Annotated in this window: 47 protein-coding genes and 1 pseudogene (2 of these 48 only partly in view); 25 read left to right on the top strand and 23 right to left on the bottom strand. The window is 68.4% G+C overall.

Translation table 11 applies throughout. The annotated features are described in order from the left end of the window. Window positions 1-442: the 5' portion of an amino acid adenylation domain-containing protein gene (locus ACIQG9_RS02760; RefSeq protein WP_400397800.1), read on the bottom strand. Its footprint begins 4,550 nt before the window's first position; only the first 442 of its 4,992 coding nucleotides appear in the window; the start codon lies at window positions 440-442; its stop codon lies off the left edge, out of view. An 805-nt stretch (window positions 443-1,247) separates the two neighbouring features. Between ACIQG9_RS02760 and ACIQG9_RS02765 the strand changes: the two genes are divergently transcribed. The 3 genes from ACIQG9_RS02765 (at window position 1,248) to ACIQG9_RS02775 (ending at window position 3,818) form a co-directional block, all read left to right on the top strand. Beyond that, window positions 1,248-1,619, top strand: a complete 372-nt coding sequence (locus ACIQG9_RS02765) for a hypothetical protein (RefSeq protein ID WP_400397802.1) — start codon at window positions 1,248-1,250, stop codon at window positions 1,617-1,619. Then, a complete protein-coding gene (locus tag ACIQG9_RS02770; protein WP_400397803.1) occupies window positions 1,613-2,818 on the top strand; it encodes an NAD(P)/FAD-dependent oxidoreductase in 1,206 nt (401 codons plus the stop codon). Before ACIQG9_RS02765 ends, ACIQG9_RS02770 begins: the two co-directional genes overlap by 7 nt. Window positions 2,819-3,020: 202 nt before the next feature. Beyond that, window positions 3,021-3,818, top strand: coding sequence for a hypothetical protein (locus ACIQG9_RS02775; protein ID WP_400397805.1), 798 nt, complete (start codon window positions 3,021-3,023; stop codon window positions 3,816-3,818). Between the two features lie 392 nt (window positions 3,819-4,210). On the opposite strand, the gene ACIQG9_RS02780 is transcribed toward ACIQG9_RS02775, so the two are convergent. From ACIQG9_RS02780 to ACIQG9_RS02800, 5 genes are all read right to left on the bottom strand, one after another. Next, entirely contained in the window at window positions 4,211-5,587 is a 1,377-nt protein-coding gene (locus ACIQG9_RS02780; protein WP_400397806.1) for a cytochrome P450, read from the bottom strand. An 85-nt stretch (window positions 5,588-5,672) separates the two neighbouring features. After that, entirely contained in the window at window positions 5,673-6,116 is a 444-nt protein-coding gene (locus ACIQG9_RS02785; protein ID WP_400397808.1) for an acyl-CoA thioesterase, read from the bottom strand. Window positions 6,117-6,118: 2 nt separating this feature from the next. Continuing rightward, window positions 6,119-12,025, bottom strand: coding sequence for an SDR family NAD(P)-dependent oxidoreductase (locus tag ACIQG9_RS02790; protein WP_400397810.1), 5,907 nt, complete (start codon window positions 12,023-12,025; stop codon window positions 6,119-6,121). A 526-nt stretch (window positions 12,026-12,551) separates the two neighbouring features. Further along, complete coding sequence (locus ACIQG9_RS02795; protein ID WP_400397812.1) at window positions 12,552-13,547, bottom strand: DUF1702 family protein; 996 nt, start codon at window positions 13,545-13,547, stop codon at window positions 12,552-12,554. Window positions 13,548-13,605: 58 nt separating this feature from the next. Next, on the bottom strand, window positions 13,606-14,685 hold the full coding sequence (locus ACIQG9_RS02800; RefSeq protein ID WP_400397814.1) for a carboxymuconolactone decarboxylase family protein: 1,080 nt from the start codon (window positions 14,683-14,685) through the stop codon (window positions 13,606-13,608). Between the two features lie 314 nt (window positions 14,686-14,999). Between ACIQG9_RS02800 and ACIQG9_RS02805 the strand changes: the two genes are divergently transcribed. Both ACIQG9_RS02805 and ACIQG9_RS02810 read left to right on the top strand, forming a co-directional pair. After that, window positions 15,000-15,812: a TIGR03084 family metal-binding protein gene (locus ACIQG9_RS02805; protein ID WP_400397816.1), complete on the top strand. Its 813-nt coding sequence runs from the start codon at window positions 15,000-15,002 to the stop codon at window positions 15,810-15,812. A gap of 355 nt (window positions 15,813-16,167) precedes the next feature. Next, entirely contained in the window at window positions 16,168-17,067 is a 900-nt protein-coding gene (locus ACIQG9_RS02810; RefSeq protein WP_400397818.1) for a helix-turn-helix transcriptional regulator, read from the top strand. A 69-nt stretch (window positions 17,068-17,136) separates the two neighbouring features. Here the strand turns inward: ACIQG9_RS02810 and ACIQG9_RS02815 are convergent, their stop codons facing one another. Continuing rightward, window positions 17,137-17,586, bottom strand: a complete 450-nt coding sequence (locus tag ACIQG9_RS02815) for an SCP2 sterol-binding domain-containing protein (RefSeq protein WP_400397820.1) — start codon at window positions 17,584-17,586, stop codon at window positions 17,137-17,139. A gap of 299 nt (window positions 17,587-17,885) precedes the next feature. Here ACIQG9_RS02815 and ACIQG9_RS02820 point away from each other — a divergent pair, with 299 nt between their 5' ends. The 3 genes from ACIQG9_RS02820 (at window position 17,886) to ACIQG9_RS02830 (ending at window position 21,208) form a co-directional block, all read left to right on the top strand. Then, window positions 17,886-18,416 (top strand): DUF5987 family protein, encoded by a 531-nt coding sequence (locus ACIQG9_RS02820; protein WP_400397822.1) that lies wholly within the window; start codon window positions 17,886-17,888, stop codon window positions 18,414-18,416. Beyond that, window positions 18,413-20,050, top strand: a complete 1,638-nt coding sequence (locus ACIQG9_RS02825) for an FAD-dependent oxidoreductase (protein WP_400397823.1) — start codon at window positions 18,413-18,415, stop codon at window positions 20,048-20,050. The genes ACIQG9_RS02820 and ACIQG9_RS02825 overlap by 4 nt, the downstream gene beginning before the upstream one ends. Window positions 20,051-20,119: 69 nt before the next feature. Further along, window positions 20,120-21,208 carry a carboxymuconolactone decarboxylase family protein gene (locus ACIQG9_RS02830; RefSeq protein WP_400397825.1) on the top strand — a complete coding sequence of 363 codons (1,089 nt, stop codon included), beginning with the start codon at window positions 20,120-20,122 and terminating at the stop codon, window positions 21,206-21,208. Between the two features lie 69 nt (window positions 21,209-21,277). Here the strand turns inward: ACIQG9_RS02830 and ACIQG9_RS02835 are convergent, their stop codons facing one another. After that, complete coding sequence (locus tag ACIQG9_RS02835) at window positions 21,278-21,481, bottom strand: helix-turn-helix domain-containing protein (RefSeq protein WP_400397827.1); 204 nt, start codon at window positions 21,479-21,481, stop codon at window positions 21,278-21,280. Between the two features lie 171 nt (window positions 21,482-21,652). Between ACIQG9_RS02835 and ACIQG9_RS02840 the strand changes: the two genes are divergently transcribed. Further along, on the top strand, window positions 21,653-22,105 hold the full coding sequence (locus ACIQG9_RS02840) for an SgcJ/EcaC family oxidoreductase (RefSeq protein ID WP_400397828.1): 453 nt from the start codon (window positions 21,653-21,655) through the stop codon (window positions 22,103-22,105). A 1,129-nt stretch (window positions 22,106-23,234) separates the two neighbouring features. Here the strand turns inward: ACIQG9_RS02840 and acs are convergent. The 6 genes from acs to ACIQG9_RS02870 form a co-directional block, all read right to left on the bottom strand. After that, on the bottom strand, window positions 23,235-25,214 hold the full coding sequence (gene acs, locus ACIQG9_RS02845; RefSeq protein ID WP_400397830.1) for an acetate--CoA ligase: 1,980 nt from the start codon (window positions 25,212-25,214) through the stop codon (window positions 23,235-23,237). Between the two features lie 140 nt (window positions 25,215-25,354). After that, window positions 25,355-26,173: a methyltransferase domain-containing protein gene (locus ACIQG9_RS02850; protein ID WP_400397831.1), complete on the bottom strand. Its 819-nt coding sequence runs from the start codon at window positions 26,171-26,173 to the stop codon at window positions 25,355-25,357. A 62-nt stretch (window positions 26,174-26,235) separates the two neighbouring features. After that, window positions 26,236-26,385, bottom strand: coding sequence for a hypothetical protein (locus ACIQG9_RS02855; protein ID WP_400397833.1), 150 nt, complete (start codon window positions 26,383-26,385; stop codon window positions 26,236-26,238). Between the two features lie 104 nt (window positions 26,386-26,489). Beyond that, window positions 26,490-27,830 (bottom strand): extracellular solute-binding protein, encoded by a 1,341-nt coding sequence (locus tag ACIQG9_RS02860; protein WP_400397834.1) that lies wholly within the window; start codon window positions 27,828-27,830, stop codon window positions 26,490-26,492. 743 nt (window positions 27,831-28,573) lie between these two features. Continuing rightward, entirely contained in the window at window positions 28,574-29,365 is a 792-nt protein-coding gene (gene dpgD / locus ACIQG9_RS02865) for an enoyl-CoA-hydratase DpgD (protein ID WP_400397836.1), read from the bottom strand. Next, the gene (locus ACIQG9_RS02870; RefSeq protein WP_400397839.1) at window positions 29,362-30,984 is read right to left on the bottom strand and encodes an FAD-binding oxidoreductase; all 1,623 of its coding nucleotides are present in this window, start codon (window positions 30,982-30,984) and stop codon (window positions 29,362-29,364) included. The genes dpgD and ACIQG9_RS02870 overlap by 4 nt, the downstream gene beginning before the upstream one ends. Window positions 30,985-31,466: 482 nt before the next feature. On the opposite strand from ACIQG9_RS02870, the gene ACIQG9_RS02875 reads away from it, so the two are divergent. After that, window positions 31,467-33,074: a condensation domain-containing protein gene (locus ACIQG9_RS02875; RefSeq protein ID WP_400397841.1), complete on the top strand. Its 1,608-nt coding sequence runs from the start codon at window positions 31,467-31,469 to the stop codon at window positions 33,072-33,074. A 416-nt stretch (window positions 33,075-33,490) separates the two neighbouring features. Here ACIQG9_RS02875 and ACIQG9_RS02880 read toward each other — a convergent pair whose 3' ends face one another. The 4 genes from ACIQG9_RS02880 to ACIQG9_RS02895 form a co-directional block, all read right to left on the bottom strand. After that, complete coding sequence (locus ACIQG9_RS02880) at window positions 33,491-33,904, bottom strand: transposase family protein (protein ID WP_400398767.1); 414 nt, start codon at window positions 33,902-33,904, stop codon at window positions 33,491-33,493. Between the two features lie 52 nt (window positions 33,905-33,956). After that, the gene (locus ACIQG9_RS02885; protein WP_400397844.1) at window positions 33,957-34,946 is read right to left on the bottom strand and encodes an LLM class F420-dependent oxidoreductase; all 990 of its coding nucleotides are present in this window, start codon (window positions 34,944-34,946) and stop codon (window positions 33,957-33,959) included. A gap of 329 nt (window positions 34,947-35,275) precedes the next feature. Then, window positions 35,276-36,826: a 4-hydroxyphenylacetate 3-hydroxylase family protein gene (locus ACIQG9_RS02890; protein WP_400398768.1), complete on the bottom strand. Its 1,551-nt coding sequence runs from the start codon at window positions 36,824-36,826 to the stop codon at window positions 35,276-35,278. Between the two features lie 632 nt (window positions 36,827-37,458). Continuing rightward, window positions 37,459-38,718, bottom strand: coding sequence for an MFS transporter (locus tag ACIQG9_RS02895; protein WP_400397846.1), 1,260 nt, complete (start codon window positions 38,716-38,718; stop codon window positions 37,459-37,461). A 459-nt stretch (window positions 38,719-39,177) separates the two neighbouring features. Here ACIQG9_RS02895 and ACIQG9_RS02900 point away from each other — a divergent pair, with 459 nt between their 5' ends. From ACIQG9_RS02900 to ACIQG9_RS02920, 5 genes are all read left to right on the top strand, one after another. Next, entirely contained in the window at window positions 39,178-39,261 is an 84-nt protein-coding gene (locus ACIQG9_RS02900) for a hypothetical protein (RefSeq protein ID WP_400398769.1), read from the top strand. Between the two features lie 163 nt (window positions 39,262-39,424). Then, window positions 39,425-39,730: a hypothetical protein gene (locus ACIQG9_RS02905; RefSeq protein ID WP_400397848.1), complete on the top strand. Its 306-nt coding sequence runs from the start codon at window positions 39,425-39,427 to the stop codon at window positions 39,728-39,730. 468 nt (window positions 39,731-40,198) lie between these two features. Next, the gene (locus ACIQG9_RS02910; protein ID WP_400397850.1) at window positions 40,199-40,792 is read left to right on the top strand and encodes a dihydrofolate reductase family protein; all 594 of its coding nucleotides are present in this window, start codon (window positions 40,199-40,201) and stop codon (window positions 40,790-40,792) included. An 88-nt stretch (window positions 40,793-40,880) separates the two neighbouring features. Continuing rightward, window positions 40,881-41,066, top strand: a complete 186-nt coding sequence (locus ACIQG9_RS02915; protein ID WP_400398770.1) for a hypothetical protein — start codon at window positions 40,881-40,883, stop codon at window positions 41,064-41,066. A 97-nt stretch (window positions 41,067-41,163) separates the two neighbouring features. Beyond that, window positions 41,164-41,499, top strand: coding sequence for a class I SAM-dependent methyltransferase (locus ACIQG9_RS02920; protein WP_400397852.1), 336 nt, complete (start codon window positions 41,164-41,166; stop codon window positions 41,497-41,499). A gap of 323 nt (window positions 41,500-41,822) precedes the next feature. Here the strand turns inward: ACIQG9_RS02920 and ACIQG9_RS02925 are convergent, their stop codons facing one another. Beyond that, complete coding sequence (locus ACIQG9_RS02925; RefSeq protein ID WP_400397854.1) at window positions 41,823-43,022, bottom strand: acyltransferase family protein; 1,200 nt, start codon at window positions 43,020-43,022, stop codon at window positions 41,823-41,825. A gap of 481 nt (window positions 43,023-43,503) precedes the next feature. Here ACIQG9_RS02925 and ACIQG9_RS02930 point away from each other — a divergent pair. Next, window positions 43,504-43,638, top strand: a pseudogene (locus tag ACIQG9_RS02930) (IS630 family transposase); the annotation flags it as partial. Window positions 43,639-43,800: 162 nt separating this feature from the next. Here the strand turns inward: ACIQG9_RS02930 and ACIQG9_RS02935 are convergent. The 3 genes from ACIQG9_RS02935 to ACIQG9_RS02945 all read right to left on the bottom strand — a co-directional run bounded on the left by ACIQG9_RS02935 (window position 43,801) and on the right by ACIQG9_RS02945 (window position 47,400). Further along, the gene (locus tag ACIQG9_RS02935) at window positions 43,801-44,004 is read right to left on the bottom strand and encodes an MbtH family protein (RefSeq protein WP_400397856.1); all 204 of its coding nucleotides are present in this window, start codon (window positions 44,002-44,004) and stop codon (window positions 43,801-43,803) included. A 260-nt stretch (window positions 44,005-44,264) separates the two neighbouring features. Beyond that, window positions 44,265-45,635: a condensation domain-containing protein gene (locus ACIQG9_RS02940; RefSeq protein ID WP_400397858.1), complete on the bottom strand. Its 1,371-nt coding sequence runs from the start codon at window positions 45,633-45,635 to the stop codon at window positions 44,265-44,267. Next, window positions 45,622-47,400 carry an amino acid adenylation domain-containing protein gene (locus ACIQG9_RS02945; RefSeq protein ID WP_400397860.1) on the bottom strand — a complete coding sequence of 593 codons (1,779 nt, stop codon included), beginning with the start codon at window positions 47,398-47,400 and terminating at the stop codon, window positions 45,622-45,624. The genes ACIQG9_RS02940 and ACIQG9_RS02945 overlap by 14 nt, the downstream gene beginning before the upstream one ends. A 284-nt stretch (window positions 47,401-47,684) precedes the next feature. Between ACIQG9_RS02945 and ACIQG9_RS02950 the strand changes: the two genes are divergently transcribed. The 7 genes from ACIQG9_RS02950 to ACIQG9_RS02980 all read left to right on the top strand — a co-directional run bounded on the left by ACIQG9_RS02950 (window position 47,685) and on the right by ACIQG9_RS02980 (window position 56,012). Next, window positions 47,685-48,920, top strand: a complete 1,236-nt coding sequence (locus ACIQG9_RS02950) for an acyl-CoA dehydrogenase family protein (protein WP_400397862.1) — start codon at window positions 47,685-47,687, stop codon at window positions 48,918-48,920. Window positions 48,921-49,680: 760 nt separating this feature from the next. After that, entirely contained in the window at window positions 49,681-50,859 is a 1,179-nt protein-coding gene (locus ACIQG9_RS02955; protein WP_400397864.1) for a condensation domain-containing protein, read from the top strand. Continuing rightward, complete coding sequence (locus tag ACIQG9_RS02960) at window positions 50,856-52,178, top strand: MFS transporter (protein ID WP_400397866.1); 1,323 nt, start codon at window positions 50,856-50,858, stop codon at window positions 52,176-52,178. The genes ACIQG9_RS02955 and ACIQG9_RS02960 overlap by 4 nt, the downstream gene beginning before the upstream one ends. Next, on the top strand, window positions 52,171-53,262 hold the full coding sequence (locus tag ACIQG9_RS02965; protein WP_400397867.1) for a hypothetical protein: 1,092 nt from the start codon (window positions 52,171-52,173) through the stop codon (window positions 53,260-53,262). The genes ACIQG9_RS02960 and ACIQG9_RS02965 overlap by 8 nt, the downstream gene beginning before the upstream one ends. Continuing rightward, window positions 53,240-53,470 (top strand): phosphopantetheine-binding protein, encoded by a 231-nt coding sequence (locus tag ACIQG9_RS02970; protein WP_400397869.1) that lies wholly within the window; start codon window positions 53,240-53,242, stop codon window positions 53,468-53,470. The genes ACIQG9_RS02965 and ACIQG9_RS02970 overlap by 23 nt, the downstream gene beginning before the upstream one ends. Beyond that, a complete protein-coding gene (locus ACIQG9_RS02975; protein ID WP_400397871.1) occupies window positions 53,467-54,675 on the top strand; it encodes a cytochrome P450 in 1,209 nt (402 codons plus the stop codon). Before ACIQG9_RS02970 ends, ACIQG9_RS02975 begins: the two co-directional genes overlap by 4 nt. Next, a complete protein-coding gene (locus ACIQG9_RS02980) occupies window positions 54,672-56,012 on the top strand; it encodes an amino acid adenylation domain-containing protein (protein WP_400397873.1) in 1,341 nt (446 codons plus the stop codon). The genes ACIQG9_RS02975 and ACIQG9_RS02980 overlap by 4 nt, the downstream gene beginning before the upstream one ends. 70 nt (window positions 56,013-56,082) lie before the next feature. Here ACIQG9_RS02980 and ACIQG9_RS02985 read toward each other — a convergent pair whose 3' ends face one another. Further along, entirely contained in the window at window positions 56,083-56,502 is a 420-nt protein-coding gene (locus tag ACIQG9_RS02985; protein WP_400397875.1) for an RICIN domain-containing protein, read from the bottom strand. A gap of 203 nt (window positions 56,503-56,705) precedes the next feature. On the opposite strand from ACIQG9_RS02985, the gene ACIQG9_RS02990 reads away from it, so the two are divergent. Together ACIQG9_RS02990 and ACIQG9_RS02995 are read left to right on the top strand one after the other, a co-directional pair. Further along, window positions 56,706-57,479: a hypothetical protein gene (locus ACIQG9_RS02990; RefSeq protein ID WP_400397877.1), complete on the top strand. Its 774-nt coding sequence runs from the start codon at window positions 56,706-56,708 to the stop codon at window positions 57,477-57,479. A 104-nt stretch (window positions 57,480-57,583) separates the two neighbouring features. Next, window positions 57,584-57,671, top strand: partial view of a hypothetical protein gene (locus ACIQG9_RS02995; protein WP_400397879.1) — the 5' portion only. Its footprint extends 59 nt past the window's final position; the window shows 88 of its 147 coding nt (coding positions 1-88); it begins with the start codon at window positions 57,584-57,586; the stop codon falls past the right edge of the window.

The following is a 57,671-nucleotide window of genomic DNA, read 5'->3' on the forward strand; positions in this document are numbered from 1 at the left end:
GACCGGTACCGGGCAGGGCGGTCACGGCGGCTTGGACCGCCGGGTCGTCCAACATGATCATCAGCTCGCCGCTCACGCCCGGGCGCGCGCCGTCTGTCGCCGCGCCCAGAGCGGCGGTCGTGGCCAGGGCGCGTGAGGTGAGGATGGCGGTGGGGGCGGCGTCGGCGAGCATGAACGCGATCCGGTCGGCGGGGTTGGCCGGGTCGATCGGCAGGTAGGCCGCGCCAGCCTTGAGCACCCCCAGGACCGCGACGATCATCTCCGCGGAGCGTTCTGTCGCCACAGCGACCAGCCGCCCCGGCCCGGCACCTCGCGTGACCAGGTACCGGGCCAGCCGGTTCGACCTCGCGTCCAGCTCCGCATACGACAGCGACGCGTCCCCGAACACCACCGCGACCGCGGTAGGAGTCCGGGCTGCCTGCGCCGCGAACAACTCACCCAAGAGCCCCTCCGCCGGGGCAGAAGAATCCGGCGTTACCTGGTCACTGACGCGCGTTGTCACGGCTGCTCCACTCACTTACGCTCGGCTTTGATTAGGCTGTTGAGCCATATGTCGGTCCAATGCTCTGCTACGTACTTGATGTGCTGATTCTCGTATCACGAGAACCAGGCAAAGGACATCGCTCGCTTACACTGGTCGATGACCCAGGATCGCATCTTGTTTCCGTCGGCGCATCTCCGGGAGTGCTCGACCTCCGTTTTAGCCGGTGGTAGCGAGCATTCTGGGAGGTGCGACGAGATAGCGGCACGGGCAAGCCTCGCTCCCATGACGCAGCGAGAAGACCCCGAGACAGGGCATACGATCTCCTGGCCCAGTGCGTACGACATCCTTCCTCGGTCTGGGCCTTGACGAAGCACTCTCGCGGACTTTGCCGCAGGTCACCACCGATGCTGCCAAATGTGTCATCGACCGCGCACATCCTCCGTTGCTTTCGTCGACGAGGAAAGACACGCACCTGAACGACGCCGTGGAACGCGCGATCAAATTCATTTGTGCGCGGTACGGCAAGCCGCTCCCACTCCGAATATCGCGGACAGCGCGAGACTGAGCCGCTTCCTCGAAAATGAACGTGACCGACATCGCGTTCGCCGTCGGCCACAACACACTCGGAACGTTCGGCAACCATTCTACGGATAGCGTCGGTGTCTCGCCGGCAGGTTTCGCCGCATGTCCTGGAACGGCAGACTGATGACGTCGTGGCCCGGCCTCGGACGAGCCGTCTTCGTGCCGACCAAAGGATGTGCCCGTGGGCAACCGGTTCCTTCAGGCTGTGGCGGTGGCGGACAGCACCGATCCCGAACCGTGGACCCGCGGAACGCTGCTCATCGGCGGCACCGGACACGTCGGCGTCGCCCAGGGCGTGGCCATCTCGGCCCGGTTCGACCTGCGCCCGAGCCTGCCGACGGGACCTGCCGATCCTCCTCGATCTGCCCAGCCTGGAGCCCGAACCCGAGGACGCTCTGTCGCACTCGGCCGAACTCGCCGTTCACCGGTCTTCCGGACCGCCAATCCCGCCGGCGCACTCCACCGACCGGGGGTCGAGGCGAACGGCCTGACGCGGGTCGGGCACGGGCAAAGTTGGTGGGGGCTGGTGACCGGCCTGACGATGGAATGGTGACCTACGACGCTATTGTGGTGGGGGCGCGGTGTGCGGGTGCCACAACGGCGCTCCTGCTAGCCCGAGCGGGGCACCGGGTGCTCCTGCTGGACCGTACCGAGTTCCCGAGCGACACCCTGTCCACTCTGTACATCCACCAATCCGGGGTCGAACGACTCGCCCGATGGGGCCTGCTCGACCAGGTCCGGCAGTCCGGCTGCCCACCGCTACAGACCGTCAGCTACCGCGTCGCCGACGTCTACCTGCGCGGACCAGCACCGACGCTACCGGGCGTGGTCGGCGCCTACGCTCCCCGTCGATACATTCTCGACACCATCCTCGTCGAAGCCGCCGCGGCCGCCGGCGCCGAGGTCCGCGACCACACACTGGTCACCGGCCTCACCACCGACGACGGTCGAGTAACCGGCGTCCGCCTGCGCACCAACAACGGCATCGAGACAACCGAACGGGCCAACCTCGTCATCGGTGCCGACGGGATGCGGTCCACCATCGCCAAACTCGTCGACGCACCTCTCTACGCCGAACACCCCAACCTCACCTGCGTCTACTTCACCTACTGGTCGGGCATACCAGCCGACTTCGAAATCTACGAACGCCCCGGCGGCTGGGTCGCCGCAGTAGGCACCCACGACAACCTCACCCTGATCGCCGGCTACCTACCCCAGGCCCAGTTCGCCCACGTACGACGCGATCCCAAGGCCGCCTACCTGGCCAACATCCAAGCCACCGCACCTCCCCTGTGGCAACGGCTCTCCGAGGCAACCATGGCCGACCGCCTCTACGGAACCGGCGACCAACGCAACTTCTTCCGCCACGCTCACGGCCCCGGCTGGGCCCTCGTCGGCGACGCCGGCCACCACAAAGACTCCATCAACGCACACGGCATCACCGACGCGTTCCACCAATCAGAACTCCTCGCCACCGAACTCAACAGTGGTGACGACCCAACAGCCACCATCAACGACCCCATCCGACAACACGCCGCCCTCGCCCGCTACGCCGCCGCCCGAGACCAACACATGAAACCCACCTACCACACCAACCTCGTCACCGCCCGCCTCGACCCCGACCCCCACCTACTCACCCTCCTCCGCGCCATCCAAGACTCCCCGGAACTCACCGAGCGCTACTTCCAGGTGGTCGCGGGCATCCTCTCGCCGGAGGACCTCTTCACCAGAGACCTACTCGCCCGACTGTGACGTGCGGGCGGCGGACGCACACCCGAGACCGCACTGTCCGATAAGAACTCGCGCGCCGGTGCGGAGACGATGGCTATGAGCGGCGGCCGAGCGAAGCCGTCCCGAGCTGGCGATGGACCAGCCGATATCGCTCCCGAGTGGCGGCTGGCTCCCGGTTAACAGGGCCGCAGGCCGCGCGGTGACCCGACCGGAGAAGGACGACATGACGCGTTCAGACCTCGACGAACTGGTGCTACGGCGGCTCAGCGCCGGCGAAGCCGATCCCATCCTGGTAGCCGACTTCCAGGCGTTGTCCATGGCGCCGCGCCTGAGCGAGATGCTCAGCGAGAGCGTTCAAGGCAGGCCGGTGTTCCAGATCGACCCCATCGGCGTGCTCAGCGGGACGCACCTCTACGTTCCGCTGCCGGAGCTGGCCGCGGCCTGCGCGGACGAGTTCCTGAGGTCCGGCGCGGACCAGGGCCATGTGTTCGTGATAGGGCACTGCAGTTCCTCGGCGCTGTCCCTGCGCGTCGCGGACCTGTTGGCGTCCAGCCGTCCGGTCACCGCCCTACTGGTGCAGCCGGCATGGGTCGACGACGAACTTGTGCAAGCGAAATTCGACGAGTACCTCGCGAAGTTCGGCCCGGCACCCCACTCGTGCCCGGATCTGGACGCGGATCCTGGGGCGGTCGTCGCCGCGATGGAGCAGCTCTTCCGTGATGAGGTGACCGCACTGGCGGCCGGCCGGAACCTCACTGGCGCGATGGGAGCCTTCTCGGACCTGATCGTCTGGTACCGCGGCTGGCTCGCCTTCCTGCTGGCGTGCCGGAACGACACGTCCATCGAGCAGGCCGTCGGCCGGGCGGCGGTGACGGTGCTGTCCGACTCCCCCTCGACAGTCGAGGTGAAGGGCCTCAGCCGGGATGCCTACCAGGTGGTGGAGCTGCCGACGCCCCAGCCGGCAGGTGCTATCAAGCCCGAGCTGGCCGAATTCATCGCGACGCACGTCGGGCCGCACTGAGCGTCCACCGTCTGGGATGCCTGCGGCAACTGGCCTCCGATCAGGAGGCGGTGGCGCGAACTGCTCGACACGACCTGCGCCGGCGACTGGCCGGCGCAGGTCGTTCGGGTTGGCCGGCGGGGCACGGCCAGCGGCGATGACGCCCGGGGACTACGCCGAGCCCGGCTTGACCGCCCGCGTCGCGAAGTAGCCGGACATATACCGGGCGGTCGCGTCCGCGTGGTGCGGGGCTTCGGCGAACCCGTCTAGCAATAGCGATGAACATGCTCATGTCGCGGCGCCTGGCCCGAACCCACCAACTAATAACCAGATTCCTCAAACGCCCCTGTAAGAGGACGTCGCCGACGAACCAATTCGATCCGCCGGTGCTCCCCGCATTGCCCGACGGCCGACTACCCCGGCGACCCGGCCGAGCCGGCCGGCCGCACCCGTACCGGCAGGCCGCCGCGGATACGCAGCGACAGCATCGGTTCGGCCACCACCTGGTATCCGGGCTGGACGGTCAGCCGCAGTTCCCGCGTCACCATCGCGATCACGAACGCGGCCTCCATCAGCCCGAGGTGGTTGCCGACGCAGAACCGCGGGCCGGCCCCGAACGGAAGGTAGGCGTACCGGGACCGGGAGACGGTGTTGGCCGGATCGAAGCGCTCGGGGTCGAAACGCTCTGGCTCCGCCCAGAACTCCGGGTGCCGGTGCAGGGTGAAGGGGCAGATCAGCACGTCCCTGCCGGCCCGCACCGGATAGCCGCCGACCTCGTCGGGTCCCTGCGCGATGCGGGAGAGCATCCACACCGGTGGGTAGAGTCGCATGACCTCACTGATCACCATCGACGTGTAGGTCAGCCGGTGCAGGTCCTCATGGACCGGCAGCCGGTCCCCGAGCACCTGCACCGCTTCAGCGCGCAGCCGCTCCCGTACCTCGGGGTGGCGGTCGATCATGTAGAACGACCAGCTGAGAGTGCTGGCGGTGGTCTCGTGTCCAGCCAGCAGCAGGGTGACCATCTCGTCGCGCAGGCGCTGCCGACCGACCTCGGGGTCGCTCTCCTCGCGGGTCGAGCGGATGAGGCACGCCAGCGCGTCGTTGTCGTCCGCTCCGTCGCGCCCCTGCCGTTCGGCCACCATCTGGTCGACGATGCGCTGCAGGTCCCGCCGGGCCCGCCGGAAGCGTAGCTGCTTGGGCAGCGGCACCCACATCGGGACCATGCTCATCGACGCCAGCTCGAACATCGCCTGGTCCTGCATGGCCTCGAACGAGTGGCTGAGCGAGCTGTACCCGTCGAGGTCGGTGTCGAGCAGGGTGCGGCCGAGCACGCCGAGGGTGAGCGCGGTCAGCTCACGCGGCAGATCGAACGGTTCGCCGTCGACGCGGGCGCGCAGCCGATCCACCAGGCGGTCCGCCTCCGCGGCGACGACGCCGGCCTGCTGCGCGATGCGCCTGGCCTGGAACACCGGCTGGATCACCTTGCGCTGCTTGCGCCACAGCTCGCCCTCGCTGGTGAGCAGGCCGTCGCCCAGCGCGCGCCGGGCGTGCACCAAACCGATGCCCTTGTGGTAGTTCTGGCTGTTGTCGGCCAGGACGTGCTTGGCGTGGTCGGGGTGGTTGAAGAAGTAGAGTGCCCGCGATCCCGGGCCGAGGCGCACCGCGTCGCCGTAGGTGTTGGCGGCCGAGGTCATCATCCCGAGCCGATCCCGGCCAAGCTGCCACAAGGTGCTGAGGTGGCCCGGTCCGCTCGGCCCGGGCGGCACTCGGCGTGGCGGTACAGGCGTCACGTCGTCACCCCGGTGGCGCAAGCGCCGAACGCCCGCCGCGACAGCTTCGGGTCGGACACCTCGGCGGAGGGCCAGGGGTCGGGTTTCACGCTGGCCTCCTGCTTGTCGTGTACGGTGCGAGCGCCCGGACCAGCGACTCCGGAACGCGGGTCGGTACGGTCCTCGTGTTGGGTCCCCGCATGCAGGCGACCCGCTGGTGCCCCCGGGCGATCAGCGTCTCGGCGCCGCCCGGGTCGAGCCTGACGTAGTCGAAGCTGAACGCGATCTGGGTCTGGGCCGACTCGTCCAGGCGCATCCGGATCGAGAGGTCGTCGAACGCGGTGATCTCGGCGAAGAACGCGCAGTTCACCTTCAACGTGAAAAGCTTCAGGTCGTCCTGCAGCTCCGCGAGCACGTCCGGTGCCCGTTCCTTGAGGAACATCTCCCGGCAGCGGCCCTGCCAGCGCAGGTAGTTGACGTAGTACACGTTGCCGACGATGTTGGTTTCCTCGAAGCCGACGGTGTGCAGGTATTCGTAGAACTTGTCCACGGCTACGACCACCCGTCGGTGAGCACGGCGAACGCGACCTGGTCGACTTCGTCGTGGTGCCATCCGGGTGAGCGGGCGTCGCCACTGTCGCGCTCCGCCCATTTCCGCACGCTCGTGACGAGCGAGGCGATGCGCACGTTGCCGGAGGCGAACACAGCCCACGGGGAACCCGCGGAGGCGCGTTCCGGGCTCAACGTGAGCGGCGCGTTCGCCGGCAGGCCGACCTTCCTCAGACATTCGATGGCCGTCCAGACCCGGGTACCGGCGGTGTCGGCATCCTCGCCCAGCTCGGCGGAGACGAGTTCGGCCAGCCCGAAGTGCTTCCCGAGCAGGTCCTTCCAGGCCGAGGCCGGGCGCTCGGCGACTGCCTCGACGTCACAGCCCACGCTTCCGCTGGCGGCCACGGACATGGTCAGTGCGGCGCCGTGGGAGGCCGAGACAGCAAGCTCTCCGTCGATTTCCGGCCGCCCGTCGGGCCGGTAGCGCACCGGCACCGACCGGCCGAGCGCGTGTCCGACCGCCACCGCGGTGCGGGACCGGCGCTCGGTCGTGCGCTGCGGGTCGTCCGGCTCGACCGCGACCGCCACCTGGGCGCCGAGCAGGTCGCCGATCGTGCGCTCCACGTAGGATCCGAGTAGTGCCGCCACCCACGGCCCGCGCCCGTCCTTCTTGCGGACGGCCTTCAGCCGCAGCCCTTCCCACCGCTCGACGAGCTCGCCGGAGGTGGTACGCACCGCGATGTCGTAGACGTAGGTGTCGCCGTCGCGGCTTCGCTCGGTGGCACAGTAGCGGACCGTCTCGGCGGTGCCGAGCCGGTCGCCGGCGGGGTACACCCGCTCGATCCCGGCCGGCAGGAGGGTGCCGTCGGGCACGCAGACCTGGTTGCCGTGCATCAGTGCGTCCCGGGCGCCGGGGTCACCGAGCACCAGCCGGCCCGGCAGGTAGTCGGCGAACCAGCCGGTGTCGGGGCCGACCGCGACGTCGGCGTCGACGTGGCGCGCGGCGGCGCGGTGGAAGCGGCGCAGGCGGTGGAACCGTCCGCCTTGGAACAGCGTGTCGCCGTAGAGGTCACGTTCCGGATCGAGCACGACAGCGGGCAGGCCGGGACCGACCTGGTCCGGCGACCCGGCGGGGATCTCCGCGGCGGCGAGCCGCAGCCGTGCCTGGAAGTGATCTGCCGCGAACCCGGTCTCGGCGCTACGGATCACCACGTCGACGGTGTCGTCGGCGGTGACGACGGCCGCGATCCGGATGGTGGTGCTGCCGCCGGGGGGCACGGCGATCGGGCGCAGGAACTCGGCCCGCTCGATCAGCGGGACACTCGTGCGTCCGGTCACCGCGAGCGCCACCTGTGCCATCGCCTCCATGCCGAACACCGCCGGGAACAGCAGGTTGCCATCGAGCTCGTGGTCGTCGAGGTACAGGTCGGCGCCGGGGTTCAGTTCGACCTCGCAGATCAGCTCGACGCCGTCGTAGCGGACCAGCGGCCGGTCGACGAAACGCAGCAGCGGCAGGGGCGACTGCTCGTGGCGTACGGTGTCGGTCCCCTCGACGCGCCCGCTGATCACCACGACGGTCGGTGCGTCCGGGTCGGCGAGCAGCCGGCGCATCAGCCGCACCCCGTCGTCGGGGGTGATGGGGACGATCCCCTCGCGGCCGAGGGCCTCGACGACCGAAAGCCGCTCCCCCATGCCCACACCGGACCAGACCGACCACTCCATGCACAGGCTGCGGCACTGGGGGTGCTTGGCGGCGACCTCGCGGGTGAGCTCGGCCAGCCAGTCGTTCGCCGTGGCGTAGTGGGCTTCGCCGCGCAGCCCGGCCCGGCCGATGATGCTGCCGAAGGTGACCAGCAGCCGCAGGTGCCGCGGGTCGACGGCGTCGAGGACCGCGTGCAGGCCGTCCAGCTTCGGCGCGAACGTGCGGCGGAACGCCGCCATGTCCAGCCCGGTGAGGGCGGCCGGTTCGTTGCGGCCGGCGCCGTGCAGGACCGCGGTGACCGGACCGATGGCCGCGGTCACCTCCGCCACCGCGGATCGGACCTGAGCGATGTCGGTGACGTCGGCGCGGACGTAGTGCACGGTGATCCCGCCGTCGGCCATCCGGCGCAGGTTGGCCGCCAGTTCGGCGTCTTCGGCCGGGTCGGAGCGGCCCAGCACGGCCAGCTTGGCACCGCTGTCCACCGCGGCGGCCAGTGCGCACTCGGCGGTGATGCCCTTTCCGCCGCCGGTGACGAGCAGCACGTCGCCGGTGTTCAGCGCGGGCTCCTCCCGGGCCGGCGTGATCGGCATCGCGCGCAGCACCGGCACCCGGCGTACCCCGGACTCGTCGTAGTGCGCCTCCCGGTAGCCGGTCGTCGCCGCCACCTCACCCAGCACCCGGTCGACCGCCTCGCTCGTCGGCGGCGTGTCGACGACGGTGGTCCGCAGGTGCGGTGCCTCCAGCCGCAGCGTCTTGGCCAGACCGGTGGCGCCGCGGCCGTGCTGCACGAGCACGAACCGGTCACCTCCGGCTCCGCCGGCCTCTCCGTCGCCGGCGAGTGCCGCCTGTGCGCCCACCAGTGCCAGTTCGAGCTGCTGCTCGGTGCAGTCGGACGGCAGCCAGACCAGCACTCCACCGCCGACCCCGCCGCGCTCCAGGGCCCGGCGCAGCGGCTCGGCCGGCAGCTCGTCGCCGATGGTGTACACCTGCCACCGGCCGTTCGCCTCCGCCGCGACCCGCGGCGGCAGCGGCGCCTCGTCCAGGTCGACCGAGAACGATCGGATCCAGGCGGCGGCGCCGGCCACCGCCTCGACCGGGTCGTGGTCGGTGGCCTGGCTGGTGCGCGACAACTCGTCCAGCGCGTCGGCCAGTTGACGTACCGTCGCGATGGCGAAGTTGGTCGGCGTCTGAGCCGGTGGCACGCCGACCCGCCGGGCGGCCTCGTTCATGACCTGGCCGACGGTGATCGAACTCAGGTGCAGGTCGTCGAGGAGCCGGCTGTCGTCGCGAACCAGATCCGGCGGCAGCTCGGCCCGCTCCGCGGTCAGGCGGCGGAGCAGGTCCAGTGTGGTTTCGCTGTCGACCTCGCTGGCCGGTGCCGGCGGCGTCGCGACGTCGCCGGCCCCGGCCAGCGCCGCGGCGGTGCGCCGGGTGCTCGGCGGCAGTTGCACCTCGGGGCCCTGCTCGCACGGGCTGGCGAAGAAGCGGAACTGCGCGCCGACCTGCAGCGGCCGGGTCAGGCGACCGTCGAACAGCGCCGGGTGCACGCTGGCCGCGCCCACCACGTACGCGGCGCCGACGACCCGCAGCAGGCCGGTGAGCGACTCGTCATCGGTGTCGAGGGCGACCGCGGGGACGTCGGTGAGCGTCGAGGCGAGGCCGGCGAGTACCCGGCCCGGACCCACCTCGACGAACAGGTCGACGTCCTTGGCCGCCAGCTCGACCGCCTGGGCGAACAGCACCGGGTCGGTGATCTGGCGGTGCAGCAGCTCCGGGATGTCGGTCTCGGCCGCCAGCGGCTGGCCGCAGACCGTCGAGATGATGCGCCGACCCACCGACTGGAACTCCAGCTCCGTCAGCTTGGCGGCGAAGGCGGCTGCGGCGGGTGCGACGAGCGGCGAGTGGAACGCGTGCGACACCGGCAGCAGCGTGCAGGTGACCCCCGCGTCGCGGGCCCGGCCGGCGACCTCCTGGACCGCCTCGACCGACCCGGCGACCACCGTCTGGTGGGGCCCGTTGTAGCCGGCGATGACGACCGGCAGGTCGCCGACGAGCCTGGACACCACGTCCGGCACGGCGGCGACGCTGGCCATGGTGCCCGACGCGCTGTGCTCGGCCATGGTCTGGCCGCGTACCCGGGCGACCTGAAGCAACGTCTCCTCGTCCATCGCCCCGGACCATTGCAGCGCCGAGATCTCCCCGAGGCTGTGCCCGACCGCGACGGTCGCGTCGATGCCGAGCAGGCTCAAGGCGCGAAGGCCCGCCATCGAGCCGGTGACGATGCGCGGCTGGGCGACCGTGGTCGCGACCATGTCACCCGAGGCGGGCAGGGCCGCGCTGGCGTACAACTCCGCCACGTCGACGAACCGGCGGCGCAACGCGCCGCCGCTGGTGCGCGCACCGGAGCCCTGGCCGGGGAACAGGAAGCCGATCCGTCGTGGGCCGCTGGCGCGGCCGAGGAACATCCGGCCGTCCGGAGTGACCAGGGGGGCCTCCCCGGCGTCGAGCGCGTCGCGGACGCGTCGCAGCCGGCGTTCGGCGTCCTCCGGCGAGGAAACGATCACCGCCGCGCGGTAGGGCTGGTCGCGCAGCTCGCGGTGCAGGGTGGTGGCGAGGTCGGCGAGCTGCGCGTAGGACAGCGTCGGCACGAACTCGATCAGACGGGTCAGCCGCTCGCGCAGCGCCGCCGGCGAGCCGCCGTCGACCAGCAGCAACTCGGTGTCCTGCAACGAGGTCGCCAAGGCCCGGGTGCGGCTGTCCATCGGGACGCGGCGGCGCGACGCACGGTGTCCCGGCTCGCTGGTGCTCTGTCCGTTGTCCAGCACGATGTGGGTGTTGATGCCGCCGAACCCCATGGCGGTGACGCCAGCTCGCACGGCAACGCCGTCCGGCCACCGCTCGGCCTGGCGTAGCACCCGCAGCGGCGCCCCGTCCTCCGTCAGGAGCTCGTGCGGCTCGACACACCCGAGCGCCGGCGGCAGCACCTGGTTGTGCACCGCCATCGCCGCCTTGATGAGTCCGGCGACGCCGGCCGCTGCTTTGGTGTGCCCGATCATCGCCTTGACCGAGCCGATCGCGGCGGGCGACACGGTGGTGCCGGCGGTGCTGCTGGCCGCACGCCGGGCCAGGGACAGCGCCTTGAGCTCGGTGGCGTCGCCGACCGGGGTGCCGGTGCCGTGGCCCTCGAACAAACCCACCGTCTCGATGCCGAAGCCGGCCCGCTCGTAGGCCCGGTCCAGCGCCAGCCGGTAGCCGCTGACCTCGGGTCGGGTGATGCCGCCCTTCCCGTCGGAGGAGATGCCCCAGCCGGCGATGACGGCGTGGATGCGGTGCCCGGCCTCACGTGCCTCGCGCTCGCGCATCAGCACGACCATGCCGCAGCCCTCGCCCGGCCAGAAGCCGTTGGCACCGCGGTCGTAGACGCGCATCTCGGCGTGCGCGAGCGCACCCGTCTTCGCGAATCCGATGATCTCGAAGGGATCGATGGACAGGTCGACGCCGCCGGCCACCGCGACGTCGCATTCGCCGTCGAGCAGCGACTTAGCGGCGGTGACCACCGAAAGCAGCGACGAGGAGCATGCGCCGTCGACGGTGTACCCGCCGCCCTTCAGGTCGAAATGGTTGCAGATCCGCCCGGCGATGGTGTTGGACAGGCCACCGGCGAGGGTGTCCTCGTCGACTGCGGGGAACGGCGTCTTGTAGCGGGTCTCGAAGTCGTCGAGGAACGAGGCCAACTGGTCGTCGTCCCAGTCCTGCTCCTTCAGCGCGGCGGCCACCATCCGGCGCACGTACGGCCAGCGCACCCGCATCGTGTTGGCCCGGGAGAACTCGCCGGTGAGCGTGTTGCCCACGACCACCGCGGTGCGCTCCCGCGGCGCCCCTTCGGCCATCGGAAAGCCCGCGTCCGCCAGCGCCTCCGCCGCGACGTCCAACGCCAGCCAGTGGGTCAGGTCGGTGGACCGGTAGGTACTACCGGCGATCTTGTAGGCGATCCGGTCGAACTCGTAGCCCTCGATGACTGCGGCGTTACGGGCGTAGAAGCGGTCCGGGGTGGTCGGGTCCGCGTCCCAGTAGTCCGCCAACCGCATCCGCACGTCGGGCAGCCGTCGAAATGCGCGGCGGCCTGCCAGTGCGTTCTCCCAAAGCTCCCGGGGGGACGTGGCATCGGGGTATCGGCAGGCCATACCGACGATGGCGATTCGACTCATGCGGCGAGGCTCCTTGTCGTTCAGGGGCGGCCCCATGCGCGGTTACACATGCGAGCGCTGTCACACCTGCTTTGTTGGCGATGTGCGCGTACGTCCCATCGTCCGACGGGATCCGGTGCGCCGCTTCTCCTCGACTGCGACGTCGCCGCGCGGCTCGGCAACTCCGCGGTTTCGCCTACGTCTACGGAGAACACCGGCCGAGCCAGTGTGGTTGGTGAAGCCGGATGCGGTCGTCGTCGATTCGATCGACCGCGCCCAGCCCGCTTATCAATTCTGCGGCGCCAGCCGACACGCACACACCTTCAGCGGTGCGGAATGCCGTTTTGCGGTGCCCGGTGCGCGTTGATGTTTCCGGTCAGGCCCGCACCACCGTCGTGTCGGTGTTCGGGGGTGGAACTGACGGTCGAGGCCGACAGCGCCGGCGCCAACTCCACCGCAGCCGCCGCCCGATCCTTCGCTTCGCGCTGCGGATCCGTGCGTCGACTCCGCAATTGCGAGGCCCATCCGCCGGCGGCGAAAAGCAGCCTCAGCGCGCGCCGTGCGCGGCCGATGCCGCGACAGCGGTGCGGATCCGCTGACGCCAGTGCTCGTACGCGGGTGTGGCGCCCGCGTCGTGTTCGGCCACGGCGACGTCGTCGGCGAGCACCGCGGCTCCCTCGACGGTGAGACCGGCCAGCGCGGCGATCGCGGTCTCGGTGTGCGGCGGCACGGTACCTGAGTAGTGGCGGGCCTTGGCGGCGAACACCGAGCCCAGTGCCACTTCCGTCCACCGTGGTCCAGCGAGACGCCGGAGCGTGGCCAGGTCGGTCGGCGCGCAACCGCCGGCGAACGTCGCGGCCAGCCCGACCCCGCTCCACAGGTCGGCCTGCCGCTCGGTGGCGAAGCGCCCCACCGCGGCGGCCACGTCGGGCACCCGCCCGCTGTGGATGAACCACAACGCCCGGCCGATACCCTGGTCCACCGCGCGGGTGAAGTAGTGCGGACATCCCTGGAACGGATACGGTGCGGGCACCCGCTGCTCGTCGACCCACCGGCCGGTCTTGAAGAAGGCCAGGTCGAAGCCGTAGCCGTCGACCGCGAGCCAGCTCATCGTCGGGTGGTACGGCGTGCCGGCGAGGTCGGGGACGATCCGCTTCCACAGCGTCCGCGGCAGCTTCGCCATCGCGAAACCGATGCCGATGTAGGCCAGGAAGATGTGCGGCTGGCCCGGTCCGAGCAGCAGGTCACGGGTGCGGTGCCCACGACCCCCTCGCATCGCGTCGAGGACCGTGAACGCCATGGTGGCCCCTTCGTAGGCGAACCCACGCTGCTCCGGCTCGATGAGGCTGAGCCGCCGCTCCACCTCCCACTGGTCACGGGCGTCGATCCCCCACTCGAAGCCGCAGATCACCGCTTGCGGGATCGCTTCGAGGCGGCTCGTCGCCGACGACGACGCGCCCGGGAACCCGCGACGTTCGAAAGTCACCTCACGGAGCGAGGGTGTCAACACCAACCGGCGTATCGATCCGAGTGTGGTCGGCACGAGCCCTCCCCCATACATCGACATCTCGACATAGACTGTTCCATTCGGCCCGGGGGTGCTACTCCAGCAATGCGCTGCTCCCGGTGGTCGCCTGCCCCGCGCCCACCTGCCTGGCGGCCGCGTAGCTCGCCCACCCGACGACCTCCACCAGCGCGGCGTCGCCCGGCTCTCGGGCCCGGAACTCAGCGACCACGTCCTCGTCGACCTGGTAGGACGCGAAGACGGTCAGCAGCGCGAGCCGGCCGGCGGCGCGGTCCACCTCGGGCAGATCGGCGATCAGCCGTTCGCACCACTCCCGGCTGTGCCCGGGTTCCTCACCCCGCCAGGTCGACAGGCGCTCGCGGACCAGATGCCGCACGGCCGGGGACAGCGCCCGCGCACCAACGGCGTCCAGCGCCGCGAAGGAACGCGCCACGGCCGCGGCCACGACCGGGTGCCCCTGGGCCCAGGCCGCGTCCACCGGCAGCGGGGCGTCGTGCAGAAGCGCCAGCGCCCGGCCCGGCAGGCGGGTCTCACGTAACTGGGGGTTGAGGACCTGGCTCAGCCCGTGCTTGAACCGGCGCCGGGCACTCGGCCCGAACTTGCGAGGGACCAGGAAGCTCGGCAGGAACACGTTCACCACCCGGGTCAGGTAGTGAAACGTGACCGCCACACCGACGAGCTCCGGCCGGTCCGACGGGGAGAACGGCGGCTGGCGCACGGCCGGCTCGTCCGGTTGGTGCGCGACCCGCGCCCAGCCGGCCACGGCACGCAGTCCCGGGTCCGCGACCTCACCCGCGCGGTCGGCGACGATCGCCTCCGCGGTCTGTTCGGAGGACAGGTCGTACAAGCCGATGCTGTGCATGTCGACGCAGTACGGGCAGAGGTTGGCCACCGATACCGCCGCCGCGACGGCCTCCTTGCGGGCGCGGTCGACTCGACCGGCCGCGGTGAGCGTTTCGCGGGTGAGCGTCCAGTAGGCGGCCAGCGACGGCGGCGACGGGGACTGCGCGAGGATCGGCGGAACCACCACCCGCATTTCGTCGGCGGCCTGCGCGTAGACCTCGGCGACAAGGCCGGTGGCGGCCGTGGGCGGCACAGCGCTGACGTACCTGACCTGCCGCTGGAGTACGGAGGAGATGACTCGCCTGGCAACCATGGCCGGGTCTCACGACCTCGGTGCGGTGAGGTACCACGGCGGGGTCGGGATTGGCGGTTCGATTCGAGGAAGCGGACGGGTGACCATGTCCTCAGCATGGTCGGGCCAGCCAGCGAGAAACGACTCCGGAATTGCGCAATGGGCCGGCGAATTGCGTTACCGGGAAGACTCCGCGTTCAGCCGTGGCGGGTGACGTCCGCACGGACGGAGATGAACGCCGACGATGCCCGGTCATGCTGAAATAGACCGCGCTCAGTCAAGGTTCGCACTTATTCGCGACGCCGGACGCGCGGACTATCAGAGAGGACAGTCTGTTGCCCGACCATGAGCAAATCATCTCCGCATTGGTCGCCGACGGCGACGATGTCGACCGCCTGGTGGCAAACCTGACGCCGAACCAGTGGGCGCTGCCCACCCCCGCCGAGGGCTGGACCATCACGCACCAGATCGCCCACCTCACGGCTACGTTTCATATGGCTGGTACCGCCGCGTCCGATCCGACGAGCTTCACCAAGATGGCCGCGAAGCTCACGCCGGACTTCGACGCCAACGTGCGGGGCGCCATGCAGCGTTTCCTCGCCGACCCGCCCGAGGTGCTGTTGGGGCAATGGCGCACCGTGCGGGCCGCCGCCGAGAAGTCGCTCGCCGTCGCACCGCCGGATCAGCCGGTGCCCTGGCTGGTCCGGCCACTGCCGCCGGGCGTACTCGCCGCCGCCGGCATGATGGAACTGTTCGGGCACGGCCAGGACATCGCCGACGCGCTGGGTGTGCGGCGGACGTACACCGACCGGCTGCGTGTCCTGGTGGCGTTCGCCGTGCGGGTCTGGGACTTCGGTTACCTCGCCCGCGACCTCACCCCACCGGACGTGGAGTTCGGCTTCGACCTCACCGCGCCCTCGGGCGCGCACTGGCGGTTCGGTCCGGCCGACGCGACGCAACGGATCACCGGTCCCGCGGTCGACTTCTGCCTGCTGGTGACTCGCCGCCGGCACCGCGCCGACCTCGCCGTGGCCGCGACCGGGCCGGACGCCGAGTCCTGGCTGGATATCGCGCAGGCGTACCGCGGTCCGGCCGGGCCGGGGCGCCGGCCGGGCCAGTTCGACCACATCAAGGCCGCAACCAGCTGACATCGACGACGTTTCATACACGGGGCACGGGGGCCGGTCGATCAAAACGACATTGGCGAGCTCCAATTGATTGGAAGTCCGGCCAACCGCCTTCACTTGCCAATTAACGCCATACTGGCAGGAAGCGGACAGGCGGCCACACTGTGTGTGAAAGCAATCCTAAAGATGCGCCCCGGTCAGTCGGATTAGAGACTTCAGTGGGCGGGTGGAAGGCGGCCACGGGGGATCGCCACCAGATGGCGGCGGACTCTTTTCCGAAGCCCTGCGAACCCAATTCCTGTTTGCGCTCATATGCCGATGCGGCGGTGCAGCACGCTACCCCCGAGAGTGATCCTTGGGGAACCGGGGAGGCGACATGGACAAGGCAATCGAGCAAGCGGTCTACCGAGTCATCAAATCTATGAAGGAAAGCCTCGGCGAACCGCTCACGATCGATGACCTGGCCCGCACCGCGCTGTTCAGCAAGTTCCACTTTTCTCGCCTCTTTCAGCGGGTCACCGGCGTGTCGCCGGGGAAATTCCTCTCGGCGATGCGGCTACAGGAGGCGAAGCAGCTCCTCGTCTCGACCTCCTTGAACGTGATCGACATCAGTCACCTGGTTGGCTACAACAGCGTCGGCACCTTCAGCACCCGATTCACCAGCAGTGTCGGGGTATCGCCAACGGCCTATCGTCGGTACGGCGGTTTCGTGCCGCAGATCGCCGTCGAGAACCAGTCCGACGCGGCGCGCAGCCCGTCGGCGACCGTCGGCGGCGTCATCTCCTCCACTCCGGACGCCCCGCTCGGCCACACGTTCATCGGTCTGTTCCCGCAGCAGATCCCGCAAGGGCGGCCGGTGAGCTGCACCGTGCTCGAGCGCCCGGGGCCCTACCTGCTGGACAAGGTGCCGGAAGGGTCATGGTTTCTGCTGGTGCACGCCCTGCCGCCCGGGGTGGTGGACGAGCCCTCCGCCCGCGGTGTGCGGCCGTACGTGTTGCGGCACGGGCCTATCCAGGTCCACGACGATGATGATATCGCCCTGCCCGAGCTGGTGCTGCGTCCGCTCCGCCTGCTCGACCCGCCAGTGCTGCTGGCGTTGCAGGACATCCGGTCGACGGCCCGGCGCATCGTCGAGGCGCGCGTCCGGGCGGAGGGGCACGGGTTCGACCCATCGGCACCGGTCGAACCCAGCGCCGGCAAGCCGGAGCGCGGCGGCAACGGCGGGCACCGCGGCACGGCCACCCGCGCGCCGGGCAACGCCGCCCGCGCCGCCTAGCGTCGCCACCCCAACGACATCGGCGCCCCCGGATGGCCGGGGGCGCCGACGTTGTCGGGGTGATGGTGGTCAGGGCTTCGGGACATCGAACAAGGTGGGGAACTTGGCGGTCAGCGCAAGGTCGCCCTTGGTCTTCAGCTTGCCGCGCATGACCAGCGCCACCGGGTGCGCGTTTCCGGTAACCAGGTTCAGGAAGTCCACCGCGTCGAGGGCGAGGGTCAGCTTGGGCTCCGCCTGTGGCGCCGGGGACAGCGCACAGGTGCCGCTCGCGATCACCAGTTCGTAGGTGTCCACACCGCCGTCCGGCCGGTCGCCGATGACCCAGTGAATCACCGCGTCGAGGGCACGCGCCCGGTCGGCCCGGAACACCCCGGGCATGCGGGTGAGAAGCTCATCGAGGACGAGCGTACGCCGCTCACTGCGCATCATTTGGCGCAGCTCAGCGGTCGGAGTCTTCTTGACCAACCGGGCGAACTCGCGTGGATCCATCGTGGCGGGGTTGGCGTCATTGATGGTCATAGACACTCCTCAGTGGACGGCCGTGGGCGCACTGACGCAGGCGTCGATCGTCGGGCAACAGTCGTGAATGTTCCGACTTCGAGGTTGCGTGACCGCGGCTAACACCGGCGACGCAACGCGGGAGATGCATCAGCTTGTGAGCCCGGCCACGATGGTTCTATCGCGAACGGAACCGCCCAACTCTGGTCCGCGATCACCGGCCGCCAGAGACTGCGTGCAATCCCGTCCAATCGGCAGCACGACCAACTGGGAGAGACGCCGTGCAACCCGACATCCTAGACGCCGATCCGGCGCGGACAATGACAATCGAGGCGTTCGCCGACACGATCGTACCCGGCGAGAAGCGCTCGCCCGACGACCGCGCCATCGCCGGTGCCGCGCCCGGCGGCGGTGCCGTCGCATCGGGTGCGATCGAACTATTGGAAGGGCCCGGCGGTGGCCTGGCACCCGCGCTGGACGGCCTCGCCGTTTCCCTCAACGACCACGCCACCGGGTACGCGCAGGAGCGCGGCCTGGATCTGGACAACGACGTACCCCCGTTCGTAGCGTTGTCGTTCGCCGACCGGACGGCGCTCGTTCAGCTACTCACCGCCCCGGAGCACCCGGAGAAGCAGATGTGGGTGGCCCTCGCGCTGTTCAGCAACATGGCCTTCGACAGTGCCGCGCATCTCGGCACCGTGGACGCGCTCGCCGCCGGGCATCCGGGGTTGCTGACCATCGGCTACTTCCGGCCGGACACCGACGGAATCTGGCGCTTTCCCCAGTTCTCCTACGGCCGGCAACTGGCCAACCTTCATCCGAACACCACCACGACGGGTAGCCCAGCGTGACTGCAATCGAGTCAACCGACGTCCTCGTGATCGGCAGCGGCTTCGGCGGCGCGATCGCGGCTTACCATCTCGCGGCCGGCGGCGCGCGCGTCACCGTTCTGGAGCGCGGCCCCTGGCTCGCCGCCGAGGAATTCGACCACGACTTCCTGCTCGGCTCGTCCTACACGCGCGTCTTCGACTTCGTGGTGGGCGACGGCATGAGTGTGCTCGGCGGCAACTGCGTCGGCGGCGGCAGCGTCGTCTTCTTCGCCACGATGCCGCGGGCGCCACGGTTCGTCTTCGAACGCCGTGGCAGCATCGGCCGGCGGATGTGGCCGGCCGGAATCAGCCGGGACACCCTCGAACCGTGGTACGACCGGGTCGCCGAAGCGCTGCCGGTGCGGCTCACGCCCTGGGAGCAGGTGCCGTTCGCCGGTGGGCTATTCGCGGCGGCCTGCGCCCACGCCGGCCGCACCGCGAATCCGGCGCCGTCCGCGATCGACCTCGACAAGTGCACCAACTGCAACTGGATGATGGCCGGGTGCAGGTTCGACGCGAAGCGTTCGCTGCTGCTGAACTACCTCCCGGCCGCGATCGCGCACGGCGCCGAGATCCGGCCCAAGCACGAGGTGCAGTACCTCTCCCGCAACGACGACGGCGGCTACCGGGTGCACTACCGGATCGTCGACGACCTCGACTACCGGGTCCTGCACGACGAAGGCGCCATCGACGCGAAGATCGTCGTGATTGCCGCCGGCGCGGGGGCCACGCCGGTGATCCTGCAACGCTCCGAACCGCGACTGGGCCCGATGCCGCACGCGGTAGGCCGCTACTTCTCCGGCAACGGCGAGCGCCTCAACACCGCCGTCTTCGACGAGGACCGGGTGCGCGAGGTACTCGGCCTCACCCGCGACGGCGGCCAGGCCTACGCCGCCTACCAGATCGGCCGGGGGCCCACCGTGGCGAGCTGGGACCAGCTCGACGGCAGCCTCCCGGAGTACGAGCGCTTCTCGCTCGAGCAGCTGTACTTCCCGCCGGGCCTCGGCACGATCCTGGCCCAGGCGCCCGACGCCACCGGCCCGACCTGGTTCGGCGTGGAGAAGAAGGAAATGATGCGGCGGTGGCAGTCGTGGCTCACCATCTTCACCATGTCCGAGGACGACAACGAGGGCGTCTTCGGGCCGCCGCCCGAGACGGGCAACTCGCACCGGCTCTCGCAGCAGATGCTCGGCAACGGCCCGCTCCGCTACCAGCCGACCGCCAATACGTGGCGCGGTTGGTCACTGTCTGACGCCGCGGTCAAGGACGTCCTCGAACGCGACGGGCTCGCTCGCGTCATGCCCTGGACCAACGATCTGATCGGTGCGTACACCGTGCATCCACTGGCCTCCTGCCGGATCGGCGACGACCCGGCGACCTCCGCCCTGGATGACGGCCACCAACTGCGCAACCATCCGGGCATTTTCGTCACCGACGGCTCCGCCGTGCCCGGTGCGTTGACGGTAAATCCGGCGATGACGATCGCTGCCCTGGCCGAGCGGGCCATGCCGGGCATCGTCCGGGCCGCCCAGGAGCGCGGTGTGTCGGTGCGCTACGGCGCGCCGTCGCCCGACGGAGAGACTGCTGGCCGGCGCGGGGTAGCCAGCGCGGCGTAGCTGACGGGTGCCGGCGGGACGTTCGCCGGCACCCGGCCGCGACCCATGCCGCGTGGAAAGGAGTCCGCTGTGGTAACCCTGTTCGCCCGAGCGACCCGGCGGGTGTCGGTGACGCACATCCGCCACGTCGCCCCGGTTTCGCTCCGCGCCGCAACCGGCTTGACCGCCCGGGTGTACGGGCAGATGGAAGCCGACTTCGGCATGGTCGCGCCACCGGTGATGCTGCACGCGCCCGCGCCCGACACGCTCGCCGCCTGCTGGTCGATCCTGCGCGAGACGGTGCTCGCCCCGGGGCTGGTCGGCCGGTCCGCCAAGGAGGCGGTGGCCGCCGCGGTATCACTCGCCAACCGGTGCCCGTACTGTGTCGAGGTGCACGGTGCCGCACTGGCCGGGCTGATTCGTGGGCCCGACGCGTGGGCCGTCGCCGGCGACCGGGTCGGCGACCTCACCGACCCCGGCGTGCGGGAGTTGGCGCGGTGGGCCCGGGCCAGCGGGAGCCCGTCGGCGCAGGCGCGCTACCCGGCACCGTTTCCGCCCGTGCAGGCACCGGAGCTGATCGGTGTCGCGGTCACGTTCCACTACATCAATCGGATGGTGAACGTCTTCCTGCGTGACTCCCCGCTGCCGCCGGCTCCCGCCCCGGTGCTGCGGGTGGTCCGGCGGGTCGCCGCCCGACTCATGCGTGGCATGGCGAGCAGGCATTCCGCCCCCGGTAGGTCCGGCGACCTGCTGCCCGACGCTCCGCTCGCGGCCGACCTCTCCTGGGCTGCCGGACCACCGCACATCGCCGGTGCGGTGGCCCGGGCCGCCGCCGCTATCGACGCCGGTGGCGCGCGAAGCGTGCCGGACCGGATCCGCCGGTTGGTGCTGGCTCAGCTCGCGAACCGGATGCCGGAGCCGGCCGTGCCCGGCGGTGGCGCGCGGTGGGAGTCGGCGGTCGCCGAGCTCCCGGAAGGCGAACGTCCCGCCGCGCGGCTGGCATTGCTGACCGCGCTCGCGTCCTATCGGGTCACCGACGCGGTCATCGAGGATTTCCGCGGTCAGGGCCACGACGACCGGGCGATCATCGAGCTCACCTCCTGGGCGAGCTTCGCGGCAGCCCGGCAGATCGGCACCGAGCTGCACCGCGACCTCGACTCGGCCCCGAGCATGCGATAACCCGGCGGCCGGCCAGTCTCGATGGCAGGCGGCCGGCCACAGGTGAACGGTGGGGTCGCGCCGGTCCGATCACCTGCCGGGACGTCGCTCCGACACGGTCATCGATGTGGTCAGCAGCATGCGCTTGGCTTCGAACAGCCGGATCGAGGTCAGAAACCGTCCCGGCGTGAGGCCAGCCTCCTGGGCAAATGCCCGGGTGAAATGAAAAGGACCGACGAGAACCTCGGATGCGATTTCGCGAAAGCTGATCCGGTCGTAGAAACGCGCACGCATTACCTTTCGGGGTGCGCCTGGCCGATACCTGGCACCACTGGGCGCGGCAATACCGGAGATGCACCGATGCGGGTCGTGGTGCGACTGTCGTAACGTCGGCAATCGCTGTCTGCGGCCGAATACACCGAGGTCCGCGCACCACGCGCCACTACTCACGGAAGCGAGAACGGCATGACAACGAAGAGCTCCGCACCCACCGGCGCCAAGACCGCGGATCAGACCGCGGCTCAGGCGGCGGACCAGGCCGAAATCGCCGCCCTACCCGCCCGCATGGTCGAGACCTGGGCGGCGCACGACACCGAGGGTTTCGCCGATCTGTTCGCCGAGGACGGAACGCTCATCCTGCCCGGCGTATACAAGAAGGGCCGCGCGGAAATCCAGCAGTTCATGGCGACCGCATTCGCCGGCCCGTACAAGGGCACCCGGGTAACCGGCCAACCCATCGACATCAAGCCGCTCGGCGCCGGTGTGGTCGCATTGATCACCCAGGGCGGCGTCATTCCGGCTGGGGAGAAGGAACTGCCCGATAAGGCCGCGATCCGCGCCTCATGGATTCTCGTGAAGCGCGACGGGCAGTGGCGCCTCGCCGTCTACCAGAACTGCCCGCGCAACCCTCCGGAGTAGAACGACCAGACCTGGAGACCCCGTGGTACCTCTCGCATCAAGCAGTCGGCTGGCTGCGGCACCAGAGCGGCGGAGAGGATCTGGCGCTCCGGACGCCGACGCCGGGGCCGAGCGGTGCCTGCCATGACCGCGGGGGGCGCTGGATCCGGGATCTCCGTCCCGTCCACATCGTGGCGTCAGCGGTGATCGCGATTGCCTCGCGGCGGCGGGCACCTCCGTGGTGTCCGCCGCCGGCTTTCCGGCACGCACCGTCACCGGAGGCAATCCGGTCGATCGGGCCACGCTCGCGACAGCCCCCGACGCGGTCGAGCTGACTTTCTCCCGGACGCCGGACGCAGGTCCCACATAGTCGTCGTCTCCGACCGGCTGGTTGCCCTTGCCGGTCGGGATCCAGTCGGCGCCGCGTTCAGCGAGGTAGGCGACGTGACCGCGCTGGCAGTGCAACACGTCGACGGTGATCACGGTGTCGCGCAGGTCGCCGATCTGGTCGAGCCGAGGTGGGAAGGTCCGGGTCCAGGGCTTGCAGCAGCCGGCGGATCATCGCCTCGTACGGCCGGCGGTCAGGATCGATACCCGAAGCGATCACGGTCGCGGCCGGGACGTCGTCGACCCACTCGGCGATCGCGGTAGGAGCGGTAGCCGGCCACGACAGCGCAGACCGCTGCGCTCACCACGACCGGCAGGCGATGCCGCACACCCATGACGAGCGCGTGGATCCGGCAGGTGAGCCAGCGCCGCAGTTGATCCGCCGGTGTCGGGCACGACGACACCAGGCGGTGGACACGACAGGGCAGAGACCAGCGATCATGGTTTGGGAATGCCTGACCGACGATGTCGTGTGGCGCGTCCACGGCGCACACGACCTCGGGTAAGGCAGAGTTCGCGACGAGATCGAGAATCCGGCGTTCGAAGGAAGCCCGTAGAACGGACGATTGAGGGGCCCGACGTCGTCGTGATGACGAGCACGGGGTGTCGGCCGCCACCGTGAGACCGGGCCCCTTCACATTCGCATACGACCTGTTCACGTTCCGCGACGGCCTGATCGCCGAAGTCGACTCCTACGTAGTCTCGCTGTCCTGATTAGGTAGCGGTCGAGCCGGGGGCCGCGCCGACGCGAGAAACTCCCGGCTCAGTCCTCCGCCGTTCCGGACCCCGCCTTGATCAGATCCATGACCGTCGAGTCCATAAGCGTACTGACGTCGCCCAGCGTGCGATTCTCGGCGACGTCCTTCAGCAGGCGTCGCATGATCTTGCCGGAGCGGGTCTTGGGCAGTTCGGCTACGAACATGATCCAGCGGGGTTTCGCGATGGAGCCGAGGGTCTTGGCGACATGGTCACGCAGGTCGACCTTGAGCTGGTCTCCGGCCTCGCCAGCGGTCTCCACGTTGCTGCGGGCGATGACGAATGCGGCAATGGCCTGGCCGGTGGTGGGGTCGGACGCGCCCACCACGGCCGCCTCCGCGACCGAAGGGTGCGACACCAGCGCGGATTCGACTTCGGTGGTGGAGATGTTATGGCCAGAGATGACCATGATGTCGTCGACCCGGCCGAGCAGCCACAACGCGCCGTCCTCGTCCCGCTTCGCGCCGTCGCCGGCGAAGTAGATCCATTCGTCACCAGAATTGGCGCCGGCGCCGAATTGGGACCAGTAGGTGTCGACAAAGCGTTTGTCGTCGCCCCAGATGGTACGCAGCATCGCGGGCCACGGCTCGCGTAGCACCAGGAAGCCGCCGCCACCCTTCGGCACCGACTCGGCCTCGTCGTTGACCACGTCGGCGGAGATGCCCGGCAGCGGGCTCATCGCCGAGCCGGGCTTCGCGGCGGTCACGCCGGGCAGCGGCGAGATCATCATCCCGCCGGTCTCGGTCTGCCACCAGGTGTCCACGACGGGGGCGTTGTCGTGGCCGACGTGCTCGCGGTACCACATCCAGGCCTCGGGGTTGATCGGCTCACCGACGCTGCCGAGGACGCGCAGCGACGACAGGTCGTACTTGGCCGGGATATCGCTGCCCCACTTCATCATGGTGCGGATGAGGGTGGGCGCGGTGTACAGGACGCTGACCCGGTATTTGTCGACGATCTCCCAGAACCGGCCGTGGTGCGGGGTGTCCGGGGTGCCCTCGTACATGACCTGGGTGGCGCCGTTCGACAGTGGACCGTAGATGGTGTACGAGTGCCCGGTGATCCAGCCGATGTCGGCCGCGCACCAGTGCACGTCGGTGTCGACCTTCAGGTCGAAGACGGACCAGTGGGTGTACGAGACCTGGGTCAGGTAGCCGCCGCTGGTGTGCAGGATGCCCTTCGGCTTACCCGTCGTGCCCGAGGTGTAGAGGATGAAGAGCGGGTGCTCGGAGTCGAACGCCTGCGGCTCGTGCCTGTCGTTCGCCCGCTCGACGGTCTCGTGCCACCACAGGTCCTTCTCGCCCCAGGTGACGTCCTCACCGGTACGACGGACGACCAGCACGTGCTCGATGCTCGAGCACCGTGCGACGGCGTCGTCGACGGTGGGTTTGAGCGCCGACGGTTTGCCGCGCCGGTAACCACCATCCGCGGTGATGACGACCTTCGCGCCCGCGTCCTGGATCCGGGTGGCGAGCGCGTCGACCGAGTATCCACCGAAGACGACGCTATGAGTGGCGCCGATGCGGGCGCAGGCCAGCATCGCGACCGCAACCTCCGGGATCATCGGCAGGTAGATGGCCACCCGGTCGCCGGCCGTCACGCCGAGCTCGGTCAGCGTGTTCGCCGCCTGGCTGACGCTCTTGAGCAGGTCCGCATAGGTGATCGTGCGGGTGTCGCCGGGCTCGCCCTCCCAGTGGATGGCGACCTTCTCCCCCCTGCCCGCCTCGACGTGACGGTCCACGCAGTTGTAGGCGATGTTCAGCTCGCCGCCCACGAACCACTTGGCGAACGGCGGATCGCTCCAGTCGAGGACCTGGTCCCATTTCTTCACCCACGTGAGCCGCTCCGCGTGCCGTGCCCAGAACGCCGGCGCGTCGGGGGCGGCGTCGGCGTAGGTGTCCGCCGTGGCGTTGGCATCGGCGGCCAACTCAGGCGGTGGTGCGAACGTTCGCGTCTCGGTGGAGAGATTCTCCAGCGGCGTGGTCATGGTGGCAGCTCCTCTCGCGGTTTCAGCCCGCGATCTCAGTTCAGCCGCAACGCCGCCGGCAGGCATCTCCGACCGTGCTGGGCACCCGGGATGGTCCAGCGGCGCCGCCGTCGGCGGACCTCCGCTGGACCACGACGCGATCACCCGGGCTTGCGGCCCCAGGCCTGGACGTAGAGGTGCGAGATCACGGTGGTACCTGGATCGGCGAGATGACGACGCAACGCCGCGTGAAGATCGTCGAACTCTTCCCTGGTGATCAGCTCGCTCGTGATGAGCCGGTCACGCAGGTTCTCGGCGAAGTCGGCGAGGACCAAGCGCCGCGGGTGTCCGGGCTCGTGGTCGATGTAGACGACCGGCCGCACCCGGACGTCGACGAGGCCCGCGCGGCGGAGCAGGCCGGGCAGCCGCCTGCCGACGAACAGGTCGATCCCGTTGCGGTCCGCATACCGCTTGAGGACATCCATGAGCCGGGTCCACGACTCAGCGGGCGGGTCGCACACCTGCCCCACCCGATCGCCCTCGTGGAAGGCGACCCATCCTCCCGGGCGGGCCAGCCGTACCGCCTCGGCGACGATCTCCTCAGGCCGCGGCACGTTGTGCAGGATCAGCCGCTCGGTGACGAGATCGAAGCTGTCGCCGGGGAGGCCGGTCGCCCGCGCATCGCCGTGCCGGACGTCGACGTTGTCCAGCGTGCGGTCCACCACGAACTTGCGCGCGAGCTCGACCGACTCCGCGTCGCGCTCGACGCCGATGACGGTGCCGTTCGGCTTCACCCGTGCGGCCAACTCGTCCAGGCAGCCACCGGGTCCCACGCCGAGTTCCACGACGTTCTTACCGTCGAGCGGTCCGACCTGGTCGAACATCCAGGCCGCCTCGGACCGGAAGTCCTCCACCTGTGCCCGTAGCCGCTCATGCTCAGCGCTCCGGTAGCCAAGAAAGTACTGGTCCTCGAGAATCATCGATGCTGACTTCCCTCGTTGGTCGGGGCCGCGGCGCGGCCGGGCGAGTGTGGATCCGTCGCTCAGATGTCGAAGTGCCGTGCGCAGAACGCCGGCGCGTCGGGGGCGGCGTCGGCGTAGGTGTCCGCCGTGACGTTGGCATCGGCGGCCAACTCAGGCGGTGGTGCGAACGTTCGCGTCTCGGTGGAGAGATTCTCCAGCGGCATGGTCATGGTGGCAGCTCCTCTCGCGGTTTCAGCCCGCGATCTCAGTTCAGCCGCAACGCCGCCGGAGACTCAGCCATGAGCGCAGGTCTGCTACCGGCTGGGAGATGAACTCAAATGCTGACCGTGTAATCGCGAGGGGTCCGACGAGGTGGCCCGTCGCAGTATGAGTTGTAACCTTCGAGGCTCTGTTGGGCCTCTTCGCTCGCACTGGCGAACCTGGCGATTGGCTCGGCACCGTTGATCAGCACGTCATGCATCGCGGAGGTCAACTTGCCGACGATGGCGGCGTGGTCCCCCATGAGGGGCCCGAACGACGCCGGCGAGCCGTCCGTTTCCTCGGCTTGGTCACTGGCCGGTTGAAGATTGGGATTGCGAACGAACCAGTCCTCGGCGGCGAGGAAATCGAGCGACGGCTTGGTGATTGGAATGCGCCAGTGGAGCTTGGCCCACTCCGCGACGTTGCGCGGGTTGTTCAGGTACTGCATGAAGGCCAGCGCACCATCCTGCTTTTCCTTGCTGAGGCCCGAGGCAAGCCAGAGCGAGAATCCGCCGAGGCTGTTGCCCGCGAAACGGACCTCGTCGTTGTACGGCATGCGGCCGGCCTCGACGGTGAATCCGTGACGCTCACCTCGCTGCATCAAATGAGTGGCGTCGACGGATGACGTGATGAGCAGCGCGACCTCCTGGTTCTCGAATGCCTCGAAGCAGCCAGGAAAGTCCCCTATTACTCCGGTGTACAGATAGTGGCCGTTCTGGTGGAGGCGTTGCCACCACTCGACATAGGCCATCATCTCGTCCGAGGCGAGGTTCACCTTCTCCGGCCGCGCGGACCGGCCGTTGTCGTGATCCGCGATGAGCCCTCCTTGCTGTGCGACCGACTGCAGGAAGAACCAGTAACAGTTCGGCCATGCGATGCCGTGCGATGGTCCATCGGAGAGTTTCGCCACCGCCTCGCACGCGGCCTCCACCTCGCGCCAGGTGCGGGGTGGCTTGGTCACACCAGCACGGTTGAGGATGGTCATGTTGGCGTACAACACCAGGGTGGACGCCGTCCGGGGCATGGACACCAGCTCGCCGGCGTAGCGGAAGAAGTCACGCGCCGCGGGCAGCATGCTCTCGAGCACGACCGGCTCACCGAGGATCTCGGTTCGCCCCGCGATGACTCGCTCGATGGGCGTGAACAGGGGCGCCCCATCGCTCCCGAGTGCGTCCATCATGGTCCGCGTCAGAGTGAAGTGGAACTCCGCGACATCGGGCGGAGTCCCCTGCTCTGCGGCTTGGGCCACGATTCCGGGCATCGTGTAGAAGTCGTGCGCCTTGATTTCGACCAGATATTCCGGGTGCTTCTCGTTGAACTCGCGGGCAGCGGTCACCGCGATGTCTGGCTGATCTGCCATCTTGTAACTGGCAGGATCACTCAGCCACACGCTGATACCGGTCTTCGTGGTCATATACTAACCCTCCAGCATTATCATCGCGGGCCAACTATATGTTTACAAGAAGCTAGCTCGGGCAAGCGTCTCAGTAGCGCGGTACTGGCCACAACTTCGAGTTTGCTGGGCTGATGGCTCGGCTCTGTGGCGCGCTTGCGCATTGTCGGAGATGCGATTCGGCCACCTCGGCATTGACGGTGGGCACGTCCCGACTAATGAGCCTCTTCGACCCTGATCTTGCAGCTGAGGCGGGTGTGGCGAGCCCGGAACTCGATGAAGGCGAGGCTCCAGGCAAGACAGCAGTCGACCAAGATCCGATGCCCCGACCGGGAGCCTCGCCCGGGCCGCGGGATCCGGAACTACCGACAAGGCACGCGGCAGTCCCGTCGGCTCACCACCGGTGACCGGGTGGTGGCCTGTCAGCGGTGCCGGCAACTGCGGACAGTGCCGGGATCGGGCCTGACGACATCGGCGGGTGAGATTCCTCGGGGTCGTGAAGCGCAGAGAACTCCATGATCACCGACGGAATCCCACCCGCCCTCCGCAGCGGCCACTCACTCCGCAGATCCCCAGCTCAGGACACCCGTCGACCGACTACGCAGTCGCCCTGGGGCCAGCGCACGACGGAGCGGTGCTCGGCCGGTTGCGCCGCGACGGCCACGGTCGGTCCACCGGTTTACCGGTGCGGGCGTCATAAGCTCCACGGCCCTTTACCAAAAACGATCGGCCGCGGTGACAGTGTGAGAGTCCTACTCGAACGCTCAGCCTCCCCGCCAGACCGGGTCTCGCCGCTGCGAGAAGGCGAGCGGACCCTCGATCGCGTCCGCGCTGTGCATGCGCTGTTCCTCCCAGACATAGCGGGTGGCAAAGGCGTCGGCGAGCCTCAGATTGGCTGAGGAAGCCGCGGCCTCCTTGATCGCACGCACCGACAGCGGGGCGCAGCGCAGGATGTCTTCGACCCAGCGCGTCACGCTCGCGTCGAGTTTGGCGGCGGGCACCACCTCGTTGACCAGACCCAGCTCGTAGGCGCGGGCGGCGTCGAAACGGCGACCGGTGATCAGATGCCCGATAGCGACCCGGTAGGGCACCTGTCGGGTCAGCCTGAAGACTCCGCCCGCCCCAGGAATCAGGCCGTGCCTGGCCTCGGTGAGTCCGAAGACCGACCGATCCGAAGCGACGATGACGTCACAGGCCAGGGCCAGCTCGCAACCACCGCCAAGGGCGTACCCGTCGACCCGCCCGATCAGCGGCTTGGCAAGACCGAACCGCTCGGTCAGCCGGGGCCAGCCCGGCCTGCCCCGGCTGCCGAAAGTGGACGGAGCGGCCTGGCCCAGTTCGGTCAGTGCCACCAACTCCTTGAGATCCTGCCCTACAGAGAAGGCACGGTCTCCCGCTCCGGTCAGTACGCCGACCCAGATGTCATCGTCGGCTTCGAAGTCGTCCCAGATCTCGGCGAGTTCTTCATGCGTACGCAGATCCATCGCGTTCAGCACATGTGGCCGGTCCAGGGTCACGTAGGCGACCCGTTTCTCCTTCCGATACCGAACGTTCACCTCGGCGCGATTGACAAAGCGTGGTGGAACACGTTCCGGGGGTCATATCGGTTCTTGATCTGCTGCAAGCGGGGATAATTGGATTTGAAGTAGAGTTCTGCCCACGACGTCCCCGACGTGTTCCAGGCCGGGTCGGCGAGATCGGCGTCAGCATAGTTGATGTAACTTCCGGCGTTTATCGCGTTCGGCACCGGAACCCCGCCAGTTTCCGAATAGACGTCGCGGTAGAATTCGCGAATCCATTTGATGTTCTTCGCGTCGTCGGCGGCTGCGGTCCATCGGCCACCCGTGAAGTACACCCGTAGGATCGAGTCCCGGTCTGCCGTCGCGGTCGCACCTGGGGCCACTGCGTTGATTTTGCCGCCGTACCCAGACATGGTAAGCGCTGCGCCCGCATTTGTGGGCTCGGGGTCATTCAGACGACGATAGATGGTCGCGATTTGGCTGTCCGAAAATCCTTTGCGCAGGTTGGCAGCCTTGTCCTTGGAACGTGCATAAGGCTCGTAATTCCAGTTCCGGTCGTCCAGGTACGGCACGACCTCGGTGTTGTCCGACACGGGTTGCACCCCCACACCGGACATGACCGCCTCGCAGTGTGCGTCGACGAGACTCTGGGCGCCGGGCACCCCGCTGTCGACACCCACGATAAAGCCGACCGGCCCCGCCGACTTGTGAAATGCGAAGAACCCGCCCCAGAGATTCGCATTCGGAGAATCGGGGACACTGTTCCGCTCGAACCAGTTGCAATAGTTTCGGAAGTATTTCAAGAACGACGTGCTGGTCAACTGCTCCCAGGTCATCACGAGTGACCTTCTTATCATGGTCGCCGGCGCCCGAGGCAGCAGTTCGGCGGGGTCGTTGGAGTCCGTACCCGGTGATCGCAGCCAATATCGCGTCACGACGCCGAAGTTTCCGCCTCCGCCACCGGTATGCGCCCACCAGAGATCTCGATTGGGGTCCGCCTTGTCACGCGTTGCGACAACGATTCGACTTTTTCCGGATTTATCGACGACCACGACTTCCACGGCGTACAGGTGGTCGGCCGCGAGACCGTACCGGCGCGACAAGAAGCCGTAGCCACCGCCGGCGATGTGGCCGCCGACGCCCACGCCGGGGCATATTCCTCCCGGCATGGTAACGGCCCATCCTTTGACGAGGGCGTTGTACACCTGGCCGAGTGTTGCGCCACTTTCGACGGCGAACGCCCGTCGCTTGGGATCGTAGTAGACATCCGACATCCGCGAGAGATCTATCAGTTCCTGGATGTCAGGGGAGGCGGTGAAGTTCTCGAAGCAATGTCCGCCGCTGCGTACCGCAATCCGCTTGTTCGCTGCGACAGCGCCGCTGACAACATCGGCAACCTGCTGTGCGGTATGCACGAGGTGTACGTTCTGAGGATTTCCCTGGAATCGCCTGTTCCACGGAGTGATGAGACTCGGATACCGCGGATCACTCCTACCGACCGCCACCGCTGCGGAAGCCGGCGCACAATTCCCGGTCGACACCGATCCTGCGTGGATATCCGGCTGTGCCGCACTTGCGCTGTTCCCGTCGAACCCGAGGGTGATCCCCCCGGCAACCGCACCTGCAAGAAGCCCCCGGCGACTGATCTCCGCCATCTTCGGTTCCCCCAATCGTCACATTGACCAGTAGATGAGAACAGCGGCGCCCCCCGGCGGTCTACTTCAAACTTGCTCGATTTGTAGATTCACTTGGCTTTTTTGGAGGTGTATCAAGCAGGTCGGCCTGCGACAGTGACAAGCGCGAGTGGTCCCTTGACATGTGCCCCCACGCCCAATCACAGCCGAGTGCGAAGGAGTCGGGCGAACGTGACACCGAGCATCAATGTCCAGGTAACGTCCGATTCCCACCCAGCGGAGGGGATCTTGGGTAGGCGGTTGGCCGCGCAGGCGGCAAGGACTCCCGATGCGGCCGCAGTGGTGTCCGAGACCACGTCCCTGTCGTATGCGGAGCTGGACGCCACTCCCGCTGTCATCCTCACCTCACGGACCGTGGCCGCGACCGTGCCCGGCGAACCGACCCGGCGCCTGGGTGACCTGACCTGTTTGCTGAACGCTATTCCACCCTCTAAGGAGCGGGCATGACGCAGCGAGAAGACCTGCGACGCGACGCCAGCGGGGTGCTCTCAACGGACGAGAGCCCGCAAGGCGAGACGGAGAGTACCGTCGCGCGCATATTCGGCGAGATGCTCGGCGTTTCCAGCTTGCCGCGCATGGCGTCCTTCTTCGATCTGGGCCTCGACTCGGTGGCGGTGACCGTCGCATGTGCCCGGTTGGAGCAGGCGACTGGGATACGGGTCAGGTTCACCCAGCTCTTCCGGACCCCGACCGTAGCCCAGTTGGCAGCATGGATCGACGCCAGCGGTGGGAACGGCGGGCCCAGCACTCCTGTCGCGCCATCAGCCGACAGAAGCGCCGAGCTCGTGGCAATCACCCCCATGCAGGCCCATACCGTCCCGATGGACATCGTGCCGCGGTTTGCTTGGTGGTTCGACGGCCGGCTTGACGAGGTGGCGCTCGCCACTGCCGCCACCGATGTGCACCGCCGCCACCAGGCTCTGCACGCCAGGTACCTCTTCGAGCCGGATCTCGGCTTGGCCGAGGTGCCGACCGATCCCGGGCAGGCGCGGTTTCAGCGACTGGCAGAACATGAAGACGATGGCACGGCGAGCGACGCGCTCTGGCAGGCATTGGAGCAGCCGTTGCACATTGACCAGGGGGAGGTCTGGCGGTGTGTGGTCGTGCGCAGCAGGCAGAGCGGGCGCACTCTGTTCGGAGTGGCCGCCCACCACGCGGCGTTCGACGGCCGTTCGCTGGAAATCCTGACGGCAGAGCTGTCCGCGGCCTACTCGGCCCGTACGGCTGGGAGAGCGCCGCGCTGGCCCGGCAGAACGGCGTCGCTCGCCGAGATGGCCGCTGACTACCGGCACCAGCTCGCGGCGCAGGACGCTGAGGCACAACGCCGATACTGGCTCAACGAACTTCGCGACCTGCCGCCTTGCCGCCTTCCCGGGTGCAACGCCGAGCCGCCAGAGCCGAGCGGGCCCGCCTCGGATTTCTCCTTCACCCTGCCGCACACGAAGCTGCGGGCCTGGGACGACTACGCCAGCGCCAACGGAATGCCGTCATCCGTGGCGATGGTGGCGGTGTATGTCCAGTCGCTCATCCGGGCGGGCGCTCCGCACGACCTCGGGCTGATGGTCACGATCGGGAACAAAGCCGGTGCGCTGATCGACGGGACGATCACCACACGGGTGGGCAACATCCTGCTGCGGCCGAACGGGCCGTTCCGATCAGGCCCGAACCTCCTCGCGCGCATGCGCGATTCGTACCTCCAGGGAATGGCCGCGCGCGACGTCCTGCTGGACATGAAGCAGATGGCAAGCATCCTGGGCGGGTCTGGCGGCTTGGAGGCGATGTTCATCGGTAAGCCCGCCGTGGTCTACAATTCGATGCCGGCACTCAGCCTTGGTGGCATCGCCGGGGTGATGGATTCCAAGATGGACGAATGGTCGACCTCCGTGCACGGCTTCGTACTCGAGGTCCTGCCCGTCACGGATGGCCTGGAGATGCACATGGTTGTGCGGACCGATATTTACGATGCCAGCCTTTCCGGCCAGCTCGGCCAACACTTCGCCGACATCATCGACAACGGGCCGGAGCGGCTCGAATTGGAAACCGCGCGTTAGCCTCGCGCGGGGACTGTGGGCGGTTTGTGGGCGGCGCTGGTGATGGAAGGGTTGGGGCTTGGCCCCGACCCGGAAGGGTCACGTTGAGCAACGAAGTTGGGGCTGCTGCGCCGTCCACGGGTGTGGGCAGTGGTGCGATCTGAATGTTCGTATCGCCCGGGAAATGCTAAGGCCCCTCGCCATGCGGGTGTGTCGTTGACGGTCCGGGAGGCTGCTGCGCCCGATCACGAAACCACGTGCCGGACATGGGAGGACGGCCCGCCGTTGTGGGCATTCTGCGTTCTGGTGAGGTTGCGGCCCATGTGCGGCTGGGCACCGTGCCGCCGGCGCCCGGATACCCCTTGTCAGCGAGCAGCTCGACATCGGCCTGGGCGGCGGACCGATTGAGGCCATGGATGCGGGCCGCTGCCAGGTCGTTAGTGGAGCCGGGCAGCCCGTCGGAGAACCGCGCCCAGCACCCCGCGACGCGGGTCGACGAGTCCTTGCAGGTTGACGCCGTGATGGTGGTGCCTGCCGGAGTAGTACAGCCGGTCCAGGTCACCGCCGAGCCGGTCGATGCGCAACCAGGTGCCGTCCAGGACGCCGAGGTGGTGACCGTTGCCAGACCGACGCCGTAGCACGCCGGTCAGCGACGGCGCACCGTCCTCGAGCAGGTCGACCGCTTCGCGGACGTACCGGAACACGGTGGCCAGGCCGACCTCGAACCCGGCGGCCAGGCGCGTGTAGGTATCGCCGTTACGCAGGTGGGCCAGGACCAGCAGCGCCTGCCGTTCCCGGCGCGAGCTTGCGCCGTCGGCTGCCGATCCGGGCTCGATGGCCGCGTAACAGATCGGCGAGCCGGGTCAGGTGCGCGCGACCGGAGCACGCGCGACCGGCAGTCGCCTAACCAATCAACTCCGGTACCACCGTGCTGGCGAACAGGTCCATGCTCGTCCGGTCATACGCGGCGTCTGCGAAGTAGGCGATCACATAGCCGACCCCGGCTTGGGCGGCCTTGGTCAGCCGCTCGACGATCTGCTCGGGCGTGCCGATGAGGCCGCCGGTAAATTGGCCCAGCCAGGTCTCAAGCGCATCGGCCGGCATCAGCGGCTGGTAGTGGGATCTCAGCCTCGCCATCTTGTCAGCGACGTCCTTCTCGGTCTCGCCGATGGTCACGAGGAAGAAAGCCGACCGTGTGATCGCGTCGAAGTCGGTGCCCACGTCCGTGCAGTGCTGAGCCAAGATCTGGGACTTGTGCACGAATTCGTCCAGGGTCGTCGTTCCGAAGTTCGTATACTGCGCGTACTTCGCCGCTGTCCGCAGCGTCTTCTTTTCACCGGCGCCCCCGATCCACAGCGGAATCCCGCCGTCCTGCATCGGAAGTGGCCGGCTGATCGCATGATCAATCTGATAGTGGCGTCCCGCCAGCGTGGCCGTGCCGGTCGTCCACAACTGTCGCATGATCTGCACGCCTTCATCGAGCATGCCGAGCCGGTCGGCGGCACTGGGGAAGCCGTAGCCATAGGCACGCCATTCGTCCTCGAACCAGCCTGCGCCGACGCCCATCTCCAGCCGACCGCCGCTCATCACGTCGATGCACGCCGCCATCTTGGCCAGGTACGCCGGATTCCGGTAGCCCATGCACGTGCACAACTGCCCGAGCCGCACCCTGGACGTGCAGGCCGCGAACGCGGCCATCATCGACCACGCTTCGAACGTCGACTCGTTGCTCGGCGCCGTCACCGTGTGGAAGTGGTCGCTGACCCAGATCGACTCGTACGGCCCGGCATCAGCGGCCTGGGCGATGTCGCGGATCGTGGCCCACTGCTCGGTTACCGGCACATTGACAAGGTCGAGATTGCAGCCCTGAGGTAAGAGGACACCAAATCGCATATCCAGATCCTATCGATCGGCATGCCCCGATGCTTCTCCCAGCGTGTTCGGTGCTACGGCTCCAGAATTGTCTGGTGCGGCATGGCCCTCGCGTTGATCATAAAGTCCTACACGCTCGACGATCGTCACGAGGAACCATGCCTGCCGCGTCATTCATTGCCAATCCACCCCGGTGTTGACCAGCCCGCCACCCGCGTCGACGAACATCACATCGTGGGCGGGCTGGTAGCCGCGCTCGCCCCGCGACGCCGGATCATGGTGGCCCGTGCTCATCTCAAACACCTGGTAGGTAGGTGTGCGCACGAGTGCACCAGAAACCCCGGCTGCCGTCACCCGTTAAGCGTCCGGTCCCGCACCTCGCGAAACTCCTCGAAGGAAGACAGGTCGGGCACCGTCCAGCCGTCCAGGTCGTATTCGGAGAGGCATTCGTCCGCGAATGCCTTGTAGTCATCGACCTCACCGTTCGCGAGCTGCGCCGAGAGCAGCTCGATCCGGGTGTTCTCGTGGTTGCCCGCGTAGTTGCGTTCGTACAGTTCATGGCGCCCGCCGAACTCGGTACCGACGGCGTCCCACAACAGTTTCATAACCTTGATACGCTCGACTGCGTCGCTGCCGTCGGAGCCGCGGAGATACCGGTCCAGGTACGGCCGGATCTCCGGGTTCTTGAAGTCCTCGGCGCTGGAGTTGATGTAGATCAGGCCGCTCGCGATGTCCTGGTGGACGATCTCCTTGATTCTGGGATAGCCGATCTGCATGAACCACCGGTATGCCAGCCCGTACCGAGGATTGGGCAGGACCGCGCCGTTATGCCAGGGCACCGGGTTGCGGGCCGCGGCGTCTGAGAACGCCCAGAACAGATTGCGCCAGGCCAGCACCTCACCGATCCGTGTCTGCACGCCACGGAAATCCTTGGCTCCGGTGAGTTCCACCGCCTTCGCGAGCAGGCCGGCGATGAACTCAAGTTTCACCGCCAAGCGGGTGCAGCCCTGAAACGTGAAACGCTCGGAGAAGCCCGAACGGCTGGTGAACAACTGCACCTTTCCCAAATTGCCATATATAAATACGTTCTCCCACGGAATGAGCACCTTATCCAGCACGAGGATGGTGTCGTTCTCGTCCAGCCGTGAGGAGAGCGGGTAGTCGAAGGGGCTGCCCATCAATGCCGCACTCGCGGTGTAGGACGGCCGACAGATCAGTTTCAGCCCTGGCGCCCCCATCGGGACAGTCGCCACCAGCGCGAACTTCTTGTCCTTGACTGGCAGGCCGTAGTGCGCGATGAAATTGTAGTGCGTGAGTGCCGAGCCGGTGGCGACCACCTTAGCTCCACTCACGACGAGTCCGGCGTCGGTCTCCTTTTCCACATGCACGAAGACATCACGGACCTCGTCCGGAGGGCGATTCCGGTCGACCGGCGGATGCGCGATCGCGTGATTCCAGTAAAGGACCTTCTCCTGGGACTCCGCGTACCACCGCCGCGCATTCTCCTCGAACGGTTTGTAGAAATCCGCGTTTGCGCCGAGCGTACCGAGGAAGGCCGCCTTGTAGTCGGGGCTGCGGCCCATCCAGCCGTAGCTCATCCGGGCCCACGCGGCGATGGCCTTCTGGTGTTCGACCAGGTCCTCCGCCGTGTGCGGTGTGGTGAAGAACTTGTGGGTGAAACCGTCACTGCCCGTGTCGGTGGGCGACGTGAGCACGTCACGCATGTCCGGGTCGTGCAATGCGTCGTAAAGCCGCGCGGTCATCCGTACTGGATTGTAGAACGCAGGATGACTGGTCATATCCTTCACGCGATCACCGTAGAGATACAGACACCGGTCGTCACGCAGAGATTCGATGTACTCGGCGCCGGTCATCGGCCGTGTCTTGCGCGGTTCATGCATCTTCTGTGGATCCGCCATATCGTTCCTCCGAGTAGGCGATCGACGACTGAGCATCAGGGCGTGAGGACGCTGCTCATATCGGGCGGCTGCAACACTTGACGTGCGCCTCCTCGAATCGACAGGCGAGACGGAACAGCTCGTCCCTGTAGTGGGGAAGCCGGCCTCGGCGGCCAGACGTCGATGGCAAGCTTTTCAGACCTTCGAACCTCCATCGAAGGTCGACTCGTGGCATGCCCGGACATGACGGCCACACCACCAATTATCCGTGACCATTCATGTAGGCGCATCTCCTGTGTTGCAGGGTGCGGCCCCGAACGTCGACCAGAGTGAAATCCACAGTGGCATCGGAGCAGCATCCAGACCGCGATACTCGTGCATGCTGCTCTGATTCGACTCACGGACGTCCGGCCGGAGCTCGCCGGCACGATCCAGGGCGTTGACCTTCCCGTGGATCGTGTCGACGCGACCACTACGGGCCTCCCATCGAGCCCGGACTGATCCACCGCTTCGATGCGCTGGTCTCACACCGAGCCAGTCCCTTACCCGTGACGGTTCTGGGTACATGGTTGATCCCCAGGTGTCAGTCGCCACCTGGGGATCGGCTTGTTCGTCTCGCGGACGATCCGGACAAGCTACGCCGACGCGACCTCCCGAGCCGGCGACTCCTCCGATGCGGGCCTGGTCCGCTCGCCCCACCGTGCCAGGGCGGGCGCCACCAGACCCACCAGGGCGAAGAAGACGCCGATCCCGATCAGGCCTGGCCTGCCGAGGGTCAGGATGAAGCTGAGGAACAGCAACGGGGCGAACGCCTCGCCGATGCCGGCGCCGATCCCGAGGAAGCCCATGTACTGGCCCTGCGCGTGCGCCGGCGGCAGGCCGAAGTTGAGGGCGAACGAGCCCGCCATATACCACAGTTCGCCGTAGGTGTGCACGCAGACGGCCGCTACCAGGAGTAGCACCGCGGCCCAGCCGGGCAGTCCGTTCGCAAAGCCCATCGCGGAGCAACTGAACAGGAGGACCACCCCGGCGCGCCGGATCGCGACGCCACCTTCCCGGATCGTCTTAACCTTGTTGCCGACGCGGACCATGAACAAGACGATCAAGGTGTTGTTGAGTATGTAGAAAATCGCCACCGTCCAGGTTGGAGCCTTAGTGGCGTCGACCACCCACAACGGCAGCAGCATATTGATCATGAAAAGCTGTAGGTTCATGGCGCCGGCCACCGCCGTGTACGCGACGAAGGGCCGGTCGGCCAACACGCCCCAGCGTGACGCGGTGTCCGGCTTCGGCAGCGGCTCGTAATCCGGCAGCCGGGTGAAGACCAGCAAGGCGCCCAGGAAACTGAGTGCATCGAGGGCGATCATCACGTGGTATGCGGTAGGAGTGCCGATTTGGATCACGGCGGCACACCCGGCAGTTCCCAGGCCCATTGCGACGAACTGGATCGCGTGCACCTTGGAGCGGAAGGTGACCGCGTCATCGCCGGCCACCCGGCGCAGCAGCGATTCGGTTGCCGCTACGGACGCCTTCATCGCCAGCATGTCGAGGGTGGCCGCGATGACAAGTTCGGTGAAACTGTCAATAAAGATGAAGTAGGTAGCCGTGGCGGCCTGGATCACCAGCATGACCTTGACCGTCTTCACCGGACTCCACCGGTCGGCCAGGTTGCCGACCGGGACGCCGCTGATCAGGCTGATGGCGACCCCGATAGTGAGGGCGGCTCCCACCTGTGAGGCGGGCAGTTGCACGATTCGGGTGAAATACAGGCTCATGCTCACGACCAGCAGCCCGAACCCGAACATGTTGATGAAGGTTGCCAGCGCGTATACTCGCTTTGGCCCAGCCTCGGGGATAAGGGATTTGACTTCCCCGATTGGGTTAAACTTCGGCATGCGGTACCACCATTCCTCGCCGTCCGCCAGCGGATAATACCTTGTCGGAGCCGACGATACTACCTTTTCGGGGCCAACCTTCCGGCGCAACTCCTAGACTGCTCTGCTGCGGCGAACGAGACGTGCTCTTGTTCCCAACTGCTCCATGGCGTCGGACTTCCCCGGGCAGGCCCCTGACCTGGGAAAAAAGACAAAGATAGGGTGGCTGGGTTCTTGTCGGCTGACCCACCGTGGAGCGGTGAGAGCGCGTTTGGATTGTGACTCGGTCGGGCGTGTCGCGCTGTGAGTCCGGTCGATGCATGTAGCTCGGTCGGTAGGCAGGTATGGGTCGAGTGCGGCGGTACCCGGCTGACCTGTCCGAGGCCGAGTGGGAGATCATCGAGCTGATGCTGTCGTCCCCGTAGTGGATGGGCGGACCGGAGAAGCGGGCCCGCCGGGCGGGCATCGACGCCCCTTTACGTGGTACGCACTGGCTGCGGGTGGCGGTACCTGCCGATCGGCTTCCCACCGTGGCAGACCGGGTACGCCCACCTCGAACGGTAGAACAGGCGGGGCGTGACCGCGCGGATCCTGACCGAGCCGCGTAAGGAGGTCCGCCTGGCCCACGGCCGCCAGCCCGAGCCGACGGCGGACCATCGACAACCGGTCACGCCACGCTGCTGCCTACGCCAGACCACCGCGATCATCCAAGCCACTTGTCCTGCACATGACGAAACCAACCGCTACGCAGGATGAAACGGCTCCCCCGACCTACACCTGCACCAGGCCGGCGCAACTCGCCGGCCGGATCCGCGGTCACTGGTCCATGGAAAACAAGTCCACTGGGTCCGCGACGCCACCTACGACGAAGACCGATCCCAATCCGTCGGCGCCGGACCTCAAGTTCATGGCCGCCCTTCGCAACGCCGCCATCAGCGCACTCCGCACCGCCGGCATCACCAGCATCGCCGCCGCCAACCGCCACTATCCCCGCGATAGCACCCGCCCACTGGCTCTACTCGGCATCACCTGACGACTTTGCCGGGCCCTGACCGGAGCCCCGTCTGCAAGTCCCGAGCCTGGAAACGCGAATACGCCGATAACACCAGTCAGGGCTGGGCCCGACCCGCCGCGGACCACCACTGGGGCACCGCCACACACCATCCGCGACTGCCCCCACTGTGGCCCACCCATCGCCGTCGTCGCCCTACTCACCACTACACACGTCGCCCGGCCCGACACGCTGCCCGACATCCGATAAACAACGAACCCACACCGATACACTCAACCCACCCAAGTGGGGGGATTTCGGCGAGCAAATCCGGGTACTGCTACCGAGCCTCGCCAACCGAGGCGGACGGACGCGACTGGAGATCCGCCATTGGCTCCCCGAATATCTGGCGCACCCCAACGAGGAGGGGTTGGCGCCAAGCGTGCACCGAGCTGGACGCCACGCTGATGAATGCCAGGCTGTTGCAGCTAATCATCGAGAGGTAGAGGCATGGCAAAGCTGATTTACGTGACGAACGTGTCGCTTGACGGCTACATCGAGGACGAACGCGGCGCCTTCGACCTACTCCCACCCGACGACGAGGTGTTCGCGTTCACCACCGACCTCCTGCGGTCGGTGGGCACGTTTCTCTACGGGCGACGACTGTACGAAGCGATGGCCGTCTGGGAGACCGACGCCGCTCTGGCCGCACAGTCCGACCTCACGGCCGCCTTCGCGAGCACCTGGCAGGCGGCGAGCAAAGTCGTCTACTCGGAGACCCTTCCTGCGACGTCAACTGCCGACACCCGACTCGAACGCCGTTTCGACCCCGCCGCAGTACAGGAACTGAAGGCCACGGCCAGCAATGATCTCACCGTAGGAGGTGCCAACCTCGCGACGCAGGCTTTCAAGGCCGGGCTGGTCGACGAGTGCCAACTGTTCATGCTGCCCGTCGTCGTCGGCGGGGGCAAGCCAGGGCTGCCGACCGGCATGCGCGCCGACCTTGAGCTCCTCGATGAGCGCCGATTCCGGAACGGCGTCGTACACCTCCGCTACCGCCCCTCTCGGGCAGTGAACGACAGCCCTGTCCGATCGCCGGCGTGAGCATCGCCGAGTGCCTCGTCCACCTCGACCACCTGCTGGTCGAGGCTCCGTACTCGACGGTCTGGGCGCGCCCGGAGGCGCCCTGACCCTGCACCGGCGCCCGCGCCCGGCCGGCGTACCCGTACGGGTCGCGGCGCTGCGGGTCGGCGCCGAGCGTGGCCAACCCGACCGGCTCCGGGCGACGCTGGGTGACCCGTCGGTACGCCGGACTCACCGAGGAGGACGCCGCCTGACACCACCGCCCCGACACGTGACGCGCTGGTGTCCGCCATGACGCCAAGGCTGGTCGGCGGTGCCGAGGACGAGCTGATCGACCGGTCCGATCCGGAGCGGATGGCCAGCGGCGCTGCCGCGTGGCCGGCTCGTCACGCGTGAACGGCGCCGACCTCGCGCCGGAGCAGATCACGCTCGCGTCCGGGCGGGCGCGATTCCTGGCGGTCCCGGTCGAGATCCGCGAGGGCGACCTGCTCGCGCTGCCGTACCCGACGCCTCGTTCGACGCCCACTGGTGCGCCAAACGCGGTCCAGTACCTCTCCGACCAAGACCTGTCACGCGCTCTGGCCGAGATGGTCCATGTCGTCCGCCCCGGCGGCCCGGTCGCGGTCAACGAGATCGACGTCGGCCTGATCACCGTCCGGCCCGCGCCGTGCTTTCTGGTCTCCGACTTCTTCCGGGCCGCCAGCACCAAGTCGGGGTACGCCGAGTAGCTGCTGCGCACCCCCGAGCTGCACCACTGGCTCGCCGGCGCGGGCCTCACCGCCGTACGGCAGTACATCGAGCTCGTCAAGCAACTTCGGGCCCCTCTCCGCTGCGGCGGCGAAGGCGTTCTCCCCGCCCACCTGCGCGGCGCTGGCCGGCAGGCGGCGGGGCGGGGGTGGACGGGGACGCCTGGAGCGCCTTGGCCGACCCCGACCACCCCCGCCAACCCGCTACACGATCCGGCGGCGTACGTTTCCGAGGGCCTCACGCTCGCCATCGGCACCCGCCTCTGAGGAGCCGCGCGCCACTCCCGCGGTAACCAGGCAGGCGATCACCGGACCGCCGACGACGTTCCTGCTGGCCGGGCCCGCCTCGGACGGGCCCACCGCCGCATCACCGGGCGCTCCACCAGCGAATACACGAGCCATGCGACGAGCACACACGCCAGATAGGCACCAACGAGGAACGTGATCCCGGCCACGGTACCGAACGGGCGTGACGTGAACATCCCGCCCAGGCCCCATTGGTGGTTGAACGCGGCTTGCAGCGAGAAGAACACGGTGACGTGGACCAGATAGAAGGCATAGGAGATCTCGCCCAGCCAGACCATGCCGCGGCTGCTGAGCAGCGTCCGGCGCCCGGCGAGGTCCGCCGCGGCCGCGCCGGTGATCACCAGGGCGAGCGGAATGAGGAATACCGCCTGGTACCCCTCCTCGAACAGTTTGAGCGGGAGGGTCGCCACGTACGCCACCACCAGCACCACCACGATGAACAGCGGCCGCACGCCTCGCCAGCGGCCCGTCATCAGGATCTTGGCCATCACCATTCCAACCAGGAACTCGAACATTCGCGCGACCGGGAAATAGTAGATGAACCACAGTTGGGGCCAGGAGAGCGAGGCGGAGACGGGGGTCGGCGGACTGTCGGGCAGGAACAGCCGCGAGACCACCGGCATGAGCAGAGCGGCCACGGCCGCCAGCCCCGCGTACAGCCATAGTCGGCTGGGCCGGATTCGGTTGACCAGGATCAGGAGGAGCGGGAAGCACAGGTAGAACAGCAACTCAACCGACAGCGTCCACGTCGGTGGGTTTACCGCGAGCAGTTGGTAGTTGAAGTCCGGCACCCATGCCTGCAGGAGACCGAGGCTGACCACCGCTTCGGGCCACAGGACGGTGCGCCCGGCCACAAACATCAGGAGCAGCAGGATGACCCATACCGCGATGTGGTTCGGGAAGATCTTGAAGAATCGCCGCCGGTAGTACTGTTTGACGGGGTCGTGCGGCTTGGCCGACCAGGTCAGGATAAAGCCGCTCAACACGAAGAAGAACATGACACTCAGGGGGCCCAGGTTGCGTGCGAGCTCATTGTAGGCATTCTGCAAGCCCTGGTCGGAGAACACCGGCTGGTACATCGCGTGGTGGATGTACACCAGGGTCGCGGCCACGATCCGCAGCGCCGTCAGGGAAGGGAGTCTGGTGCCGGAGGACGCGGGAAACACCGTTGCCCTGTCTACCTTTTCTTGCGCTGTCATCGGCGGCTGTCCTTTCGCTCTCGGCACCGAGGATCCCACGGGTCCCGGGGCGAACGCGTCTTCGGAAATGCCTTCATGCCGGCGCGCAAGGAAGGGGCCCGGGTGGCCGGCTCGGCGACCCGTTATTGACCCGTAACGCAAACATGTGGTGATTGTTGTCCGTGTATGGGTGTTGTGGTCCGAGATGCGCGGCGGCTTTCTCCGCAGGCACAAGAGGAGCTGCGTCGTCGGGGGTCGCGGCGGTGCAGGCCGAGCATGCTCAGGCGGCGGTGGCCACCGTGCTCGGCGCTGGACGAGACCCCTGACCAGGTTGCTTGTCCAGCCTGGGTGAGGACCCGCCCGCAGGTACGCGAACTGGGCCGTGACCGGTTCGGCGTCGGTCTGCCCTGGTCACGATCGGCACGCACCCGCGCTCGTGGGACCTGTCGCCCGGGAAGCCGATCCGCCGGGCCTACGAGCAGAACCCGCAGGCCGTTGCCCGGTGGGCACCCGGTGGGGCGCGACCAAGACCGGCAGACGCTTCGGAGTCACCGTGATGGCCGCGATCAGCAACAAGGGCACGTTGTACGTCACCTGCCACCACGGCACGTTGACCGGCCCGCTCCTCCTCGCCTGGCTCGACCGTCTGGTCCGCCACCTCGACCGGAAGATCCACCTCATCGTGGACGGCCACCCGGCACCGCCGGGTGACCGTCCGCGACTGACTCGCTCCACACGGTGGCAGCATCGAGATGCACTGCCCGTCCCCACCGAACCCGAAACGGTGAAAGCCCTGGCCTCAGTAGCTGTTGACGAGGCTGGTCGGGCGCATGTCCGTCCAGTTCGCCTCCACGTACGCCAGGCACTCCTGACGCGAACTGGCATCAACGACGGTCCGCCAGCCCTCCGGCACCTCGATGTCTGCCGGCCACAGCGAGTGCTGGTTCTCGTCGTTGACCAGCACCAGGTAGCTGGCGTTCTCGTCTTCGAATGGGTTTGTCATGACATTCCTTCCAGGTCGCTGAGCGGGCACGGACGCGTCGTCCGCGTCGCGTCCAGATGGGGATCAGCAGAATCGCGATGGCAAAACGCCCCATTCGCCGCCATGCCATGACCATATCCGCTGTGGCTTTGTCGACGACTCACACATTGCCGAATTCCGTGCTGTCTCCGACGGTTCGACCAGACCATCAGGGCAGGGTCATTAAGCCCTCGGGTGGCTGCTGGTAACGGCGTGGATGAGGGCGTTGTGCACGATCAGCTTCAGGCCAGCCCCAGCGACGCATCGGGCGAGGAGCTGCAGTTCCGTGCGATCTCTTCGAAGTTCGCGGCCATCGAGGCGATGGTATCCTCGCGAAACAGGTTTCGCTTGTAGGAAAGGCAGCCGGAAGCGTCGCCCGACGGCTCCCTGGTCAGGGTCCACAGTGCACCGTCCGGCACGGAAGACTTCCGCGACTGTGGGCCCATCATCCGCGGTACCCGGGCATACTTCAGCTCTCCTGGTGCCTCGATGTACTGCTTCTGATCGGGAACGGCCTGAAACACGGCCGCGGCCGCGCCGTCGGAGGCGGCCGGTCGCATCAGCTCCGGGGCCTGCCCGAAAATGTGAAGGCTCGGGATTTCGTGCTCGAATGCTTCGAGACAGGTGCGTCGGGTCCTTTTCAGCAGGTCTCCGAATGATGCGCACCCGGCAATGTCCGTGCGAAGTGGCAGGAAGTTGAAAAGCGGGCCGACGGTGTCCTCGAACAGCTGCCCGCCCCGCCCCGGGGTGAACGTCGCGATGACCACATCCGTGGCGCCGGTCAGCCGATGCACGAGCAGCTGGTACATCGCGACCAGGGCCATGAACCGCGTGGTGCGGTGGGTTCTGGCCAGCCGGTCGATGTTCGAGATCACATCGTTCGGGATCAGGAAGCGGTGCGCTGCGGTGGACTCGGGAAGGTTCGCGGAACGCGGGATGTCCGTGGGGAGCGCTGTGAACAGACCGCCGTCCAGCTTGCGGCGCCAGTATTCTCGCGCCGCGTCGGTGCCCGCACCGGCCCCGGTACGCTGCCAGTCGGAGAATTCGCGGTACTGCGGTGCGGTCGGCAGGTCCGGGACGGTGTGACCTGTCCTCGCGGCGTACCGGTTGGCTAGGTCTCGGATGACCACCTCCATGGACATTCCGTCCGAGACGATGTGATGGATCATCAGTGCCAGGACCGCGTCCTGGTCGTCGAACCTGCCCAGCACGGCACGCAGGGCGGGCGTCTCGTCCGCGCCGATCGTCTCTTCTTCGACTTCCCGCCGCAGTGCCTCGGCCCGCGCCGGGCGCAATGCCTCGGGAGTCTCCGGAAAGTCGCGGATCTCTACGCTCACCGGACCAGGTGGAGAGATCTCCTGGCGCCGATTCCCCGCCGCGCCGACGATTCGCGTCCGGAGCGCCTCGTGCCGCTTGACGACGTCGTGCAGAGCGTCGCGCAGCGCAGCGACGTCGATCGGCCCGCCCGTGACGCGCCACGCATCCACCACGTGGTACCGGGAACCGAATGGGCCGTCGTCGCTGCCGTGATCAAATGCGTCGACAAACTCGTGATTGAGCGACAGCGGGATCGTCTCGGTCGCGTCGATACCTGTGATCTTAGTTGGGCTCATCCTGGCTCCTATCAACTGGTTCCGCCCGTTCCAGGAGGTACTGGTCCAGCTCGGTGACCGTGGGAAACTCAAACAAGTGATCAAGCGTGAGCTCCACACTGAGCGCCTCGTTGACCGTCTGAACCAGCCGGATCCCGCTCAGCGACTGCCCACCGAGTTCGAAGAAGCTGTCGTTGACCCCCACCTCTGCGACGCCCAGGGCGTTGGCGAAGGCGGAGCACAGGGTTTCCTGCTGCGCGGTACCGGGGGGCTGGTAGGTCGACGAGCCGGCGAACACCGGTTCGGGCAGCGCCCGACGGTCCAGCTTGCCGTTGGGCGTGAGCGGGAGTGAGTCGAGTACGACGAACGCGGCGGGGATCATGTATTCGGGCAGCACCTTCTCCGCATGCTTGCGGAGTGCGGTGATGTCCACCGCGTCAGACCCGCCGACGACGTACCCGACAAGGGAGTGGTTGCCATCCTCGACCTGCCGGGCCACGACGATCGCCTCGGAGATCTCCGGGTAGCTGGTGAGGGCAGCTTCGACCTCGGCGATCCCGACCCTGAAGCCGCGGATCTTCACCTGGTCGTTTGCTCGACCGACAAACTCGATCATGTCGTCGGTGGTCCAGCGGACCAGGTCGCCGGACCGGTACATCCGCGTCCCGGGACCGCTGAACCGGTTCGCCACGAAACGGTCGGCGGTCATGCCTGGCCGGCCGAGGTAGCCACGCGCCAGGCGCTCACCCGCGATGTAGAGCTCCCCGACTTCGCCGGTGCCGACCGGTCGGAGCCGCTCGTCGAGCACATACAGCTCGACGTTGTCCATCGGTCGGCCGACCGGCACCCTCGGTGAGGGAACGAACGGCGCGGTCACCGTGGTGGTCGTGACGAACAACGTAACCTCGCTCGCCCCGTAGGTGGGACGCACCGTGATGCCAGGGCACGCCTTCAGCACCCGCTCGACGGCGCTCGGCGAGATGACATCGCCACCGGTCGAGACCTCACCAACGGTCGCAAGGCAATCCGGTGCCTTGTCGGCGAGCACCCGGAACAGGCCGCTGGTGAGCTGAACGGCGGTGATCTCGTTGTCCCGAATCAGTCGCCGGAGAGTGCCGAGATCCAAGCGACCGGGCGGTGCCAGGACCAGGTGACCGCCACGCAGCAGCGGAACCCAGAGCTCGTAGGTCGACACCGCGGCTGCATACGGCGCCACCATGAGCACTCGGTCCTGGCTGCTGGTGTCCCAGCACGAGTCCAAGGCGACGCTCAGCACGCCCCGGTGTGTCACGCAGACGCCGCGCGGCAGGCCCTCCGACCCCGAGGTGTGGATGATGCACGCCACGTCTTCGGATCGGGCGTCGATGTTCGGGCCGACGACCGACCGTTCCTGCTGTGCGAGGGCGGAGTCGACGAGCATCGTCCGCTTGCTGACCGGTAGGCCCGCGCTGCGGGATTCCTCGTCGGTCAGCAGCACCGGCCGACCGGCGTTGTCCATGATTCGCTGCTTGGCCTCCAACGGATACGCGTTGTGCAACGGCATGTAGACCGCACCGGCCTTGAGCACGCCCAGTGTCGCCACGACCAGCTCAGGTGATCGCGTGATCAGTACCGCGACCGGCTCACCGGGCCGGACGCCGAGGCTGATCAGCTCATGCGCCAATTGGTTGGCGCGCTCGTCGAGCTGACGATAGGTCAGCCGCACGCTGCCCCCGGACACCGCCGGCGCGTCGGGCGTCTGGGCTACCTGCCTGGCGAACTGCTCCTGGATGGACTTGGAACCCATGCCGCCTCATCTCCATCCACTGGTTCGCAGACCAGACCTCATATAGGGAACGTACCGCCGACGCTGTCCGGTCGCGCCTTCAAGACTGCGCTGCGGCCCGCCGCACCCATCGCGGTAAATCAGCAATCGTAAAGACGTGGCAGGACCGAGGGTTTGGAATAATTCACGAGACCATCGGAGCGGTATCAGTTCCATCTCGGCGATACGGATCGTCTGCGGGCTGGACTCCAACACGCCCTACAACTGACCGGGAGAACCGTCAGCAGCCGAAAGGATCGTGCACCGTGACGCGAATCAGCAGCACCGCCGAACACGACTTCCCTGCTCCGGCCGAGCCTGACCTCACCCCGGAGCAGATTGTGGCGAGGGCCGAGGCAATGGTCCCCGAACTCATCGACCGCCAGGCAGAGGTCGAGGAACGCAGCTTCTACGCCGAGGACATCCACGAGAAATTCGTACGCAACGGCTTCTACCGAATTTTGCAGCCCCGTCGTTACGGCGGGTACGAGTTCGGCCTCGAGACCTTCGTGCGCGTCTCCACGACCCTGCTGCGCGGATGCCCGTCGACCGGCTGGATGTACACCCTCGGGGCCATGCACACACAGATCGTGGCCACGATGTTCGGTGAGCAGGCTCAATCGGAGGTGTTCGGGGTCGGCGACTTCGTCTGCCCCGGCACCGCCGTCCCCAGTGGATCCGCTGTGCGAGCCGCGGACGGCGGCTGGACAATCAGTGGCAAGTGGTCCTACTGTTCCGGGGCTCCTTATGCGACCCATTTCCTGGGACATGCCCTTATCTCCGGGGACGACGGGGCGCCTCCGATGCCCCTGTTCTTCATCGCGCCGCGCAGCCAGTGGACGCGGTTGGACGACTGGGGCCAGCAACTGGGCCTGCGAGGCAGCGGTTCGCACAGCATCACCATGGAAAACGCCTCCATCCCTGACTACCTAGCTCTCCCCGGCGTGCAGATCATGGAGGCCGACGTCTCAGCGGGCACGCCCGGCCGGGCCCTGCACGGCAATCCGGAGTATGGCGGCGGGCCGCTCTCTTTCACGAATTTGGGTAACGCGGCCCTGGCCGTGGGCATCGCGCAGGGAGCGCTTGACATCTACGAAGACCTCCTCCGGAGCAGATCGACCCTGGTGCCGCCAATCGTGCGCCGCCATGACGATCCCGACTACCAGTTCTGGTACGGCGACGCTGTCGGAATGATAGGTACCGCAGAGGCCGCATTGCTGAACTCCGTTCGGCAATGGCACGACAATTGCGCCAGCGGCCCAGCAGCGGTCACCAGGGAATGGGACCTGCGGATCTCGGCAATCTGCCGACACGTGATCCAGCTATGCTGGAACGCGGTAGCGAACTACCTGATGCCGACAGCCGGCGCAAGTTCGATCCGGCACGGCGAGCGCCTTGAGCGGGTGTGGCGCGACATGTCCATGCTGCACAGCCACGGCGGCATCTCGATCTTGCTGCCGACGGTGGCCGTGCGGGAGCTCACCCGGACGCGGATGCGCTAGGTGTACTGCTCAGGCGGGTTGGTTGAGGTCGTGTGACGACACGACGTAGATAGCCGTGATGACGAGGGCCTCCGGTTGTGGAGTGGAGCTGTCCAGGAACCGCTCCGGCAACCAGGGGGCCTTCGTGTCCCACGCTAACGCCGCTTTGACCCCTCGGGCAGGTCTTCGCCTGGCGTGAGGTTCCAGCTCGGTCGCTGAACCAACTACCGGAGACCTCTTCAGTTAGCGACCACCGCCACGCCCCCACAACGGCGCCCTACGCAACACGGCCCAGCAGTAGCCCGGCTGCGTCCCACGGTCTACGCCGTGGGCTGCGGCATGGCCGTCCACCTGCCGGCCATCCGCGCCCTCGGCGGCTTCCCCGCACCGAGCACCGGCGTCGGTACCGCGTGATCCGGTCGAGGGCGCGTGCGACGACCCGCCGCCGCTTGGCCGCCTGTCAGCCCTCTGACCTGCGCACCCGGTGTGCGACAGCATGCTGACCCTTCCGAGCGGCCCCTGTTCGACGTCCTCCTCGAACAAGGCCGAACGACCTCGACCGCGACAGCCCTACCGCCGCAACAGCCCAGCGGCCGATGCTGGGGCGACCGGGCGGTGCCCACCGACCGACACTCGTCCGCCATCGGAAACCGGAGGCGGCTCTGACGAGAGGAGGTGTGGACGATGCGGAAGGGCGACTGCGCCATCTGAAAACCGTGAACCAGGGTGGGTGGTCACCGCAGGGTGGCCACCCACCCCCGGCGAGAACCCCGGAGGATGCATGCGCGTCCAGGAGACCTACCCGCTCACCATGGGCCAACTCTCCATGTGGAGTGCTCTCGCGGTGCGCCCACCCGAGCAGCTATGGGAATCCAACCAGGAGTTGGCCTGGTCCGTCCCACCCGGCACCACCGTGGAGCAGGTGCGGTACGTCCTCACCGCGCTCGCGGTGCGGCACGAGTCGTTGCGCACGGTCTACCTCCCGGCCGATGATCCCGGCGGCGTACGGCAGGTGGTCCTGCCCGACCCGGTCGTACGGTTCGCCGAGGAGTCCGTACGGGAGCCGTTCGACCTGCCCCGCGAACCCGCCTGGCGGGCGTGGTTCGACGGGCCGGACGCGGCGCCGCCGCGGGTTCACCTGACGATCCACCACATCGCCGCCGACGGTGCCGCCGCGCGGATCCTGGAGTCCGACTTTCACCGGCTGCTGCGCGGCGACCCTCTCGACGACGCCCCCACGCCGCGGGAGGTGGCCGATCGCCAGCGCGGTGACGCGTTCCAGAACAGGTTGACGGCGGCCGGCGACTACCGCAGGCGCACCGTCGAGGCGGCACCACGGACGCCGGTGACCCGGGGTCCGCAGGTGCGGGCCTGTGCGCACACCGGCATCCCGTACGGCACGGCCTGCCGGGCGGCCCAGCGACTCCAGGTCACGCCACCCAACCTGTTGCTCGCGGTCTACGCGCGGGCGCTGGCCGCGACCACCGGCGCGGCGGACCAACTGCTGTGGCAGTTGGCCGCGAACCGGTTGGACCGCGGCGTGCGGCACCTGGTGTCGTCCCTGACCCAATGGGTGCCCCTGCTGGTGCGGCGCGGGCCCGACGAAGCGTTGCCCGCGGTGGCCCGCGAGGTCAACGTCGCGGCGATGCGCGCCCTGCGGCACGGCGTGTACGACCCGTTCGCCGGGCCGCGCCAGGACTTCGACCACGGCGGTTACTTCACCTTCGTCCCGCCGCCAGCCGGGCCGGATCCGGTGCCGTCCGAGGTGCTGCCCCGGCGCGTCGAATGGCTCTCGCCCCGCGCCCACAGCGGCGCCAGCTTCTATCTGATGGTCCGGGCGTACCCGCACATCCAGCTCCACCTGCGCACCATGCGCGACGGGTACGGGCGGGGCGAGGCCGACCGGTTCCTGACCACGATGACCGACCTGCTGCTGCACGCCGTCCGGGAGCCGGCATGAGGGACAGTCTGTGGCGACACCGTGACTTCATGGTGCTGTGGTCGGGCCGGACCCTCAGCGAGGTCGGCGACGCCGTGTCGCTGCTCGTCCTGCCGCTGCTGGCGGTCACCGTGCTCGACGCCTCCGCCGTCGAGGTCGGCGTCCTCAGCGCGACCCGGATGGTCGGCTGGGCGTTCCTCGCGCTGCCCGCCGGGGTGTGGGTGGACCGGATGCGCAAACGCCCCGTCATGGTGACCTGCCACGTCCTCCGGGCCGGACTGGTGGCCACTGTCGCCGTCGCCGCCTGGGGCGGCTGGGTCACCATGGCCCAGTTGTGGATCGTGGCGCTGTTGTCCGGCGGGTGCACGGTGCTGTACGAGACGGCGCACCAGAGTTTCCTGCCCGCGGTCGTCTCCCGGGAGCAGTTGCTCGACGCCAACGGCAAGCTGGGGACCACGTACTCGGTCTCGCAGATCACCGGGTACGGCGCGGGCGGGGTGCTGGCCTCGACGTTGGGCGTGGCGCGCACGGCGGGGCTGGACGCGCTCGCCTACCTGGCCAACGCGGTGTCCCTGCTGTTGATCCGGCGTCCGGAGGACCCACCGGCCACCGGGCGACGCGATTTCCGTCGGGAGCTGGTCGCCGGACTGTCCTTCGTGTTCCGGCATCCGATCATGCCGCGGCTGGTGGCGGCCTCCGCCTCGCTCAACCTCTTCAGCCAGATGATCTTCGCACTGGCCGTTCTGTACCTGGTACGGGACCTGCGACTGGGTGGGCACCTGGTGGGTGCGGTGATGGCGGCGAGCACGCTGGGCGGAATCGTCGGCGGGTTGCTCTCCGCCCGGTTGGCCCGCCTGGTGGGCACGGTGCGGATCATCTGGATCGCTCCGCTGGGGCTCGGCTGGACGGTGCTGCTCGTACCGGCCGCCCAGCCCGGCTGGGGCCTGGTCGCGTACCCGGCCGGCATGGCGGGCCTGGGGGCGGTGTTCGCCATCTACAACGCGGCGACGGTCAGCTACCGACAGCGGGAGTGTCCGCCCGAGCTGCTGGGGCGCATGACGGCCTCCATCCGATGGGTGATCTTCGGGGTGATGCCGGTGGGCGGCCTCGCCGGCGGCCTGCTCGGCGGCTGGCTGGGGGTACGCCCGACGCTGTGGATCGCGGCCGCCGGAGTCTGGGCGTCCGGCCTGCTGCTCGTCTTCTCGCCGCTGCGGCGAAGCCGTGACGTACCGGGCGAGCCCACCGGGCCGGACCCGGCGCCGCGACAGTCGCCGACCCCGGGCGGGCGGACGCCCATCGACCTGGCCGCACCGGCGGCGGGAGGAGAACGACGTGGATGATCAGCCGTTCGGGCACCGGATCCTGTCCTGGGCAGGCCAGTCGGCGGACGCCGACCGGTTCGTCGCGCTGGGCGGCAGCAGGCTCGCGGCGGAGCCGGACCATGCCGCGCTGCGGCGGGCCCTCGACGCGGCCGTCGCGCGGCACCCCGTACTGGGCGAGGGACCGGTCCCGCTGCGCCTGGTCGACGAGGTGTGGTCGGCGGCAGCCGCCGGCCGGTACCCACCCGACGCGCCGTGCCTGCTGTGGGCGTACCTGGCCGGCCGCGAGTTGTTGCTCGTGGCGCACCACAGCGTCGCCGACCCGTGGTCGATGCGGCTGGTCCTGCGCGAGGTGCTGGGGCCCGGAAGCGAGTCGACGTCCGCCCACCGGGGCGGCACCACCACCCACCGCCCCGACCGGATCACCCGCTCGCTGCCGTTCTGGCAGCGGCTGCTCACCGACGTGCCGGCTCTCACCCCGGGTACGGGCGGTGGCACCGGCACGGCGGAGCTCAGAGCACCCAGCGGCATCACCCAGGAACGGGCGGCGGCGGTCGCCCGGTCCGTGCCCAGCACGCCGTTCGTCGTCCTGCTCACCGCGTTCGCGCGTGCCCTCGCCCCGCTGTCCCGCGGCGAGGCGGTCGTTCCGGTGCTGACCTACGGCCGGCGGCGATCCGACTGGAACAGCGTCGGGTTCCACATGAACGTGCTGCCGGTACGGCTCGGGACGCCGACGGTGGATGCCGTGCACCGCGCGTTCGCCGAGGCGTACGCGCACGAGATTCCGTTTCCGTCGCTGCTGGAGGCGGTGCCGCAGGCCGACGCGCTGTTCGCGGCGGGCGGGCCGAGCCTGGCCCAGTTCGAGGTGATCCAGGTGCCGGATCACCCCGGAATCGAGCCGCTGACCATCCCGGCCGGGCTGCGGCTGGGCGGGCCGGTCCTGCCCGTCAACGGGCTGACCTTCTGGCTGGAGCCGGCCACGGGCGGCCACTACACCGCCTGCCTGCGCTACCACCGGTCCTATCGGCAGACCGAGATGCGCGCCCTGATCGAGCGGTTCATCAAGCGATGGGAGGAGATCGGTGTCAACCCGAACCGAGCTTGAGTCGATGCTGACCCGGCTGTGGAGCGAGAAGCTGGACGTGTGGCCGGTGGGGGTCGAGGACAACTTCTTCGCCCTCGGCGGGGACTCCCTGCTCGCCGCCGACCTGCTGATGGACATCTACGAGCGGCTCGGCATCGAGGTCGACGCCGCCGTGCTGTTCCTCAAGCCGACCATCGCCGAGCTCATCGACGAGGTGCTGGCGGGATGAGGGTCGATCCGCACGACCGCATCGGGTGCCCGGGTGGGCTCGACCTCGCCGACCCGGACCTCTACGGAGCCGGCGACCCGCACGCGGTGTGGCGGCGGCTACGCCGCTGGGACCCGGTCCGCTGGCAACCGGTCGGGAACACGTCGGGCTTCTGGGCGGTCACCCGCCACGCCGACGCCGGGGCCGTCCTGACCGACCACGCCAGGTTCACCTCCACCGGCGGGGTGATGCTCAACATGCTCGGCCGGCCGGAACCTGCCCAGAACCAGCAGTTCGCCGCGACCGATCCACCCCGACACGCCCTCATTCGTGGGCCGCTGCAACGGCAGATGAGCACCCGTGCGGTGGCGCGTCACGCACCGGCCATCCGGTCCTCCGTACGGGCGATGCTCCGCCCGGCCGCCGGCGTCTTCGACTTCGCCGACCTCACCGCCTCCCTGCCGCTGGCCTTCCTGGGACCGCTGATGGGCATCCCGGCCGCGGACTGGCCCGACCTGGCCCGATGGGTGTCCATGTCGGTGGCCGAGCACGACCCGGACGTCATGGTGCCCGACGGGCCGGCCGCGACCCTCGACCGTGGGCACCGGGAGCTGTTCGCGTACCTGCTCAACCTGGTGCTGGACCACCGGCGGCACCCGCGCGGGGACCTGGTGGACGTGCTCGCCGCGATGCCGCTGCGTGCCGGCGCGGTCGTGGCGAACTGCTACAGCCTCCTGCTCGGCGGCAGCGCCGCCATCCCGCACGTGCCCCGCGCCACCGTCGCCGAGCTGGTCCGCACCGGGCGCTACGCCGACTGGGCCGGGCGACCCGAGCGGATCGAGCAGGCGGTGGAGGAGGCGCTGCGGTTCACCTCACCGGCCGGGCATTTCATGCGGCTGGCGACGCGGGACACGATCCTCGGCGGGACACCGATCGCGGCCGGCGACGCCGTCGTGGTGTGGCTCGGGTCGGCGAACCGGGACGAGAGCGTCTTCCCCGACGCCGACACCCTCGACCTGGATCGGCATCCGAACCGGCACCTGGCCTTCGGAGACGGGCGGCACTACTGCCTGGGCGCGGCCGTCGCCCGGCTGACCCTGCGCATCTTCTTCACGGAGCTGTTCGCCACCTTCGCGTCCTTCGAGCTGGCCGGCGACGTCGAGCGCGTGCGGTCGACCTGGCTCGGCGGAATCAAGCGGATGCCGCTGGTGGGCCGGCCGCGGTGATCACCGACCTGCTGGCGGCCCAGCTACGCTCCGGCCGGGAGCGGCTCGCGGTGGTGGATCCCGAGCAGGCCCTGACGTACGCGGACCTGGACGGCCTGACCGGCGCGGTCGCCGCCCATCTCCAGGACCGGGGGGTGGCCGTCGGGGAACCGGTGATCGTGCACACCCGACTGTCCCGTTGGGCGATCGTGGCGATGCTCGGCGTGCTGCGGGCGGGAGCCCGGTACGTCCCCGTCGACGCGTCCTTCCCGGCGGCCCGCCGCGAGCTCGTGACGGCGTCCAGCGGTGCCCGCCTCACGCTCACCGAGAGCCTGCTGGCGTCGTTGCGGCCCACCCGCTGCGGCTGGCGGGACGGGCCCGCCGCGTACACGATGTTCACCAGCGGCTCGACGGGCGTGCCGAAGCCGGTCACGGTGTCGCGGGCGGCGTTGAGCTACTCGACTGCGGCGCGGCTGGAGTACTACGGGAGCCCGCCGCAACGGTTTCTGCTCTGCTCGTCGATCTCGTTCGACAGCTCCGTGGCCGGCGTCTACTGGACGCTCTGCGCCGGGACGACCCTGGTCATCCCGAGCGACCGGCCGTTCGACGTACGGGCGCTGATCCGGGCCGGGGCCGTCCACCGGCCCACCCACACGCTGATGGTGCCGTCCCTGTACCGCTTGGTGCTGCGCTCCCCCGTGCGCAGCCTGCGCACCGTGATCGTGGCGGGAGAGAGCTGCCCGCCGGGGCTGGTCGACCTGCACTACGCGCGGATGCCGCAGGCCACGCTCTACAACGAGTACGGCCCGACCGAGTGCACCGTCTGGAGCACCGTGCACCGGTGCGCGGTGGGCGAGGACCCGGTACCCATCGGCCGTCCGATCCCCGGCACGTCGGTCTCCATCGAGGACGGCGAGCTGTGCATCCGTTCACCCGGCGTGGTGTCGGGGGAATCGGTGTACCGCACCGGCGACCGGGCCAGTGTCGGCGCGGACGGCCTGCTGCGCTACCACGGTCGCATCGACGAGCAGCTCAAGGTCGGTGGGATGCGCATCGAGCCTGCCGAGATCGAGCACGCCCTGATGTCCCACCCGGCGGTGCTCCTGGCCGGCGTCGCCGTCCCCTACCAGGGGGTCGCGTTCGTGGTCTGCCCCGGCCCGGTGGATCACCGGGCCCTGCGCGCGCACCTGCTCGAACGGCTGCCCGCGGTGGCCGTTCCCACCGTGTTCGAGCGGGTGGAGCGGTTGCCCACCCTGCCCAACGGCAAACTCGACCGGCGTGCCCTGAGCCGGTCCGGCCCGCCGGGACGCGGGCAGGAGGGACGCGGGCAGGAGGGACGGCCGGGGCCTGCGGCGTAACGAGGCGCGGGGACTCGCCCATATCGATCGGGCGAGTCCTCGTCACCCGCTTGTGCGGCGGGACGCCAGCTCAGCCCCAGGTGCCGGCGTAGGCGAGCCGCCACTGCTGGTTGGTCCCGCCCCAACAGGTGCCCTGCACCACGTACGCACCGTGGGCGATGCTCCCGTTCGCCACGTCCAGACACCGGTCACTGTGCCGGGCCCGGATCTCGTAGAAGCCGTTGCCCAGGTTGACGAACCGCCAGTGCTGGTTCGTGCCGCCCCAGCAGTCGCCCTGCACCACCGATGCGCCGTGGGCAGTGCTGGCGTTCGCCACGTCCAGGCACTTGTTGCTGTGCTGCGCGCGGATCTCGTAGTAGCCGTTGCCGACGGAGATCCACCGCCAGTGCTGGGTCGCTCGTCGGCCACGACCGGGGTGGACGCCGCGCCCGGCACGCCGGTCGCCCGCACGGCGGCGGGCCCGGCCCCGCCGACCGGCCGGACGGCACAATGATGGTTGTCGATGTTGTCGGGACGGGTACGGCGTGCTGGAATGGCTCATATCGCCGCAGCACGGGGGCAACCGCGCTGGGAACGGTGAGCACGGGAGCAGCGCAGTGCCGGCAACGCGCCGCTTCGGCAGACGCGCACGCCGCATCGCCTGGCCATCGGGCCCTGCCCCGGTGGCGGGGCCAGACGTCATGGAGGATGACCATGCGCAGTTTCCTCGCGGTGTTCACCGCCGCCCTGATCCTCGGTACCACCGCCGGCAGCGTCCCGGCCGGCACGTCGGGTGCCTCCCCGCGTTCGTGCCCCCGTGGCCTGCTCTTCTGTGAAGACTTCGAACGGCTGCCGCCCGGCGGTCCCCGCACGCTGGACTGGGGCGTCGACACCCGCCACGGCACGCTCACCGTCGAGCGGGCCCGCCACGGCAACCAGGTGCTGCACCTCCACACGGTCGACAACGGGCGGGCCTTCCTGCGCGTCGACGATCTCGCCGCGCCGGGCAACCGTCTCTACGGTCGGCTGCGACTGCGCGTCGACGCCTTCCCCACCGCCCCCGACTGGGCGCACTTCACCCTGGTGGAGGCGACCGGCACCGGCAGTTCGGAGGTCGTCCGCCCGGTCGGCGGCCAGTACGCGCCCACGGTCCCCGGGACCTTCTGGGGGGTGGGTGCCGACGGCGGCCCGACCGGCGACTGGACCAACTGGCGGGAGTCCGCCCCGGTCACCGAGGACACCTGGCAGTGCTTCGAGTGGAAACTCGACCCGGCGGACAACCGCGTCGCGGTGTGGATCGACGGCGTGGCCAACCCGGACCTGACCGCCTCCACCACCGCACACGGCGGCAACGACCTTCCCTTCGTCCTGCCGACGGTCGACACGGTGAAGATCGGCTGGCAGCTCTACCAGGGCGGCACCACGCCGGGCGAGTTCGACCTCTGGATCGACGACATCGCCCTGTCCACCACACGGCTCGGCTGCTGACCCGCACCCACTGAGACCGGGCCGACGGATCAGCAGGGTTTCGCGGCCGGGCCGGTGGGGGTAGAGAACGCACCGCCCGTCAGCCAACCCCTGAGGAGACTGTCATGTCGGTGCAGGCGTTTCTCTATGTCGTCGCGGTCATCCTGCTCGTGCTCGCCGCGCTGCCCGTCCCCACCCGTGGTTTCTCACTCG

This window comes from Micromonospora sp. NPDC092111 (genome assembly GCF_044755745.1).
Lineage (GTDB): Bacteria > Actinomycetota > Actinomycetes > Mycobacteriales > Micromonosporaceae > Micromonospora.

Coding starts and splice junctions, on each gene's coding strand:
- ACIQG9_RS02960 (WP_400397866.1), top strand. CDS start 50,856: ATGAGGGACAGTCTGTGGCGACACCGTGACTTCATGGTGCTGTGGTCG.
- ACIQG9_RS02945 (WP_400397860.1), bottom strand. CDS start 47,400: ATGGGTTCCAAGTCCATCCAGGAGCAGTTCGCCAGGCAGGTAGCCCAG.
- ACIQG9_RS02885 (WP_400397844.1), bottom strand. CDS start 34,946: ATGCGATTTGGTGTCCTCTTACCTCAGGGCTGCAATCTCGACCTTGTC.
- acs (WP_400397830.1), bottom strand. CDS start 25,214: ATGACCACGCCGCTGGAGAATCTCTCCACCGAGACGCGAACGTTCGCA.
- ACIQG9_RS02935 (WP_400397856.1), bottom strand. CDS start 44,004: ATGACAAACCCATTCGAAGACGAGAACGCCAGCTACCTGGTGCTGGTC.
- ACIQG9_RS02810 (WP_400397818.1), top strand. CDS start 16,168: ATGGACAAGGCAATCGAGCAAGCGGTCTACCGAGTCATCAAATCTATG.
- ACIQG9_RS02800 (WP_400397814.1), bottom strand. CDS start 14,685: ATGGTTGCCAGGCGAGTCATCTCCTCCGTACTCCAGCGGCAGGTCAGG.
- ACIQG9_RS02840 (WP_400397828.1), top strand. CDS start 21,653: ATGACAACGAAGAGCTCCGCACCCACCGGCGCCAAGACCGCGGATCAG.
- ACIQG9_RS02875 (WP_400397841.1), top strand. CDS start 31,467: ATGACGCAGCGAGAAGACCTGCGACGCGACGCCAGCGGGGTGCTCTCA.
- ACIQG9_RS02975 (WP_400397871.1), top strand. CDS start 53,467: ATGAGGGTCGATCCGCACGACCGCATCGGGTGCCCGGGTGGGCTCGAC.
- ACIQG9_RS02790 (WP_400397810.1), bottom strand. CDS start 12,025: ATGAGTCGAATCGCCATCGTCGGTATGGCCTGCCGATACCCCGATGCC.
- ACIQG9_RS02955 (WP_400397864.1), top strand. CDS start 49,681: ATGCGCGTCCAGGAGACCTACCCGCTCACCATGGGCCAACTCTCCATG.
- ACIQG9_RS02905 (WP_400397848.1), top strand. CDS start 39,425: ATGACGAAACCAACCGCTACGCAGGATGAAACGGCTCCCCCGACCTAC.
- ACIQG9_RS02835 (WP_400397827.1), bottom strand. CDS start 21,481: ATGCGTGCGCGTTTCTACGACCGGATCAGCTTTCGCGAAATCGCATCC.
- ACIQG9_RS02895 (WP_400397846.1), bottom strand. CDS start 38,718: ATGCCGAAGTTTAACCCAATCGGGGAAGTCAAATCCCTTATCCCCGAG.
- ACIQG9_RS02910 (WP_400397850.1), top strand. CDS start 40,199: ATGGCAAAGCTGATTTACGTGACGAACGTGTCGCTTGACGGCTACATC.
- ACIQG9_RS02815 (WP_400397820.1), bottom strand. CDS start 17,586: ATGACCATCAATGACGCCAACCCCGCCACGATGGATCCACGCGAGTTC.
- ACIQG9_RS02890 (WP_400398768.1), bottom strand. CDS start 36,826: ATGCATGAACCGCGCAAGACACGGCCGATGACCGGCGCCGAGTACATC.
- ACIQG9_RS02990 (WP_400397877.1), top strand. CDS start 56,706: ATGCGCAGTTTCCTCGCGGTGTTCACCGCCGCCCTGATCCTCGGTACC.
- ACIQG9_RS02925 (WP_400397854.1), bottom strand. CDS start 43,022: ATGACAGCGCAAGAAAAGGTAGACAGGGCAACGGTGTTTCCCGCGTCC.
- ACIQG9_RS02855 (WP_400397833.1), bottom strand. CDS start 26,385: ATGACCATGCCGCTGGAGAATCTCTCCACCGAGACGCGAACGTTCGCA.
- ACIQG9_RS02820 (WP_400397822.1), top strand. CDS start 17,886: ATGACAATCGAGGCGTTCGCCGACACGATCGTACCCGGCGAGAAGCGC.
- ACIQG9_RS02870 (WP_400397839.1), bottom strand. CDS start 30,984: ATGGCGGAGATCAGTCGCCGGGGGCTTCTTGCAGGTGCGGTTGCCGGG.
- ACIQG9_RS02770 (WP_400397803.1), top strand. CDS start 1,613: ATGGTGACCTACGACGCTATTGTGGTGGGGGCGCGGTGTGCGGGTGCC.
- ACIQG9_RS02940 (WP_400397858.1), bottom strand. CDS start 45,635: ATGAGCCCAACTAAGATCACAGGTATCGACGCGACCGAGACGATCCCG.
- ACIQG9_RS02860 (WP_400397834.1), bottom strand. CDS start 27,830: ATGACCACGAAGACCGGTATCAGCGTGTGGCTGAGTGATCCTGCCAGT.
- ACIQG9_RS02775 (WP_400397805.1), top strand. CDS start 3,021: ATGACGCGTTCAGACCTCGACGAACTGGTGCTACGGCGGCTCAGCGCC.
- ACIQG9_RS02850 (WP_400397831.1), bottom strand. CDS start 26,173: ATGATTCTCGAGGACCAGTACTTTCTTGGCTACCGGAGCGCTGAGCAT.